The sequence below is a fragment of the Mesorhizobium sp. B2-3-15 genome, assembly GCF_006442875.1.
In the GTDB taxonomy this organism is placed as follows: domain Bacteria; phylum Pseudomonadota; class Alphaproteobacteria; order Rhizobiales; family Rhizobiaceae; genus Mesorhizobium; species Mesorhizobium australicum.
This window is the reverse complement of record NZ_VFVO01000005.1, coordinates 55,829-110,319: the sequence shown is the minus strand read 5'-3', so window position 1 is coordinate 110,319 and position 54,491 is coordinate 55,829. Positions and strand designations below refer to the sequence as shown.

At 63.6% G+C, this 54,491-nt stretch carries 62 protein-coding genes and 1 pseudogene (2 of these 63 running past the window's edge); 36 read left to right on the top strand and 27 right to left on the bottom strand.

Going from position 1 to position 54,491, the window contains the following annotated elements:
• Both FJ954_RS12215 and FJ954_RS12210 read right to left on the bottom strand, forming a co-directional pair.
• Positions 1-423: the start of a substrate-binding domain-containing protein gene (locus FJ954_RS12215; protein WP_015318875.1), read on the bottom strand. The gene continues 513 nt to the left of window position 1, outside the view; the window shows 423 of its 936 coding nt (coding positions 1-423); the start codon lies at positions 421-423; its stop codon lies off the left edge, out of view.
• A gap of 295 nt (positions 424-718) precedes the next feature.
• The gene (locus FJ954_RS12210; RefSeq protein ID WP_140661451.1) at positions 719-1,876 is read right to left on the bottom strand and encodes a fumarylacetoacetate hydrolase family protein; all 1,158 of its coding nucleotides are present in this window, start codon (positions 1,874-1,876) and stop codon (positions 719-721) included.
• A gap of 258 nt (positions 1,877-2,134) precedes the next feature.
• Here FJ954_RS12210 and FJ954_RS12205 point away from each other — a divergent pair, with 258 nt between their 5' ends.
• Complete coding sequence (locus FJ954_RS12205) at positions 2,135-2,737, top strand: 2'-5' RNA ligase (RefSeq protein WP_140661450.1); 603 nt, start codon at positions 2,135-2,137, stop codon at positions 2,735-2,737.
• 125 nt (positions 2,738-2,862) lie between these two features.
• A complete protein-coding gene (locus tag FJ954_RS12200; protein ID WP_140617345.1) occupies positions 2,863-3,216 on the top strand; it encodes a nuclear transport factor 2 family protein in 354 nt (117 codons plus the stop codon).
• Positions 3,217-3,309: 93 nt separating this feature from the next.
• Here the strand turns inward: FJ954_RS12200 and FJ954_RS12195 are convergent, their stop codons facing one another.
• The gene (locus FJ954_RS12195; protein ID WP_140661449.1) at positions 3,310-3,789 is read right to left on the bottom strand and encodes an SRPBCC family protein; all 480 of its coding nucleotides are present in this window, start codon (positions 3,787-3,789) and stop codon (positions 3,310-3,312) included.
• The gene (locus FJ954_RS12190; protein WP_140661448.1) at positions 3,786-4,142 is read right to left on the bottom strand and encodes a metalloregulator ArsR/SmtB family transcription factor; all 357 of its coding nucleotides are present in this window, start codon (positions 4,140-4,142) and stop codon (positions 3,786-3,788) included. The genes FJ954_RS12195 and FJ954_RS12190 overlap by 4 nt, the downstream gene beginning before the upstream one ends.
• 163 nt (positions 4,143-4,305) lie before the next feature.
• Here FJ954_RS12190 and FJ954_RS12185 point away from each other — a divergent pair, with 163 nt between their 5' ends.
• A complete protein-coding gene (locus tag FJ954_RS12185; RefSeq protein ID WP_140661447.1) occupies positions 4,306-4,656 on the top strand; it encodes an ArsC family reductase in 351 nt (116 codons plus the stop codon).
• Between the two features lie 99 nt (positions 4,657-4,755).
• Here the strand turns inward: FJ954_RS12185 and FJ954_RS12180 are convergent, their stop codons facing one another.
• Genes FJ954_RS12180 through FJ954_RS12170 form a run of 3 tightly spaced genes read right to left on the bottom strand, consistent with a single transcriptional unit; the run spans position 4,756 to position 7,378 of the window.
• Positions 4,756-5,109 (bottom strand): DUF488 domain-containing protein, encoded by a 354-nt coding sequence (locus tag FJ954_RS12180; RefSeq protein ID WP_015318868.1) that lies wholly within the window; start codon positions 5,107-5,109, stop codon positions 4,756-4,758.
• A gap of 23 nt (positions 5,110-5,132) precedes the next feature.
• Positions 5,133-6,389, bottom strand: coding sequence for an aminopeptidase (locus FJ954_RS12175; protein ID WP_015318867.1), 1,257 nt, complete (start codon positions 6,387-6,389; stop codon positions 5,133-5,135).
• Complete coding sequence (locus tag FJ954_RS12170) at positions 6,386-7,378, bottom strand: LysR substrate-binding domain-containing protein (protein ID WP_140617340.1); 993 nt, start codon at positions 7,376-7,378, stop codon at positions 6,386-6,388. The genes FJ954_RS12175 and FJ954_RS12170 overlap by 4 nt, the downstream gene beginning before the upstream one ends.
• 83 nt (positions 7,379-7,461) lie before the next feature.
• On the opposite strand from FJ954_RS12170, the gene FJ954_RS12165 reads away from it, so the two are divergent.
• From FJ954_RS12165 to sbmA, 3 genes are all read left to right on the top strand, one after another.
• Positions 7,462-7,692: a hypothetical protein gene (locus FJ954_RS12165; RefSeq protein WP_246681062.1), complete on the top strand. Its 231-nt coding sequence runs from the start codon at positions 7,462-7,464 to the stop codon at positions 7,690-7,692.
• Between the two features lie 78 nt (positions 7,693-7,770).
• Complete coding sequence (locus FJ954_RS12160; RefSeq protein WP_140661446.1) at positions 7,771-8,931, top strand: YbfB/YjiJ family MFS transporter; 1,161 nt, start codon at positions 7,771-7,773, stop codon at positions 8,929-8,931.
• A gap of 113 nt (positions 8,932-9,044) precedes the next feature.
• Entirely contained in the window at positions 9,045-10,304 is a 1,260-nt protein-coding gene (sbmA, locus tag FJ954_RS12155) for a peptide antibiotic transporter SbmA (RefSeq protein ID WP_015318863.1), read from the top strand.
• Between the two features lie 30 nt (positions 10,305-10,334).
• On the opposite strand, the gene FJ954_RS12150 is transcribed toward sbmA, so the two are convergent.
• On the bottom strand, positions 10,335-11,342 hold the full coding sequence (locus FJ954_RS12150) for a polysaccharide deacetylase (RefSeq protein WP_140661445.1): 1,008 nt from the start codon (positions 11,340-11,342) through the stop codon (positions 10,335-10,337).
• Positions 11,343-11,534: 192 nt separating this feature from the next.
• On the opposite strand from FJ954_RS12150, the gene FJ954_RS12145 reads away from it, so the two are divergent.
• On the top strand, positions 11,535-12,200 hold the full coding sequence (locus tag FJ954_RS12145; RefSeq protein WP_140661444.1) for a tetratricopeptide repeat protein: 666 nt from the start codon (positions 11,535-11,537) through the stop codon (positions 12,198-12,200).
• A gap of 61 nt (positions 12,201-12,261) precedes the next feature.
• Positions 12,262-13,692 (top strand): ribosome biogenesis GTPase Der, encoded by a 1,431-nt coding sequence (gene der / locus FJ954_RS12140; protein ID WP_140661443.1) that lies wholly within the window; start codon positions 12,262-12,264, stop codon positions 13,690-13,692.
• Positions 13,693-13,729: 37 nt separating this feature from the next.
• On the opposite strand, the gene FJ954_RS12135 is transcribed toward der, so the two are convergent.
• Positions 13,730-14,650, bottom strand: coding sequence for a LysR substrate-binding domain-containing protein (locus FJ954_RS12135; protein WP_140617334.1), 921 nt, complete (start codon positions 14,648-14,650; stop codon positions 13,730-13,732).
• A gap of 116 nt (positions 14,651-14,766) precedes the next feature.
• Between FJ954_RS12135 and FJ954_RS12130 the strand changes: the two genes are divergently transcribed.
• The 7 genes from FJ954_RS12130 to FJ954_RS12100 all read left to right on the top strand — a co-directional run bounded on the left by FJ954_RS12130 (position 14,767) and on the right by FJ954_RS12100 (position 20,301).
• A complete protein-coding gene (locus tag FJ954_RS12130; RefSeq protein ID WP_246681061.1) occupies positions 14,767-16,047 on the top strand; it encodes an MFS transporter in 1,281 nt (426 codons plus the stop codon).
• Between the two features lie 144 nt (positions 16,048-16,191).
• Positions 16,192-17,373 carry a cell wall hydrolase gene (locus FJ954_RS12125; RefSeq protein WP_140661442.1) on the top strand — a complete coding sequence of 394 codons (1,182 nt, stop codon included), beginning with the start codon at positions 16,192-16,194 and terminating at the stop codon, positions 17,371-17,373.
• A 256-nt stretch (positions 17,374-17,629) separates the two neighbouring features.
• Positions 17,630-18,031, top strand: coding sequence for an AtpZ/AtpI family protein (locus FJ954_RS12120; protein WP_140661441.1), 402 nt, complete (start codon positions 17,630-17,632; stop codon positions 18,029-18,031).
• Between the two features lie 56 nt (positions 18,032-18,087).
• Positions 18,088-18,846, top strand: coding sequence for a F0F1 ATP synthase subunit A (locus FJ954_RS12115; RefSeq protein ID WP_015318856.1), 759 nt, complete (start codon positions 18,088-18,090; stop codon positions 18,844-18,846).
• Between the two features lie 66 nt (positions 18,847-18,912).
• Positions 18,913-19,137: a F0F1 ATP synthase subunit C gene (locus FJ954_RS12110; RefSeq protein ID WP_013896722.1), complete on the top strand. Its 225-nt coding sequence runs from the start codon at positions 18,913-18,915 to the stop codon at positions 19,135-19,137.
• Positions 19,138-19,199: 62 nt separating this feature from the next.
• A complete protein-coding gene (locus FJ954_RS12105) occupies positions 19,200-19,799 on the top strand; it encodes a F0F1 ATP synthase subunit B (RefSeq protein WP_140617329.1) in 600 nt (199 codons plus the stop codon).
• Between the two features lie 10 nt (positions 19,800-19,809).
• On the top strand, positions 19,810-20,301 hold the full coding sequence (locus FJ954_RS12100) for a F0F1 ATP synthase subunit B (RefSeq protein ID WP_015318854.1): 492 nt from the start codon (positions 19,810-19,812) through the stop codon (positions 20,299-20,301).
• Positions 20,302-20,430: 129 nt separating this feature from the next.
• Here FJ954_RS12100 and FJ954_RS12095 read toward each other — a convergent pair whose 3' ends face one another.
• On the bottom strand, positions 20,431-21,126 hold the full coding sequence (locus tag FJ954_RS12095; RefSeq protein ID WP_015318853.1) for a ribonuclease HII: 696 nt from the start codon (positions 21,124-21,126) through the stop codon (positions 20,431-20,433).
• Between the two features lie 152 nt (positions 21,127-21,278).
• A complete protein-coding gene (locus FJ954_RS12090) occupies positions 21,279-22,433 on the bottom strand; it encodes a PA0069 family radical SAM protein (protein ID WP_041163509.1) in 1,155 nt (384 codons plus the stop codon).
• A gap of 150 nt (positions 22,434-22,583) precedes the next feature.
• Here FJ954_RS12090 and FJ954_RS12085 point away from each other — a divergent pair, with 150 nt between their 5' ends.
• Positions 22,584-23,111, top strand: a complete 528-nt coding sequence (locus FJ954_RS12085; RefSeq protein WP_015318851.1) for a glycosyltransferase — start codon at positions 22,584-22,586, stop codon at positions 23,109-23,111.
• A 28-nt stretch (positions 23,112-23,139) separates the two neighbouring features.
• On the opposite strand, the gene moaB is transcribed toward FJ954_RS12085, so the two are convergent.
• From moaB to FJ954_RS12055, 6 genes are all read right to left on the bottom strand, one after another.
• Entirely contained in the window at positions 23,140-23,694 is a 555-nt protein-coding gene (gene moaB / locus FJ954_RS12080; RefSeq protein WP_015318850.1) for a molybdenum cofactor biosynthesis protein B, read from the bottom strand.
• Entirely contained in the window at positions 23,681-24,604 is a 924-nt protein-coding gene (locus FJ954_RS12075; RefSeq protein ID WP_181177813.1) for a 4-(cytidine 5'-diphospho)-2-C-methyl-D-erythritol kinase, read from the bottom strand. Before FJ954_RS12075 ends, moaB begins: the two co-directional genes overlap by 14 nt.
• Before the next feature lie 5 nt (positions 24,605-24,609).
• The gene (locus FJ954_RS12070; RefSeq protein WP_015318848.1) at positions 24,610-24,795 is read right to left on the bottom strand and encodes a membrane protein; all 186 of its coding nucleotides are present in this window, start codon (positions 24,793-24,795) and stop codon (positions 24,610-24,612) included.
• Positions 24,796-24,877: 82 nt separating this feature from the next.
• Positions 24,878-25,741 carry a S49 family peptidase gene (locus FJ954_RS12065; protein ID WP_140661634.1) on the bottom strand — a complete coding sequence of 288 codons (864 nt, stop codon included), beginning with the start codon at positions 25,739-25,741 and terminating at the stop codon, positions 24,878-24,880.
• A gap of 76 nt (positions 25,742-25,817) precedes the next feature.
• Positions 25,818-26,618: a methyltransferase gene (locus FJ954_RS12060; protein WP_015318846.1), complete on the bottom strand. Its 801-nt coding sequence runs from the start codon at positions 26,616-26,618 to the stop codon at positions 25,818-25,820.
• Entirely contained in the window at positions 26,618-26,842 is a 225-nt protein-coding gene (locus tag FJ954_RS12055; RefSeq protein ID WP_140661633.1) for a DUF2007 domain-containing protein, read from the bottom strand. Before FJ954_RS12055 ends, FJ954_RS12060 begins: the two co-directional genes overlap by 1 nt.
• Positions 26,843-27,030: 188 nt before the next feature.
• On the opposite strand from FJ954_RS12055, the gene FJ954_RS12050 reads away from it, so the two are divergent.
• The 5 genes from FJ954_RS12050 to FJ954_RS12030 all read left to right on the top strand — a co-directional run bounded on the left by FJ954_RS12050 (position 27,031) and on the right by FJ954_RS12030 (position 31,880).
• Entirely contained in the window at positions 27,031-28,047 is a 1,017-nt protein-coding gene (locus FJ954_RS12050) for a polyprenyl synthetase family protein (protein WP_015318844.1), read from the top strand.
• Between the two features lie 99 nt (positions 28,048-28,146).
• A complete protein-coding gene (locus FJ954_RS12045) occupies positions 28,147-28,815 on the top strand; it encodes a GntR family transcriptional regulator (RefSeq protein WP_140661439.1) in 669 nt (222 codons plus the stop codon).
• A gap of 107 nt (positions 28,816-28,922) precedes the next feature.
• Positions 28,923-29,516 (top strand): biotin transporter BioY, encoded by a 594-nt coding sequence (locus FJ954_RS12040; protein ID WP_140661438.1) that lies wholly within the window; start codon positions 28,923-28,925, stop codon positions 29,514-29,516.
• Positions 29,513-29,962: a DUF1284 domain-containing protein gene (locus tag FJ954_RS12035; RefSeq protein WP_140661437.1), complete on the top strand. Its 450-nt coding sequence runs from the start codon at positions 29,513-29,515 to the stop codon at positions 29,960-29,962. Before FJ954_RS12040 ends, FJ954_RS12035 begins: the two co-directional genes overlap by 4 nt.
• A 142-nt stretch (positions 29,963-30,104) precedes the next feature.
• Complete coding sequence (locus FJ954_RS12030; protein ID WP_140661632.1) at positions 30,105-31,880, top strand: tetratricopeptide repeat protein; 1,776 nt, start codon at positions 30,105-30,107, stop codon at positions 31,878-31,880.
• 83 nt (positions 31,881-31,963) lie between these two features.
• Here the strand turns inward: FJ954_RS12030 and FJ954_RS12025 are convergent.
• Positions 31,964-32,423, bottom strand: a pseudogene (locus FJ954_RS12025) (GNAT family N-acetyltransferase).
• A gap of 193 nt (positions 32,424-32,616) precedes the next feature.
• Between FJ954_RS12025 and FJ954_RS12020 the strand changes: the two are divergent.
• Positions 32,617-33,561, top strand: coding sequence for a glycine--tRNA ligase subunit alpha (locus FJ954_RS12020; protein WP_140661436.1), 945 nt, complete (start codon positions 32,617-32,619; stop codon positions 33,559-33,561).
• Between the two features lie 3 nt (positions 33,562-33,564).
• Here the strand turns inward: FJ954_RS12020 and FJ954_RS31555 are convergent, their stop codons facing one another.
• Positions 33,565-33,741, bottom strand: a complete 177-nt coding sequence (locus FJ954_RS31555) for a hypothetical protein (RefSeq protein WP_181174086.1) — start codon at positions 33,739-33,741, stop codon at positions 33,565-33,567.
• Between the two features lie 195 nt (positions 33,742-33,936).
• On the opposite strand from FJ954_RS31555, the gene glyS reads away from it, so the two are divergent.
• A complete protein-coding gene (glyS, locus tag FJ954_RS12015) occupies positions 33,937-36,168 on the top strand; it encodes a glycine--tRNA ligase subunit beta (protein ID WP_140661435.1) in 2,232 nt (743 codons plus the stop codon).
• A 199-nt stretch (positions 36,169-36,367) separates the two neighbouring features.
• Entirely contained in the window at positions 36,368-36,655 is a 288-nt protein-coding gene (locus tag FJ954_RS12010; protein ID WP_140661434.1) for an ATPase, read from the top strand.
• A gap of 71 nt (positions 36,656-36,726) precedes the next feature.
• Here FJ954_RS12010 and FJ954_RS12005 read toward each other — a convergent pair whose 3' ends face one another.
• Complete coding sequence (locus FJ954_RS12005) at positions 36,727-37,113, bottom strand: hypothetical protein (protein WP_015318834.1); 387 nt, start codon at positions 37,111-37,113, stop codon at positions 36,727-36,729.
• 175 nt (positions 37,114-37,288) lie between these two features.
• Positions 37,289-37,765, bottom strand: a complete 477-nt coding sequence (locus tag FJ954_RS12000) for a hypothetical protein (protein ID WP_224622699.1) — start codon at positions 37,763-37,765, stop codon at positions 37,289-37,291.
• Between the two features lie 153 nt (positions 37,766-37,918).
• On the opposite strand from FJ954_RS12000, the gene FJ954_RS11995 reads away from it, so the two are divergent.
• From FJ954_RS11995 to FJ954_RS11985, 3 genes are all read left to right on the top strand, one after another.
• Positions 37,919-38,893, top strand: a complete 975-nt coding sequence (locus FJ954_RS11995) for an L-threonylcarbamoyladenylate synthase (RefSeq protein ID WP_041163507.1) — start codon at positions 37,919-37,921, stop codon at positions 38,891-38,893.
• 9 nt (positions 38,894-38,902) lie between these two features.
• The gene (locus FJ954_RS11990; protein WP_015318831.1) at positions 38,903-40,333 is read left to right on the top strand and encodes an FAD-binding oxidoreductase; all 1,431 of its coding nucleotides are present in this window, start codon (positions 38,903-38,905) and stop codon (positions 40,331-40,333) included.
• 190 nt (positions 40,334-40,523) lie between these two features.
• The gene (locus FJ954_RS11985) at positions 40,524-41,090 is read left to right on the top strand and encodes a DUF6101 family protein (RefSeq protein WP_041163896.1); all 567 of its coding nucleotides are present in this window, start codon (positions 40,524-40,526) and stop codon (positions 41,088-41,090) included.
• 41 nt (positions 41,091-41,131) lie between these two features.
• On the opposite strand, the gene ubiA is transcribed toward FJ954_RS11985, so the two are convergent.
• The gene (gene ubiA, locus FJ954_RS11980; protein ID WP_181171521.1) at positions 41,132-42,115 is read right to left on the bottom strand and encodes a 4-hydroxybenzoate octaprenyltransferase; all 984 of its coding nucleotides are present in this window, start codon (positions 42,113-42,115) and stop codon (positions 41,132-41,134) included.
• 75 nt (positions 42,116-42,190) lie between these two features.
• The gene (locus tag FJ954_RS11975) at positions 42,191-43,102 is read right to left on the bottom strand and encodes a LysR family transcriptional regulator (protein WP_140661431.1); all 912 of its coding nucleotides are present in this window, start codon (positions 43,100-43,102) and stop codon (positions 42,191-42,193) included.
• Between the two features lie 90 nt (positions 43,103-43,192).
• On the opposite strand from FJ954_RS11975, the gene FJ954_RS11970 reads away from it, so the two are divergent.
• Both FJ954_RS11970 and purD read left to right on the top strand, forming a co-directional pair.
• Positions 43,193-44,014 carry a phytanoyl-CoA dioxygenase family protein gene (locus FJ954_RS11970; RefSeq protein ID WP_140661430.1) on the top strand — a complete coding sequence of 274 codons (822 nt, stop codon included), beginning with the start codon at positions 43,193-43,195 and terminating at the stop codon, positions 44,012-44,014.
• A 152-nt stretch (positions 44,015-44,166) separates the two neighbouring features.
• Positions 44,167-45,444, top strand: coding sequence for a phosphoribosylamine--glycine ligase (gene purD, locus FJ954_RS11965; RefSeq protein WP_140661429.1), 1,278 nt, complete (start codon positions 44,167-44,169; stop codon positions 45,442-45,444).
• 19 nt (positions 45,445-45,463) lie between these two features.
• Here the strand turns inward: purD and FJ954_RS11960 are convergent, their stop codons facing one another.
• Both FJ954_RS11960 and FJ954_RS11955 read right to left on the bottom strand, forming a co-directional pair.
• The gene (locus tag FJ954_RS11960) at positions 45,464-46,573 is read right to left on the bottom strand and encodes a glycoside hydrolase family 25 protein (RefSeq protein WP_140661631.1); all 1,110 of its coding nucleotides are present in this window, start codon (positions 46,571-46,573) and stop codon (positions 45,464-45,466) included.
• A 140-nt stretch (positions 46,574-46,713) separates the two neighbouring features.
• Complete coding sequence (locus tag FJ954_RS11955) at positions 46,714-46,950, bottom strand: hypothetical protein (RefSeq protein ID WP_140661428.1); 237 nt, start codon at positions 46,948-46,950, stop codon at positions 46,714-46,716.
• Positions 46,951-47,162: 212 nt separating this feature from the next.
• On the opposite strand from FJ954_RS11955, the gene FJ954_RS11950 reads away from it, so the two are divergent.
• Both FJ954_RS11950 and FJ954_RS11945 read left to right on the top strand, forming a co-directional pair.
• A complete protein-coding gene (locus FJ954_RS11950; protein WP_140661427.1) occupies positions 47,163-48,932 on the top strand; it encodes an acyl-CoA dehydrogenase family protein in 1,770 nt (589 codons plus the stop codon).
• Between the two features lie 19 nt (positions 48,933-48,951).
• Positions 48,952-49,704, top strand: coding sequence for a crotonase/enoyl-CoA hydratase family protein (locus FJ954_RS11945; protein ID WP_140661426.1), 753 nt, complete (start codon positions 48,952-48,954; stop codon positions 49,702-49,704).
• Between the two features lie 8 nt (positions 49,705-49,712).
• Here FJ954_RS11945 and pdxH read toward each other — a convergent pair whose 3' ends face one another.
• Entirely contained in the window at positions 49,713-50,330 is a 618-nt protein-coding gene (pdxH, locus tag FJ954_RS11940; RefSeq protein WP_140617306.1) for a pyridoxamine 5'-phosphate oxidase, read from the bottom strand.
• A gap of 40 nt (positions 50,331-50,370) precedes the next feature.
• Between pdxH and FJ954_RS11935 the strand changes: the two genes are divergently transcribed.
• The 4 genes from FJ954_RS11935 (at position 50,371) to FJ954_RS11920 (ending at position 53,433) form a co-directional block, all read left to right on the top strand.
• Entirely contained in the window at positions 50,371-50,832 is a 462-nt protein-coding gene (locus tag FJ954_RS11935) for an RT0821/Lpp0805 family surface protein (RefSeq protein ID WP_015318820.1), read from the top strand.
• A gap of 100 nt (positions 50,833-50,932) precedes the next feature.
• On the top strand, positions 50,933-51,865 hold the full coding sequence (locus tag FJ954_RS11930) for a J domain-containing protein (protein WP_015318819.1): 933 nt from the start codon (positions 50,933-50,935) through the stop codon (positions 51,863-51,865).
• Positions 51,866-51,968: 103 nt separating this feature from the next.
• Positions 51,969-52,787, top strand: a complete 819-nt coding sequence (gene fabI, locus FJ954_RS11925) for an enoyl-ACP reductase FabI (protein ID WP_140661425.1) — start codon at positions 51,969-51,971, stop codon at positions 52,785-52,787.
• Between the two features lie 52 nt (positions 52,788-52,839).
• Positions 52,840-53,433, top strand: coding sequence for a histidine phosphatase family protein (locus FJ954_RS11920; RefSeq protein ID WP_140661424.1), 594 nt, complete (start codon positions 52,840-52,842; stop codon positions 53,431-53,433).
• Positions 53,434-53,442: 9 nt separating this feature from the next.
• Here the strand turns inward: FJ954_RS11920 and FJ954_RS11915 are convergent, their stop codons facing one another.
• Entirely contained in the window at positions 53,443-53,706 is a 264-nt protein-coding gene (locus tag FJ954_RS11915; RefSeq protein ID WP_015318816.1) for a DUF1344 domain-containing protein, read from the bottom strand.
• A gap of 183 nt (positions 53,707-53,889) precedes the next feature.
• Here FJ954_RS11915 and aroC point away from each other — a divergent pair, with 183 nt between their 5' ends.
• On the top strand, positions 53,890-54,491 hold the 5' portion of the coding sequence (aroC, locus tag FJ954_RS11910) for a chorismate synthase (protein WP_140661423.1). The gene runs 505 nt beyond the window's last position; 602 of the gene's 1,107 nt are visible here — the first part of the coding sequence; it begins with the start codon at positions 53,890-53,892; its stop codon lies beyond the right edge, outside the window.

Genomic DNA, 54,491 nt, shown 5'->3' with positions numbered 1-54,491 from the left:
CAGATACTGCGCCCAGTGCTTGCCGAAGGTGACGTTGTCGCCGCCGACATAGGCGTTGAAATTGGCCTTGGGATCGGGCGTGTTGAAGTTGATGATCGGGACGTTGGCCGCGCGCGCTTCCTTGACGATCTCGACCAGGCTGCCCGGATCGGGGCTGGTGGTGACGATGCCGTCGGCCTTGGCCGAAAGGGCGGCACGGACCGCCTCCTGCTGCGAGGCGACGTCGCCATTGTGGAACGACGTGTTGACCGTGTTGCCGGTGTCCTTGGCCCATTGCTTGGCGCCGGCGAGGAAGTAGGTCCAGACCGGGTCGGCCGGGCCGCCATGTGAAATCCAGTAGAACGTCTTGGCCTGCGCGGCTGCCGGAATGACCGTCAGCGCGATCAGCAGGCCGTAGAGCACAAGTCTTAGTCTCGTCAGCATTTGATTTCCTCCCGGTTGAAGATGATCCGTCCCTTGTTCCGGCTTCAGCCGGATTGCGTCTTTTTGCCAGCGCCGCTCGGATGCATAAGAGCATTCCCTTTTTCGACGAATGGCAAGCCTCCATCTGCAGATGTAGTTGGCGCCTGACGCGGCGCCATCAGCGACCCCATCAGATCGCATCAGTCGGGATGATTTTTCCCGGGCAGTCGGATGATTGTCGCCGAGAGCTCAGCCGGGCGGACTATCCCGATCACGTCTGGGCGGTCTCTGAGGGCGAAAGCCCCCAAAGAGCCGCTTAGAGCAGGCCGGCCTTGGCCAGGTCGCGCATCAAATGGCTGGCGCCGTAGGTCCAGTGCGGGCAATCGGGCGACAGCCGCACGCGGTTGACCAGCGCGCCGAATTTCTCCGACGAGATGGTGACGATGTCGCCGACCTTGTGCGTGAAACCCTTGCCCTTTTCGCCACGATCCTTCGACGGCACGAACATGGTGCCGAGATAGAGCGCCAGCCCGTCCGGATACTGGTGATGCGGGCCCATGGCCGCGGCAACCAGCTCCTCCGGCGAGCGGCTGATCTCGGCCATCGAGCTTGCCCCCTCCAGCGAAAACCCGTCCTCGCCCTCGACCTTCAGGCGGACGACGGCCTGCTTCACGTCGGCGATGGAGAACGTGTCGTCGAACAGCCGGATGAAGGGGCCAAGCGAGGCCGAGGCGTTGTTGTCCTTGGCCTTGCCGAGCAGCAGCGCCGAACGCCCCTCGACGTCGCGCAGATTGACGTCGTTGCCGACGGTCGCGCCGACGATCCTGCCGCTCGAGGCGGCGATCATGGCGATCTCCGGCTCCGGATTGTTCCAGGTCGACACCGGGTGGAGGCCGACATCGGCGCCGAAGCCGACCGAGGCCATCGGCTGGCACTTGGTGAAGATCTCGGCATCGGGGCCGATGCCCACTTCCAGATATTGCGACCAGGCGCCGCGCGAAATCAGCTTGGCCTTGATCTCCATCGCCTCTGGCGAACCGGGCTTGAGCTTCGAAAGATCATGGCCGATCAGGCCCGCAATGTCGGCGCGGATGGCGTCGGCCTTATCAGCCGAGCCACGCGCCTGTTCCTCGATCACCCGTTCGAGCAGGCTGACGACGAAGGTGACGCCGGAAGCCTTGATCGCCTGCAGGTCGACCGGCGACAGCAGAAAGGGTTTTGCCCGGTCGCGCGTGGCTTCGAAACTGTTGGACGCGATATCGTCGAGTGAACCGATCGGCTTGCCCGTGGCCGAGCGCACATGGCCGGCCGGGTCGGCCAATTCGCAGACGTCACGCACGGTGGGCGCCGCGCTGGATGTGATGTCGAAGACGGTGCCGTCGCGCACCGTGACGACCAGGGGGTGCGAGGCATCGCCGCTCCTGGCGCGGCCGACAAACAAGCCTTCAGCGGGCAAATGTGTCGGGTTGGTCATGAGTTGGGTTCCTCGTTGAATCGAAAATGCTGGCCCGGTCGGCGCGGCACTTTCGCCGGATTCCATTCAAAGGTCTATCCCATCCAAGCAATCGGGCAGTGGCCGCGAAATGCCGACTGGGTCATCCACTGTCTCCGGAGATCAAGGACATCACCGGACTTTAGGGTCCGGTTACTCGAACTTGACTCAGAGAATTGTTCGTGTTTTGTTCTGGGCGCCAGAACAGAACGGAGGCGTTCCTTGGCGAGCGTATAGGTAATGTACCAAGGCGAACTAGATTTCGGAATTCCAGAACCGCCAAGGCGGCCCAAAAAGCCCGATCGTGTCTTCTTCGGCGTGTTTCTGCAGGCAGGGGATTATTTTCGGTTTGCTGATTGTCAAAGCCGGCTATGCGACAAATGTGGCATAGCCGGCTCACCGCTGATACCGGAGCGTTTTCATGTCAGCCAGCAGCATGTCGGGGACTACAAGCGGCTGCGGTCGAAGATCATCTTTGCGGCCACCCGATCGGGGCAGCGCGTCAAGATGCCTGCTTTTGAGATCACCTTTCGCCACGCCAGGAGCTTTCCTGGCCGCCCGGCGACAACAGGCCGACCGGCCAAGCATCCCTTCGTGCTTGTGGCCGATGACGGACCGGTTTGTGAACTGAGCGGGAATCTCGGCGTCGAAATGCTGCGTGAAGGCCTGAAGGCGTCAGACGGGTTCGTCCCTCATATGACCCTTGCCTATGACCAGAAACTTATCCCACAACTGCCGATCGAGCCGATCAGCTTCGTGGCGCGGGAGTTCATTCTCGTGCACAGCCTGCGCGGGCTGACGCAATATGACTTTCTGGAACGTTGGCCGCTGATTGCGATGTAACGAAGGACGCGCTGGTTCGCGCGACACCCCATCCTGACAGGGTCATGTCAGCTATCGACCTGTCCGCGATGGCAGGTCCGCAAGCGGTTCCCTACTTGCAATGCGTCTGAACAGGAGGAACAAAAATGACCGTCACGGAAATCGCCAAGGAGTTCACCGAACTTCTCAAGCAGGGCAACAACGAAGGTGCTGCCGAAAAATACAATGCGGACGATATCATCAGCTACGAAGCGATGGAGGGGCCGATGGCCGTCAGTCACGGCAAGGAGGCCCTCAGGCAGAAAAGCCAGTGGTGGCAAGAGAACCACGAAGTGCATGGCGGCTCGGTCGAGGGCCCTTATGTCAACGGCGATCAATTCGCGGTGCGCTTCACCTTTGACATAACGCCCAAGGCCACCGGCGAGCGTGTCACCATGGATGAGGTTGGCCTGTACACGGTCAAGAACGGCAAGATCACCGAAGAGCGCTTTTACTACTGAGGCCGGAAATCGGTCTTCCCAGCTTTGCTCTCTTTGCGGCAAGGTTGAAAATTTGCACGGCGGCCAGAGCGATCCTCTGGCCGCTGGGAGCGTTCAAATCGTCTTCACATACTGCGCAAGTTGATCGGCCACCGTGCCCCAGCCGTCGAAGAAACCCATCTCTTCATGGTTGTCGCGGGTGGCTTGGTCACGGTGAATGGCTGTGGCGGTATAGCGCGTACCCTGGCCATCCTGATGGAGCGAAATGACCGCGGTGATGAAAGGCTCGCCCGAGGGTCGATAGCCGGGCAGCAGCGCATCCGTCCACACCAGCCGCTCGTTGGGCACGATTTCCAGATAGCAGCAGTGGCGGTCACTGACCTCCTTGCCGTCGGGCGACTGCATGCGTGTCCGAAACAGGCCGCCCGGCCTGAGGTCGATCTCGCAGTCGGTGATCAGCCACGGCTTCGGCGTGAACCACTGCCTGACATGCTCAGGTGTCGTCCAGGCTCGCCAAAGCAATTCGCGCGGCGCATCGATTACGCGCTCCAGCGTCAGGTCCAGTCTAGGATCCGGCTTGAACGGATAGCTCATTTTTCTGTCTCCTTGAGGGTCATGACATAGGCATCGAACTGGTCGAGGCGGCGTTCCCAAACTGTACGCTGTTCGGCCAGCCAGCTTTCGGCGAGCTTCAACGGTTCAGGCGCAAGCTCGTAAGTCCTGACCCGTCCGGTCTTTTGCGAACGAACCAGCCCGCAGCCTTCGAGAATCTTGAGATGGTCGATGAAGGATGGCAGGGCCATCTCGAAAGGCTGGGCCAGTTCGCTGACCGAAGCAGGGCTCCTGTTCAGCCGCTCGACCACGCGCCGTCGCGTCGGGTCGGCAAGCGCGCGAAAAATGCCGTCGATCGGCGGGAGGCTTGGATTTCTACTCTGGAGGCTGGTCATCGATCGGTCCCCGGGTTGTCAAAGCGGTCGAAAACACTTAGGTAATTTCCTTAGTGTTGGCAAGCGCAAATTTACGGCAATGTTGGCCAAGCTGCTGGCCAAGCGGGAAGGGCGGTTTTAGGCTGCGAAACGGATTCGACTGTCAGCCCAAGGGAAGAGCACTTTGACCATCACCGTGTACGGCATCACCAATTGCGACACGATCAAGAAGGCGCGCGTCTGGCTGGAGAGCCATGACCTTCCCTATCGTTTCCACGACTATCGGGCAGAAGGGATCGAGGCGGGCAAGCTGAATGGCTGGGTCGGCAAGGTCGGTTGGGAAAAGCTGCTTAACAAGGGCAGCACGACGTTTCGCGAACTGCCGGAGGCGGACAAGCAAGGCCTCGACGAGAAGAAGGCGAAAGCGCTCATGCTGGCCAAGCCGACAATGATCAAGCGGCCGGTCTTGGAGATCGGCGATCGGGTGGTGGTTGGCTTCAAGCCGGAGGTTTATGAGCAGACGGTGGGGAAGTAGGCGGAAGCGTCGCGACGTCCGATCTCCACCCTCGTGGGGGAGATGTCCGGCAGGACAGAGGGGGGCGCTGTCCCGCCTGTTTGCGAAGGTCCGAGCGCCTCAACCCGCGCTCAAATACTCCGCCAGCGCCACCGCATTATTGTGCGCCTCATCATGCGCGCCGTAGAGCAGCGTTACCTTGCCCTCGCCAAGCAAGCCGCGCAGCTGCGCAACCGCCTCACCATTCCCGTCGAGCTCAGCCCCGTACCGCTTCCGAAATTCCGCCCAACGTGCCGGCTCGTGCCCGAACCACTTCCGCAGGTCGTCGCTCGGCGCGATCTCCTTCAGCCACAGTGCCAGCGCGGCATGCTCCCTGCTGACGCCGCGCGGCCAGATGCGGTCAACCAACACCCGCTGCCCGTCATCGGCAGCGGGCGGTTCGTAAATCCGCTTGACCATCAGGTCGAAAGCCATTCGACCTCCCTACGCCGAACCCCTCAGGCCCACTCGCCCTTGCGCATCACCGGCACGCGGCTGCCATCCTTGGCGACGCCGTCAATGTCGATCTTGTCCGACCCGATCATCCAGTCGATATGGATGAAGCTCTTGTTGCCGCCGCGCGCCGCGATTTCGTCAGGGCTGAGCGAGGCGCCGTCGACGAAGCATTTCGAATAGCATTGGCCGAGCGCGATGTGGCAGGCGGCGTTTTCGTCGAACAGTGTGTTGAAGAACAACAGGCCGCTGGCCGAGATCGGCGAGGAATGCGGCACCAGCGCCACTTCGCCCAGACGACGCGCGCCCTCGTCGGTGTCGAGCACCTTCTTCAGCACGTCCTCACCTTTCGACGCCTTGGCCTCGACGATCCTGCCGCCCTCGAAGCGCACCGAGATGTCGTCGATCAGCGTGCCTTGGTAGGACAGCGGCTTGGTCGAGGAGACATGGCCCTCGACGCGCCGCGCATGCGGAGTTGTGAAAACTTCCTCGGTCGGGATGTTGGGATTGCAGGTGATGCCGTTCTTGGCGGTCGAGGCGCCGCCCATCCACTCATGGCCATCCGCCAGCCCGACCGTCAGGTCGGTGCCCGGTCCAGCGAAATGCAGGGCATGGAAATCATGGCCGTTGAGCCATTCGGTGCGGCCGCGCAGCGCCGCATTGTGCGCCGTCCAGTTGCCGATCGGGTCTTCCACATCCACCCGCGAGGCGGCGAAGATGGCGTCGGCGAGCTTCGCGACCGCCACATCGTCGGCATCGCCGGGGAAAACCTGCCTGGCCCAGGCCAGATCCGGATAGGCGACGATGTTCCAGTTGATGTCGAAGCCGGTGATCTTCTCCAGCGCCGGCTGGTAGGCCATCGAATTGGCCTTGTTGGCGCGCGCCACCTTCGCCGGATCCTGCGCCGACAGGAGCGACGGATCCTCGCCGCGCACGGCAAGCCGGGCTGCGTTGTTGGAGAAGGCCTTAGCCATGCCTTCGTAGAGCCAGCCGGCGGCATGGTCGAAGCCAGCATCGGCGCCGAAGCGGTAGCGCGCCAGCGTCATCTCGTCATCGTTGAAGATCGGCGTCACCAGCCCGGCACCGGCCTTGTAGGCGTGTTCGACGATGCGCCTGGTCAGCGGCAGGGCCGCGATCGACGATGTCAGCACCAGGTCCTGTCCGGGCTGCAATTGCAGCCCCACCTTGATGGCGACTTCCGCCAGCCTGTCGAGCTTCACCGGGTCGATCGTTGCGGAAACGCCGCGCGAATGTGTGGTCATGATCCTGCCTGTCGTCTTGGGATGTTTGATTGAACATAGACCGGTGCCGCGGTGCTTTCCACCGTGATCGTGCCGCTGGGCTCCGCGACCGACGATCCGAACCGCGCCATCGTCGCCGCGATCTCTTCCTTGATCCAGATCATGAAGTCCCGGACCTTGCGGCTCTCGGCCTTGGTGGCGGAGGTCACCAGCCAGTAGCCGAGGCCGCTCTGGGCGCGAATTCCGAACGGCGCCACCAGGCGCCCGTCGGCCAGCGCATCGGCCGTCAGCAATTGCCAGCCGAGCATCACGCCATGGCCGGCGATCGCCGATTCCAGGCACAGCATCGGGTCGGTGAAGCTCGCGCCTTTCTGGAAGGTAACGGGTTGAACGCCGGCGGCCGCGAACCAGCTTTCCCAGTTGATCATCGCCCGCTCGTCGGTGATGGCGCAGGTCTGGGCGAGGTCGCAGATCGACGTTAGTTTTCTGGCAATCCCGGGCGCGCAGACCGGGAAGACTTCCTGCGCCAAAAGCAGCTCCGCCTTTCCACCCGGCCATTTGCCGTCGCCAAGCCGGATGGCAATGTCGACGTCCGAGTGATCGAGATTGGCCAGCCGCACTGAAGCGTCGATACGCAGCAGCACGTTGGGATGCCGGTCGAAGTGCCGCGACAGCCGTGGCAGCAGCCATTTGGAGGCAAAGGCCGGTGCCGCCGAAACGACCAATGTGCACTGGCTGGCTTCGTCGGCCAGTGCCACGGCCTGGGCAAGCTCGCGAAATCCAGTGCCAAGGCGGGCCGCGAAGACGGCGCCGAATTCGGTCAGGACGAGGCCGCTGGTCGTGCGCTCGAACAGTGCCTGGCCGAGCTGTTTTTCGGTGCGGCTGATCTGCTGGCTGACGGCGCTGACGGAAACATTGAGTTCGCCGGCGGCGGCGGCGAGCGAGCCGAGACGGGCGACGGTTTCCACGGCGCGAAGGCCGTTGAGATGAACGCGGTTGAGCATGGCCATTTGAGATTTTCTAAACCGATCCGGCCGAAATCTCAATTGAAAGGGATATCGAAACGGCAGACCTTATGGGTGGAAACAGGCCCATGGAGCCGGAAATGCTGAGCATGTTGCTGAAGGCCCTGGTCGCGGCCACTTCGCCGGATGACACGGGCTGCGACTTCGATACGCTGAGTTGGCTGACCGATCCGCTTGCCCATCCCGCGCTGGATGTAATGTCGGAGCGCGAACTCGGTGATGTGCCGTTCCGGTTGACGGCGCGCCGGACCGCGTATGAGACCATTTCACCGAGCGCCGGTTTCGGCGATCGCTGCTGAGCGCGCGATCGCGATCCGGGCACTGGCCCAACACGAGGCGGATTGTTTCACCCGCTCGCACATCTATTGTGCACTGCAATGACTTCGCCCCAATCGACAGCGCTGCGTTACGCCTTCGCCGGCATGATCGCCATGGCAGTTGCCATGGGCATCGGCCGCTTCGTCTACACGCCGATCCTGCCTGGCATGATGGAGGAACTGCATCTGTCGCCGGCCAATGCCGGCTGGATCGCCTCGGCAAATTATCTAGGCTATCTCGTTGGCGCGTTGGTGGCGGCGGGCAGCTGGGCACATGGACGCGAGCGTTTGCTGATGCTGGGCGCCCTCGGTGCCAGCGCCGTGCTGGCCGCCTCGATGGGGCTGACCGACGCTATGGCCGCCTTCGTCGCCATTCGTTTTCTGGCCGGTCTGGCGAGCGCTTTCGTCATGGTGTTCATGGCCAGCATCGTTTTCAGCCATATCGCGGCCGCCGGGCGCGGCGATCTGCAGGCCTGGCATTTCGGCGGCGTCGGCCTCGGCATAGCGATATCGGCGGCGATGATGGCGGTGCTGGTCACCGAACATGCCGGCTGGGCGCAGGGCTGGCTGTGGTCGGGGGCGATTTCGGCTTGCGGCTTCGTCGCCGTGGCGCTGCTGGTGAACCAGGGTCCGCTCACCAATGGCGAGGTCCGCCGTGAAACGGCGCTGCCGAAGGATCGGTCGCTGATGAAGATGATCGTCGCCTATGGCCTGTTCGGTTTCGGCTATGTTGTGACGGCGACCTTCCTCGTGGCCATCGTGCGCCAAGGCGGCGGCAGCCGCGTCTTCGAGGCCATGGTGTGGATGGTTGCCGGTCTTGCCGGTTTTCCTTCGGTCTGGCTTTGGCAGAAGATAGCGGCGCGGATCGGGCTTTATGCCGCCTATGCCTTGGGATGTTTCGTCGAAGTTGTCGGCGTTACCGCGAGCGTCGCCACCGGCGGGCGCATGGGGCCGCTGCTTGGCGGCGTGCTGCTCGGCGGCACGTTCATTGCCATCACGGCACTTGGCCTGCAGGCCGCCCGGCAGCAGGCCCCAGCGTCGCCCCGGCGCATCTTTGCCCTGATGACCGCCTCCTTCGGGCTTGGCCAGATCATCGGCCCGATCGCGGCCGGGCTTTTGGCGCAGGCATCGGGCGATTTCTTCCTCGCCTCGATCGTCGCCGCGGCCGTCCTGGTCGTCTCCGGCGCCGTCACATGGTCGGCTGCGCCAAAATCGCCATGATTTGTGGTCTTGCTCTGCACCGGCATCGGGCAGGCATTTTCTTTCCCCCTAATGTGTGACCTTATGCCGGCTCAAACCTGCTGATTTGCGCATCGATCGAGGAATTCGCCACAGTGTTCGTATCCTTCTTCCCGCAGCCGAAGCTGTTCTTCTCTTCGGCCGCCATCTGGAGCCTTGCGGCGATCCTGTTCTGGTTTTTCGGCGGGGAGCAATTGGGGGCGGTTTTCGGCATGCCGCCTGCTGCTCCCGGAGCGCCACCCATCATCGGCATCGCCATTCTCGTATCGAAGCCATTTCTCTGGTTTTATATCTACTTCACGCTTTGCGTGGCCATCTTCTACGCGTTCTGGAGTTGGTATTCGCCGCACCCATGGCAGCGCTGGTCGATCCTGATGACGGCGGTCATCCTGTTCTTCATCTATTTCAACGTGCAGGTCAGCGTCGCCGTCAACGCGTGGTACGGCCCGTTCTTCGACTATGTACAGGGGCTGATGTCGGGGACCGGAAAGTCGACGAACGCCGAGTTCTACACCGGATTGGCCGACTTCTCATGGCTGGCCCTGGTCGGCATGAACGTGCAGGTGGTCAACGCCTTTATCGTCAGCCATTGGATCTTCCGCTGGCGCACAGCCATGAACAACTACTTTATCGAGAACTGGAGCAGGCTGCGCCATATCGAGGGCGCTTCGCAGCGCATCCAGGAAGATACGATGCGGTTCTCGCAGATCATGGAGGATCTCGGTTCCAGCTTTGTCCAGTCGATCATGACCCTGATCGCCTTCCTGCCGGTGATGATCCAGTTGCAGGCCCACATCAGCGAACTGCCGATCATCGGCGCGATCCCGCAGCCATTGGTGGTCGCGGCACTTGCCTGGTGTCTGTTCGGCACGATCTCGGTGATGATTGCCGGCATGAAGCTTCCCGGCCTGCAGTTCCGAAACCAGCGCGTCGAAGCCGCTTACCGCAAGGAGCTGGTCTATGGCGAGGATCATGCGGACAGGGCGCAACCCGCCACCACCGCCGAGCTGTTCGCCAATGTCCGGCACAATTATTTCCGGCTCTATTTCCACTACATCTATTTCAACGTCGTCCGGTACACCTACCTTCAGGCCGACAACATTTTCTCGCTGCTGATCCTGGGCCCGTCGCTGGTCGCGCACAAGATAACGTTCGGCGCGCTGAATCAGATATCGAACGCGTTCGGCAAGGTGACGGGTTCGCTGCAGTTCCTGCTTACCTCATGGTCGACCATCGTCGAGCTGCAATCGGTGCACAAACGCCTGCGCGCCTTCGAGGCGACGCTGCAAGGCGAGCCGTTGCCCGATATCGACCAGCGCTATCTGGCAAGGCAGGGGGCCGGGGATCCGGCCTAGGGATGCTCTGACGAAACGCCGGTTGGCGGCTCAGCCGCCAGCCGGCGCCTGCTTCTGGCCGCCATCCTGCCGCGAGATGTAATCTCGAAAGCTGATGCACTCGACATCTGATTTGACGCAGACTTCGCCGGCAAAACGCTCCAGCGCATTCCAGTAGGCGCCGTCATTCATCAGCGTGAAGTGGAAGCCGAGTTCCAGCGGAAGGCGCTTGCCCCGATATTGCGCGTCGAAGGCGGCGCGAAACGCCTGATAGGTCCGGTCCGCGAACTCGCCGGCGTTGCTAGGCCGCTCGAAGCCGCCGGAATGGCGGACGTACAGATTGTAGTCCATGGCGATCACCGGCCGTGATTTCGGCCCTTCGGGAATCTGCGGCAGGGAAAAGCGGGTGACGCCGCCAACGGTCGGCGGCAGGGCAGGACCCATTGAAACGCCGCTTGCGTCGAACCGATAACCGGCTGCCGGGAGTGCCTCGTAAAGCGCTTTGCCAGTCGACAGATACGGCGCCCGGAAACCCGCCACCGCATGCCGCGCGAATTCCCGCCAGCCCTCGGGCTCGGGCGCAATGCCGTTGATCGCATAGGCGTTCTCGAAAATGTGCTCGAAAGAGGCGAACTCTTTCAGCCAGTCGGCCTTGCTCCAGTCCTTGCCGTCGAAATGGCCGCAGGCGTGGCTGGCAATGTCGTGACCCTCATGGGCGGCGAGGCCGATCTGTTCCAGCCGCTCTGCCACGTCCTGCCTGGAGGCGGCGAAGCCGATGTTGGATTTGCCCGCCGTCTTGCCCGGCGCGGTGTATTGGCCGCGTGTGTCGGGCGACAGCAGGAAGACGCAGGACAGGAAATAGGTGAAATGCGCGCCGGTGCGCTGGGCCAGCGCCCGGCTGCGCTTCCACTGCGAGATGTCGCGCGCGCTGTCGAAGGAGATGATCACGATCTGCTTCGGCCTCGCCGGTGCTGGTGGCGCGGGCGGATCGGCCAGGGCCACGCCGGCGGTGGCGAGTGAGGCAAGCGAGAACAAAACAACGCGGGACAAACAAGGCATCGGCAAATTCACGGGCTCCGGGTGGTCGGCAAGCCGGCTATCGCGCAAATGTGGCGCCGGTGGGATTGGGTTTTCGTGGGTTTGCCCCGGGAATAGCCGATTTTCCGGCCGAACCCCTTCCATGCCGACAAAATTTCGCTAAAACGCGGGCTCATGAACCGCCCCGGCCCGGGGCAGGAATGGTTATGATTGATGTCCGACGACAGTTTTATTCGCGAAGTCAATGATGAGATGCGTCGCGAGCAGGCGCAGAAGCTGTGGGACCGTTTTGGCCCGGCCTTGCTTGTCATTGCGGTGCTTGTGGTGCTCGGCACCGCGGCCTTCGTCGGCTATCGCTATTGGGACGAGACGCGCGCCAATCGCTCCGGCGATGCCTTCTCGCAGGCGCTGAAGCTCGCCAATGACGGTAAGAACGATGACGCGCTGGCCGCGCTCGATCAGCTGGCAAAGGATGGCTACGGCGCCTATCCGCTGCTCGCCCGCATGCGTGCCGCGACGGTCAAGGCCAACAAGGGCGACGTCGATGCCGCCGTCAAGGACTTCGACGATGTCGCCGCCGACACCGCCATTCCCCAGGGCCTGCGCGACATGGCGCGGCTGAGGGCGGCGTTCCTGCTCGTCGATCATGGCTCCTTCGCCGACGTGTCGAGCCGCGTCGAGGCGCTGACGTCGGACACCAACACGCTGCGCCACAGCGCGCGCGAGGCGCTTGGCCTTGCCGCCTGGAAGGAAGGCAAGACCCAGGATGCGCTGAAGCTGTTCGATCAGATCGCCGCCGATGATGGCGCCCCGCGCAACACGCGCGAGCGGGCGACCTTGATGTCCGAGCTGATCCGCGGGTCGGGCAGTGCATCGTGACCCGTTGCCCAAGGCGCGCAGCGGTTTGGCACCACGACATGCGTGGAAGATGTAGGGTCGGATGACATTCAAAGTCGCCATCATCGGCAGACCTAACGTCGGCAAGTCGACGCTTTTCAATCGGCTGGTGGGAAGAAAGCTGGCGCTTGTCGACGACACGCCGGGCGTCACCCGCGACCGCCGCGTCCACGCCGCCAAGCTTTACGATCTGCATTTCGATGTCATCGATACCGCGGGCTTCGAGGACGCCGGCGCTTCGACCTTGCCGGGCCGCATGCGCGCGCAGACCGAAATCGCCATCCGCGAGGCGGATCTGATCTTTTTCACCATCGACGCCAAGTCCGGCCTGCTGCCGGATGACAGGACCTTTGCCGAGATCGTGCGAAAATCCGGCAAGCCGGTCGTGCTGGTCGCCAACAAGGCCGAGGCGAAGGGCGCCCAGGGCGGCATGCTGGAGGCCTGGGAACTTGGCCTTGGCGAACCGATCCCGGTTTCTGCCGAGCACGGCCAGGGCATGCCCGACCTGCGCGACGCCGTGATCGAAGCGCTCGGCGAGGCGCGCGCCTTCGGTGAAGACGAGGATACAGACGACGAAGAGGCCGCCGCCAGCGAGGTGCTGATCGGCGAGGACATCGCCGATCCGGACGCCGAGCCATCCTATGACGACACCAAGCCGATGCGCATCGCCGTCGTCGGCCGGCCGAACGCCGGCAAATCGACCTTGATCAACGCGCTGATCGGCGAGGAGCGGCTGCTGACGGGACCGGAAGCCGGCATCACCCGCGATTCCATTTCGGTCGACTGGGACTGGCGCGGCCGCCGCATCAAACTGTTCGACACCGCCGGCATGCGCCGCAAGGCCAGGATCCACGAAAAGCTGGAAGTGATGTCGGTGCAGGATGGCCTGCGCGCCATCCGTTTCGCCGAGATCGTCATCATCGTACTCGACGCCACCATTCCCTTCGAAAAGCAGGACCTGCAGATCGCCGATCTGATCATCCGCGAGGGCCGGGCACCGGTGATCGCCTTCAACAAATGGGACCTGATCAACAACCCGCAGGAACTGTTGGCCGAACTGCGCGAGAAGACCGAGCGGCTGTTGCCGCAGGCGCGCGGCATCCAGGCCGTGCCGGTCTCGGCCGAGACCGGACGCGGCCTCGACAAGCTGATGGATGCGGTGTTGAAGACGCACAAGGTCTGGAACAGCCGTGTTTCGACCGGCAAGCTCAACCGCTGGCTTGAAGCCATCCTGACGCATCACCCGCCGCCCGCCGTCGCCGGACGCCGGCTGAAGGTCAAATACGTCACCCAGGCCAAGACCCGGCCGCCGGGCTTCGTGGTCCAGTGTTCGCGGCCGGACGCGATGCCGCAAAGCTATGTCCGCTATCTCTCCAACAGCCTGCGCGAAGCCTTTGACATGCCGGGCGTGCCGATCCGCATCGCGCTGCGCACTTCGGACAACCCCTTCGCCGGCCGCGCGAAGAAGCGCTGAGGTCCGAGGTGGCAACCCCCTCCGCCGAGAGCTGCGGCTAAGCGACTTTCAGCAGGTTCTCTTTCATCTCGGCGCCCTCGGGCAACGCTTCGAACGCCGATTGCAGCAGGATGCCGGCCAGCCGCGCCGCGACCGGATCGAGCTCGGCGTCCTTCTGATGCAGATGCAGCGCCATCTTCGGCAGCGGCGGCAGTCCTAGCATTCCGGGCGCGAGCGCCCGGACATTCGCGGGCAGGCCGATATCGGTGCGGATCGTCAGCCCGAGGCCCGCCGCCACCGCAGCCCATATGCCGCCAAGGCTGGGGCTGGAGAACGCCATCCGCCAGGGCCGCCCGGCACGATCCAGCGTCTCGGTCGCCACGGTGCGCAGCAGGCAAGGCGCCTCGAACACGACCAGCTGCAGCGCCTCGCCATCGTGGGGGCCCGCCTCCATCGGTTTCGACGGGCCGATCCAGCGCGCCTGCACGTCGGCGACATGCCGGCTATACGGCAGCGTCGTACCATCATGCCAGGCGAGCGCAATGTCGAGGTTGCCGGAGAGGACACGCTCGGCCAATTCGTGGCTACGTCCAATCCGTGCTTCGATCCGAACCTTAGGGTGGGCGCGAGCGAAGCGACCGAGCACTTCCGGCAACACGGCCTCGCCGAAATCCTCCTGCAGGCCGAGCCGCACCCAGCCCTCCAGTTCGATGTCGCGGATTGCCAGGGCGGCCTCGTCATTGAGCTCGATCAGGCGCCGCGCATAGCCGAGCATCGTCTCGCCGGCTTCGGTCAGTGACAGGCCGCGCCCCGCTTTGCGGAAGATCGGCGTATCGGCCTGCTCTTCCAGTTTCTTCAGCTGCGCGCTGACGGCGGAGGTCGAGCGGCCAAGCCGCTCAGCTGCCCTGGCAAAACTTCCCAGTTCCATGCCGGTGACGAAAGTCCTCAGCACGTCGAGATCGAAGGTGACGCGGCGCATAAGATCATCCCTATTTTCAGGATTATTGATCAAAATATTCCTGATTTTATGGATGAAGCTATGGCGCTATATGCCTCCCGTCAAGGCCGCTCGGCCGGCGTCACGGGAATGGAATCATGTCTGCCACCGTCATTCGCAACGATTGCCAGCTATCCGGGCGAGGCATCGCCGCGGCCGGCCGGACCTTCGGCCCCAACCACCGCTGGAAGGTTCTTGGCATCGGGGTTGCCGCGAATGCCGGTTTCTCGGCCACTTTCTCCGGCATACCGGCAACGGCGGTCGTGCTTCGCCAGGGCTATCATTTGAGCAATGCCGAGCTTGGCCTGGCCCTCGGTCTTCTTGGACTGGGGGTTGCGCTCAGTGAGCTGCCATGGGGCCTGCTCACCGACCGCTGGGGGGATCGCCGCGTGCTTCTGATCGGCCTCGGTGCAACGGCGGCCTGGCTGCTTGCGATGGCGATGCTCGTCGTGCCGACAAGCTCAACTATTCCCGATGTCACGTTGCTGGCGGCAAGCCTGCTCGTCACGGGATTGCTCGGCGGCAGTGTCAATGGCTCGAGCGGCCGCGCAATCATGGGCTGGTTCCGGGAGAAGGAGCGTGGTTTTGCCATGAGCATCCGGCAGACGGCGGTGCCGCTTGGTGGCGGCCTTGGCGCGCTCGTCCTGCCTTCGCTTGCCCTGGCTTTCGGTTTCGCCGCGGTGTTCGGGCTTCTGGCGGCGGCATCCGCTCTCTCCGCCCTGTTCGCCTGGCGTTGGCTGCACGAACCGCCGATGGCGGGCGACGCCGTCTCATCTGATGTGGCCGGACCGGCACCGTTGCGCAACATCGAGGTCTGGCGCATCTCGACCGCCATCGGCCTGCTCTGCTTTCCGCAGGTGGCGGTCCTCACTTTCGCATCGGTGTTCCTGCACGACTTTGCCGGGCTTGGCACGACGGCGATCAGCGCCAGCCTCGCCGCTGTACAGGTCGGCGCCATGGTCATGCGCGTCTGGAGCGGCCGCTTTACCGACCGCCACGGCAACCGCCGTCAATTTCTTCGCTTGTGCAGTGCGCTGAGCGCGCTGGCCTTCGTGGTGCTCTGGTTGCTGGTTCTGGCGGCTCACGCAACGCCTTCCAGCCAATCCTTCCTGATCGCTGTCCTGCCCCTGGTGCTTGTCATTGCCGGCATCTCGGTCTCCGCCTGGCACGGCGTTGCCTATACCGAGCTTGCCACGCTTGCCGGTGCAGGCCATGTCGGAACCGCACTCAGCCTTGCCAACAGCTTTGTCTTCGTCGGCTTCTTCCTGGTTCCGGTGGCCATTCCAGGGCTGCTGCACCTCTGGTCATGGCCCGGCGTGTGGCTGTCGGCAGCCGCCTGCGCCCTGGTCGCCTGGCCGATCTTCCTGCGGCGGACCTGAGCCTGCCGCCGCAAAATCGCCCGACTTCGAAACCACGACCTCTAGCCGATCGAGAAAACCTGACCGACCTCGTTAACGTCCCATCAAGGTTAATGCATCATTTTGCTCTCCAGTGGGGTCAGTTGCGTTCCTGGAGAGAGTTCCGTGCATCGACGTGTGTTGAAGCGGCTGATGGCCGCCGCCGGTGAGAAACGCAGCCTTGTGTCTCCGTTCATCATCGGTCTCGGTATCTGGATCGGCTTTCCGACCGTCGCTGCCTACCAGGACATGACCAGCCTCGTTTCCGGCCTTGAATCGCCGACCACGCGCTGGAATTCCTATGTCGAGAAATCCGTCGCCGGTTCGGTCCACGCCGCCGAGATGCCGTTCGTCGATTCCGACGTCACCAGCTCGATCTCGGGTTCCGGTGTTCGCCTTCCCGGTGTCGGCGCCGTCTCGTTTCGCGGCAAGGGCGGCAAGGTCAGCGGGTCGCCCGACGAGGATCGCGTCGTGCGCGCCGACAAGAAGGGCCGCATCGTCCAGGTCTCTCCCGTGGCGCCACCGAAGAACTTCAATGCCGGCTCGATCTTCCAGCGGACCTCCTCGCTGACGCGGCCGAGCATGGACGGCGATCTGAAAATGGCCTTCGCCAAGCCGCGGATCAAAGGCAAGGAAATCCAGATCGCCGCGGCATTCCATGCGCGTGAGGACAAGAAGCCGGATCCCGGCGTGCCGGCCATGCTTGCGGCCCTGGTCAACAACGACCATCCCGATGTGCTGGCGACCGCCTATGCGCAATCCGCGCCGGACTATGCCAAGGCCTCGCCCTTTGAAGCCCTGCTTCAGGATGAAGAGCCCAACAGCGGCCGCTTCATTCCGCCGATGGCCAAGGGCGACCATTCGTGGATCCAGAATCCGCTTCCGGCGAGCGTCTTCTCCAAGCCGGAGCAGAAGTGCCTGGCCAACGGCATTTATTTCGAGGCCCGCGGCGAAGCCGTGCGCGGTCAGGCCGCCGTCGCCCAGGTGATCCTCAACCGGGTCCGCAACCCCGCCTATCCCAATTCGATCTGCGGCGTCGTCTACCAGAACGACAGCTGGTTCAACCGCTGCCAGTTCTCCTTCGCCTGCGACGGCAGGAAGAAGCGCATCGACAATCCGGTCGCCTACAAGACCGCTCAGGATGTCGGCATGGCCGTCACCGCTGGCAAGATCTTCATTCCGGAAGTGGGATCGTCGACCCACTACTATGCCAATTACGTCCATCCCGGCTGGGCCCGCACGATGCAGAAGATGACCAAGATCGGCCTGCATATCTTCTACCGGACCTATGGTGGTGGCTGGAGCTGAACGGTCCGCCGCCCGCCGTCTTTTCGCGCGGTCGCACGATCGATCGGAGAGCCATTGTCGGGGGGATTCGCGCGGCGCATCCCGCCGATCGCAAAGGGCACGATGTCGCACCTTTGTAACCATCTGATTTTACTACCTAAAATACACAGCGCGGAACTTCCCTCCGTGGCTTGACGGGCGCAAACCCTCTAACTATGTTGCCGGCGACTTTAGAAGCGGACGGACGGTGACGGTCTGCCCGGGCAGGGGGGTTGCGATGGCCGAGAAAAACAGGCCAGACGGAACCGGAGAAACCGGCCGCGGCAAGCAGCATGACCCCGAAATCCGCGACGACGATCTTGAGCGACGTCGGCGTGAACTTGGAGCATCGCTTGCGACAAGGCTGCCGAACCGGCTCGAGGGGAAAGACGACGCGAAACCAGTGACCGGATACGGTCAGGCGATCAAGCTATCCAGCGAGTTTATCGCCGGGGTGGTGGTAGGCGCCGGCATCGGCTGGATCATCGACCGTATGGCGGGGACATCGCCGTGGGGTCTGATCGTTTTCCTGCTGCTTGGTTTTGGCGCCGGCGTGCTCAATGTCATGCGTTCAGCTGGCGTTGTGGCGGAATTCGGACAGGGCGATAAATCGCGTCCTGACCGAGACGACAGCAAATAGCCGCCCTGGCGCGGCAATGGTAATTTAGCCGTGCGCGGCATTGACGGGGTTTGAACGTGGCAGCTGACAAGGTCGATCCGATCCACCAGTTCCATATCATCAAGCTGGTTCCGATCGAGATCGGCGGCTATGATCTGTCCTTCACCAATTCCGCGCTGTTCATGGTCGCGACCGTGGTCATTGCCGCGGCCTTCCTGTTTCTGACGACGTCGAGCCGCAGCCTGGTCCCCGGCCGGCTGCAGTCGGTCTCCGAAATGGCCTATGAGTTCGTCGGCAACATGCTGCGCGATGCCGCCGGCACGCAGGGCATGAAATTCTTCCCCTTCGTGTTCTCGCTGTTCATGTTCGTGCTGGTCGCCAATCTGCTCGGCCTGTTCCCGTATTTCTTCACCATCACCAGCCACATCATCGTCACCTTCGGTTTGGCCATCATGGTGATTGGCACCGTGATCGTCTATGGATTCATGAAGCATGGCCTTGGCTTCCTGAAGCTGTTCGTGCCGAAGGGCGTGCCCCTCCTGATGATGGTGCTTGTCGTTCCGATCGAGGTGATTTCCTTCGTGTCGCGCCCGGTCAGCCTCTCGGTTCGTCTGTTCGCAAACATGCTCGCCGGCCACATCACGCTGAAGGTTTTTTCGGGATTTGTGGTCAGCCTCAGTGCGCTGGGTGCGCTCGGCATTGCGGGATCGATCCTGCCGCTAGCCATGGCGGTGGCGTTGACGGCGCTCGAATTGCTGGTGGCGCTGTTGCAGGCCTATGTCTTTGCGGTGCTGACCTGCATGTATCTCAACGACGCCCTCCATCCTTCGCACTAATCAGGTTTCCGGCACGACGCCGGATGGAATAGCAACGGAATTTTCAGATCCAAAGGAGTTGAACAAATGGACGCAGAAGCAGCAAAGTACATCGGCGCCGGCATCGCTTGCCTGGGCATGGGTGGCGCGGGCATTGGCCTGGGCAACATCTTCGGCAGCTACCTCTCGGGCGCGCTGCGCAATCCGTCGGCCGCCGACGGCCAGTTCGGCCGCCTGATTTTCGGCTTCGCCGTGACCGAAGCTCTGGGCATCTTCTCGCTTCTCATTGCGCTGCTGGCCCTGTTCGGCTGAGTACTGAGAAGATTGGACAGGTCGGCCGCGCAAGCGGCGGGCCTGATATCTGGGGATAGTCCATGTTCGTGACATCTGCCTTCGCGCAAGAGTCCGCGCCATCAGCCGACACCAGCCACGCTGCGACCGGAGGAGACACGCATTCCGGCACCAGCGTGCCTGCCGAAGCGCACGGCACGTTTCCGCCATTCAATCCGGAGACGTTTCCGTCGCAGCTTCTGTGGCTGGCGATCACGTTCGGGCTGTTCTACCTGTTCCTGAAGCGGGTCGTGATGCCGCGCGTCGGCGGCATCATCGATGTCCGCAACGACCGCATCAGCCAGGATCTCGACCAGGCGGCCAAGTTGAAGGGCGAGGCCGACGCCGCCGTTGCCGCTTACGAACAGGAACTGGCGGAAGCCAAGAAGAACGCGAACTCGATCGGCCAGCAGGCCAGCGATGCGGCGAAGGCGGAAGCCGACACCGCGCGCAAGAAGATCGAGGCCGCGCTCGATGAGAAGCTTGGCGAGGCCGAGGCACGCATTTCTTCCATCAAGGCCAATGCCATGAAGGAAGTCGGCAGCATCGCCGAGGATACCGCTTCGGCGATCGTCGAGGCACTCGTTGGCGGCAAGGCCAGCAAGGCCGAGATCGCGGCCGCGGTCAAATCCGTGGCCCGGTGAGGAGCGCATCATGGACGCTACATCTCTCGCAACGCTCTGGGCCACGATTGCCCTGATCATCTTCCTGGCCATCGCCATCTACATCAAGGTGCCCGGCATGATCGCCAAGGCGCTCGACGCCCGCGCCGCCAGGATCAGCAGTGAGCTCGACGAGGCCCGCAAGCTGCGCGACGAAGCCCAGCAACTGCTCGGCCAATACAAGAAGAAGCGCAAGGAAGCCGAGCAGGAGGCCGCCGACATTGTAGCGGCCGCCAAGCGTGAGGCCGAACTGCTGGCTGCCGACGCCCACAAGAAGACCGAGGACTACGTTGCCAGGCGCACCGCGCTTGCCGAGCAGAAGATCGGCCAAGCCGAGCGTGACGCGGTTGCCGAAGTGCGGGCCAGCGCCGTCGATATAGCCGTCGAGGCGGCACGCGCATTGCTCGCCGCCAAGGTTGACGCCAAGGCCGGAGCCGACCTGTTCAGGTCCGCGCTGCAGGATGTGAAGGCCAAGCTGAACTGAGCGTTCTTCAGTCGCTGACACGAAGCCGCCCGGGCAACCTGGCGGCTTTTTTGTTTGGGAGAAAGCGGCGCGTCAAAGCGGCCAATCTCCGCCCTCGTGGGGAAGATCGGAATTGCCACTGCCGTCGCCTTACTCCAGCCCGGCCAAGCTCTCTTCCTCAACCACTTCAGTCCCGCCCAGCCGGAACGGCGCAAACGAGGTGCGATGCAGCCGAGCCACTGGCCCATGCGCCTCGATCGCCGTGCGGTGCCGGACCGTGGCGTAGCCCATATGGACTTCGAAGCCGTAGCGGCCGTGATGGTTGCCGCAGCCGCGCATCATGCGGTCGCGCATGACCTTGGCGACGATCGAGGCCGCGGCGATCGATTGGGAGCGCTGGTCGCCCTTGATCAGCGCGCGCCCCTCGCAGGGCAATCCCGGCGGCACGTCGCGCCCATCCGCGAGCGCGAGCTTAGCCTGCACCGGCAGCCCGACCAGTGCGCGGCGCATCGCTTCGAGGCTCGCCTTGAGGATGTTGGTGCCATCAATGCCCTCGGCGCTGATCGACGCCATCGAGACGCCGAGAGCGGAGCCGATGATGTGCAGGAACAGCGCTTCGCGCTGCAGGTGGCTAAGCCGCTTGGAATCGTCGAGACCCTCGGGAATATTGGCGGGGTCGAGCACCACTGCCGCCGCGACCACGGGACCCGCGAGCGGGCCGCGGCCGGCTTCGTCCATCCCGGCGACCGGCCACAAACCATCGGCCATCGCCTTCGTCTCGAAGGAGAAATCGGGTTTCTCGACGATTTCGAAGAGAGGCGGAGAATCAGAACGCGCGCGAGCCATGTTGCGGCGAGGTTCGCATCGGCTCCGATTCTCCGCAAGTCCCTCCGGGTCGGGTGGGGCGCCGGACCGGGAGGGCACCGTCTGCAGGCCGGGGCAGGCCGGACGGGATTTCTTTGCCACGGCGGCAATGAACAGCCGAGGCGATTTTCGGTTCAGAGCAGCATCAACTGCTCCTGGTCCTTGCCGGCAGCGACGAACTGGTCGGTCCGCAGCGTACGCCGCTCGGCATTAAGGCCGAGCCGCTTTGCGGTGATTTCGAAGCGCCGGCCGATCTGCCAGGCATAGGGTCCGGCGCCCTTCATGCGCTTGCCCCATTCCGAATCGTAGTCCTTGCCGTCGCGCATCGAACGGACCAGCGACATGACGTGGCGATAGCGGTCGGGATAGTGGCGCAGCAGCCAGTCCTTGAAGATCGGGCTGACCTCCAGCGGCAGGCGCAGCACCACATAGCCGGCTTCGCGCGCCCCGGCATGGTGCGCCGAGTCGAGGATGCGTTCCATCTCCTGGTCGGTCAGGCCCGGAATGATCGGCGCCACCATCACCGAAGCGGGGATACCGGCATCCGAAAGCTGCCTGATCGCCTCCAGCCGCTTGGTCGGCGTCGATGCCCGAGGTTCCATCGTCCTGGCCAGCATGCGGTCAAGCGTCGTCACCGACAGCGCCACCTTGGCCAAGCCCCGCTCCGCCATGCGCGACAGAATGTCGATGTCGCGCACGACCAGGGCTGACTTGGTGACGATGCCGACCGGGTGGCCGCGCGCCTCCAGCACTTCGAGGATTTCGCGCATGATCCGGTACTGCTTCTCGATCGGCTGGTAGGGATCGGTGTTGGTGCCGATGGCGATGGTGCGCGGCTGGTAGCCATCCTTTGACAATTCCTTGTCGAGCAGGCGTGCCGCGTCGGGCTTAGCGAACAGCTTGGATTCGAAGTCCAGGCCCGGCGACAGGCCCATGAACGAGTGTGTCGGCCGCGCGAAGCAATAGACGCAACCGTGTTCGCAGCCGCGATAGGGATTGATCGACCGGTCGAAGGAGATGTCGGGCGATTCGTTGCGGGTGATGATGGTGCGCGGCTTTTCCACCTGCACCTCGGTCTTGAAGGGAGGAAGTTCCTCCAGCGAACTCCAGCCGTCGTCGAAGACATGCCGGCTGACAGGTTCGAACCGGCCGGACGGATTGATGCCTGCCGACCGGCCGCGGTTGCGGTCCGGACGGACCCGCATGCCGCTCTGCTCGATCATTGCATTGGCCATTTCGGCTCGTCCTGCTCCGAAGGCTGCAATGTCGGCTCGCATGATCGGTTCCATCTTCGCCCGCTCCCATGGACTGTCCATGTTGTGTCGAATCGCTCTGTTCATGAAATTATTCCTATTTTATCGATGAGAACAAATCAAGAACTTTCTATGGTGCGCTGCAAAAACTGGCGCCGACCAACGCTTTCCGCTATTCGGCTAATCATGCTCAGTGTTCTGATTGAAACGCACAATGACGAGGAGGGGCTCGCCCGTACGCTGGCGACGCTGATTGGCGGCGCGGTCGAGGGCGTGGTGCGTGAGGTTGTCGTCTGCGACACGGGCTCCAGTGACCAGACCCATCGCGTCGCCGAGCATGCCGGCTGCCACTATGTGGGGAGCGGGGGCATCGCCGCCGGCATCCGCCAGGCCAAGGGTGACTGGCTGCTGTTTCTCGAACCGGGTGCGAGGCTGGTGGAGGGCTGGATCGACGCCGTCGTCGCCCATACGGCCAGGCAGACAATAGCGGCCCGGTTCTCGCGGGCGCGGGGCAGCCGTCCACCGTTCCTGGCCCGGGTCTTTTCGGCAAACCGCGCGCTCGCCGACGGACTGGTGATCAGCAAGCGACAGGCGGCATCGCTGTCCAAGAATGCCGGCAGCGCCGAGGCCTTAGCGCGCGGGCTGGCGACCAGACGGCTCGACGCCGAAATCTGGCCAGCGCAGCCGAAGCAGCAGCACCGCTCTGGGGGGTGATTTTTGCAACGGCTCTGCGTGGCGTTGCTTACGACGCCGATTTGCCGCGCCGCAGATGTTCGTCCAGGCGCGGCATGATCTCGACGAAGTTACAGGGCATGTGCCGGTAATCGAGCTGTGGCTCGAGGATGCCGTCCCAGGCGTCCTTGCAGGCGCCGGGCGATCCCGGCAGCACGAAGACGAAGGTGGCGTTGACGACACCGCCGGTCGCCCGGCTCTGGATAGTCGAGGTGCCGATCTTGTCATAGGAAATGCGGTGGAACACTTCCGAAAATCCGTCCATGCGCTTTTCGAAGATCGGCTCCAGCGCCTCGGGCGTCACATCGCGTCCGGTAAAACCGGTACCGCCAGTGGTGATCACGACGTCGATGGCCTTGTCCCGCGACCACGCCAGAACGGCGTCGCGGATTTTTTCGCGGTCGTCGGTGACGATATCGCGGGCGGCCAGGATGTGGCCGGCCTTGGTAATGCGATCGGCCAGTGTCTGGCCAGATTTGTCGTCGGCCAGGCTGCGTGTGTCGGAAACAGTCAGCACCGCGATGCGCACCGGAATGAAGGCACGGCTCTCGTCAATTCTGGCCATCTCGCCCAGCCTCCGACGCCATGCTGCGCGTTGCCGCGACGAACCAGTCGGGCTGGCGGTCGCGGATCTCGGCCGCCGCGCGCTTGGCGACATTGCCGGTCTCGAACAGGCCGAAGCACGTCGCGCCCGATCCGGACATTCGTGAAAAGCCCGATCCGGCCTTATCAAGCCATGAAAGCGCCCTGCCTATGGCGGGCTGCATCGCAAGGGCTGGCCGCTCAAGATCGTTGCGGGTGATTTCCAGCCAGTTGCGCAGGCTGTGAAAATCGATGCTGCGCGGCAGCCGCGGCAGCGGCTCATTATCGCGACGGGAGAGTGCGGCGAAGATTTCCGTCGTCGAGACCGGCACGCCCGGGTTGACCAGCACGAGACCCAGTGCTGAAAAATCCGGCACCATCGACAGTTCCTCACCGATGCCGCGCGCGACCAGCGGCTTTGCCGCCAGGCACATCGGCACATCGGCGCCAAGCGAAAGACCGATCCGCGCCAGTTCGGCGCTATCGAGCTCCAGCCCCCAGCTCTCGGTCAGCCCGCGCAGCACGGCCGCCGCGTCGCTCGACCCTCCGCCCACGCCGGATGCGACCGGAAGGTTCTTTTCGAGCCTGATGCTTACCGGCGGCGTGCTCCGAACGCCGGCGGCCTGCCGCAGGGCGTCGCGGCCCTTCAGCACAAGATTGCCGCCATCGAGCGGTACGTCCGCCGCATAGCGGCCGGACACGCTGAACTCATCGGCGTCGGCCGGCGCGATCTCGATCCTGTCGCCAAAGCGCGTGAACACAGCCAGGCTTTCGATGAGATGATAGCCGTCGGCGCGCCTGCCGGTGACGTGCAAAGCTAGGTTTATCTTGGCGGGTGCGGCCCATGTCCGGACACGCTGACCCGATTCCGCAGTCTCGATTGCGAGTGAAATGAGGGTCAGTCCTTGGCCAGCCGGTATTCGCCGGTCTGCGGATCCTTGACCAGCGTTCCCATCGCGCCGTTGGCCGCCTGTTTTTCGGTGCGCCGCACCTTGGCCGTCACGCGTTCAGCCTCGCGCACGAAGGTGCGGTAACCGAAATAGGCGGCGACGCCGACGACGGCGAAAAAAATGAGCTGCGGCATGTCAAACTCCTACCACGCTGGGCCGGTAAGACCGGCCGGTCGGGTCTTTCGGGCAACCATGCTAGACGCTTTCATGGCTTTTTCAAAGCCCGAAGCGCGCCCACGATGCGCGCTCTTCCGCCGCATCGATGACGCCGCTGGCGGCAGCCGCCGCGATATCGGGCGCCGAAAAGCCCTTGCTCGAGCCGAACAGGCCAAAGCGGCCGAACAAACCGCGCGGCGCCGCCACCAGCCTGAGCTGGGTCTTCGGCCCGAAGCGGGTCTTCAGTACCGTGCGCATGTCGCCCAGCGCATCGACGAGGCCGAGCTCCAGGCCTCGCTTGCCGGTCCAGAAAAGCCCGGTGAACAGGTCCGGATCGTCCGCCAGCTTCGTACCGCGGCGCTCCTTGACCAGATCGATGAAGGTCTCGTGCACTTCGAGCTGCAGCACCTTGAGCCGCTCGACGTCTTCCTTCTTCTCGGGCTTGAACGGATCGAGCACCGCCTTGTTCTGGCCGGCGGTGTGGACACGGCGCTCGACGCCGATCTTCTTCATCAGTTCCGGGAAACCGAACGAGGCCGACACCACGCCGATCGAGCCGACGATGGAGGAGGGATCGGCGAAGATCTCGTCGCCGGCGACCGCGATCATGTAGCCGCCGGACGCCGCGACATCCTCGACGAAGACCAGGACCTTTTTATTCTTCTCGACCGCAAGGTCGCGGATGCGCTTGAAGATCAGCCGTGACTGCACCGGCGAGCCGCCCGGCGAATTGATCGAGATCGCGACCGCCGGCGCCTCGAAGGAAAACGCCTTTTCGATCAGTCCGGCGGTGGAAGCAAGCGACAGGCTCGGCCGGAACTGGCCTCCGCCGGCCATGATGGTGCCGTGCAGTCGGATGACCGGAACGGTGACGACGGAGGAGCGCCAGGACTTCGGCAGCAGGCGGTTGAAAAGACGTTTCACGATGGCGTGGTCTCCGGCGATGATTGCAGGCATGTAGGGATTTCCCGGCCAACGGCAATGCGGGCCAGGGAACAGCTCAGTCTCCGAACAGCGAGGCGAGCCCGTTGGTGATCATTTCGCTGCGCTCGTCGGGGCCGTTGCCCGATCGCGCGTGAAGCATCAGGGGCGGACGGATGGCGAGCTTTCCTCGTGCCCCAAGTGCCGCCCGCACGATAATGCGGATTGCGGCCGCGTCCGGGCGAGGGTGCACGGCGAGCATCTCGGCTTCGCCGAAGCGGCCTGAAATCGCGTCGAGAATGGCGCCGAGCTGCTCGGGCCGGGCGATGACGGCAAGCCCGCCGCGCGGCCTGACAACCGCCGCCGCACTGCGGATCCAGCTTTCGAACAGTCCGTCCTCCATGACATGCGCTTCCTTTCTTAGCGGCTCGGGAGTGGCGCGGTCCCGGGCGGCGTTGAAAGGCGGGTTCATGATGACGAAGTCGAAATCATTGTCGGCAAGGCCGGTGGCGGCCCGGGCGCGGCCCGACACGGTGACATCGGCGACGAGCACGGCAGCGCGATCGCTGAGGTGCGCGTTGCCCGGATGGGCAAGCGTGGCTGCCGCGAAGGCCGCCATCTCAGGCGCGCGTTCGACCAGCACAGCCTGGGCACCCGGACAGCGCGACAGCACCGCAAGACCGGCAGCACCGGCGCCGGCCCCGAAATCGGCGAGCCGTCCGCCAAACGAGGACGGTACGGATGCCGCCAGCATCATTGCATCCATCCCGGCGCGATGGCCGCCATGCTTGGGCTGCACGAGCCAGAACCGGCCGCGGTGGAACGCATCGACCGTATGAGCCGGCGTATCCGGGACAAGGGCGGCTGGCGCAGCCGACATTATTTCCCCCGGATCTCGTTGGCGATGCCGGCATCGGTCAGGATGCGGCGCGCGGCGTCGGCCTGGTCGGCATCGACCATGACGCGTCGCGGCAGGATACCAAGCGAGCCGTCGAGCACGCTCATGTTCTGGTCGGCGACGAAGCAGCCGATCCCGGCATCGCGCATCAGCGATTCGACAAAGGAGATGATGACGGTGTCGTTTGTGCGGATGAGCTCTATCATCGCAAGAAACTCGCAGGTTGCGGCGTGCATGTAAACGTGCGGCCACATTCCCGCATTTCCCGGCGTTGACACGCTGTCGCCGTCGCCGCGCCAATTCGCCACTTGCCGTGGCCGTGCCAGCGGCCCTAGAGTCTTGTTGGGACTAAGGGTGCCGTCGCACGCGTTATACCAAGACGGGAGTGATTGTCGTGGGTGTCGTTCTCAACATCGAAAACGGGAAGCGGGAGCCCGCCTCCATCAAGGATCTCATCGATCTGACTGCTGCCGATATGGGACGTGTCAACGAGCTGATCCTGTCCAAGGCCGGCTCCGACGTCGAGATGATTCCCGAGGTCGCCAACCACCTGATCTCGTCCGGCGGCAAGCGGCTCAGGCCAATGCTGACACTGGCCGCGGCGCAGATGTTCGGCTATGCCGGCGAGGGCCACGTCAAGCTCGCCACTTCAGTCGAATTCATGCATACGGCCACGCTTCTGCATGACGACGTGGTCGATGAAAGCGGCATGCGGCGCGGCAAGAAGACCGCCCGCATGATCTGGGGCAACCAGGCCAGCGTGCTGGTCGGCGACTTCCTGCTCGGCCAGGCCTTCCGCATGATGGTCGATGTCGGCTCGCTCGAAGCGCTCGACATCCTGTCCAGCGCAGCCTCGATCATCGCCGAGGGCGAGGTCATGCAGCTGGCCGCCGCCAAGAACCTCGAAACCACCGAAGACGAGCATTTCGCCGTCATCAAGGCCAAGACCGCCGCGCTGTTTTCGGCCGCCGCCGAGGTTGGCCCGGTCATCGCCCAGGCGACCCGCAACGACCGTGCGGCGCTGCGCTCCTATGGCATGAATCTCGGCCTTGCGTTCCAGCTGATCGATGATGCGCTGGACTATGGCGGCACCAGCAAGGATCTCGGCAAGAATGTCGGCGACGATTTCCGCGAGGGCAAGGTGACCTTGCCGGTCATCCTCGCCTACCGGCGCGGCAGCAAGGCCGAACGCACCTTCTGGAAGCGCGCCATCGAGGACAATGTCACCGACGACGCCGGGCTGGAAAAGGCGATCGGCCTCATGACCCGCCACGGCGCCATTGCCGACACGATCGGGCGCGCCCGCCATTTCGGCGAGATCGCCCGCGACGCGCTGGCGCCGCTGGAAGAGACGCCGCAGAAATCGGCGCTGATCGACGTCATCGATTTCTGCATCAGCCGCGTGAACTGAGCGCCTGACGGCTTCCTGCCGGGGGCCGTCAGTGAAAGACGCCTGTGAATTCGCCCTGCCGTCTCGACAAGCAGACCAGTCGCGAATTATCTATAAAACATGGCCAAGGGCACTGACGACACCATCGCTGTCCGCATCGGCAAGGTTCTGGCGGATCGCATCATCTCCGGCGCGATCGAGCCGGGGGCGAGGTTGCGGCAGGATCATGTCGCCGAGGAATTCAACACCAGCCACGTTCCCGTGCGCGAGGCCTTTCGGCGACTCGAGGCGCAGGGCCTCGCCGTCAGTGAGCCGCGTCGTGGCGTGCGTGTCGCGGCCTTCGATCTGGGCGAGGTCAAGGAGGTCGCCGAAATGCGGGCCGCACTCGAAGTGCTGGCACTGCGCCAAGCCGCGCCGCATCTGACCTCGGCCATTCTCGACCAGGCCGAGGAGGCGACAAAAGCCGGCGACAAATCCCGTGACGTCAGGTCGTGGGAGGAGGCCAATCGCGCCTTTCACCGGCTGATCCTGACGCCCTGCGGCATGCCCCGCCTGCTTGCCACCATAGACGACCTGCACGCGGCAAGCGCGCGCTTCCTGTTCGCGGCTTGGCGCTCGGAGTGGGAGACGCGCACCGATCAGGACCACCGGGCGATCCTCACCGCCTTGCGGCAGGGAAACACCGAATCGGCCGCGGCAACATTGGGACGGCATGTCCAATGGATTGGCCGCAAGCCGGTCAAGACAGCCTCCGGCGCCACGCGCGAAGCTTTCGCGATCGTGGGTTGAACGATCTTTTCCCAAGCCCAGGCTTGCTATCGCTCCAGAAATGTGGATTCGATAATAGATCGAAAACAGAAATTATCTATAATTTCGGATCGACCGAAGGGAAGCCTATGACCAACCTCGCATTCTCGTCCGCCAGACCGTCCTTCAGCCCGCTGCGTCTCCAGCAGCGATCGCTCGGTTGGCAGGCCGGCGCCGTCGTGCTCGGCACGCTCTTCCTGGCGCTGTCCTCTTACATCGAGGTTCCGATGGTGCCGGTTCCGGTGACCATGCAGACCTTCGCCGTGACGCTGATCGGTGCGCTCTATGGCTGGCGGCTTGGCGCGGTGACGATCGCCGCATGGCTGGTCGAAGGTGCTGTCGGCTTTCCAGTCCTGGCCGGCGGCGCTGCCGGCATTCAGCATTTCGTGGGCCCGACGGGTGGCTATCTCTTTGCCTTTCCTGTCACCGGCGCACTGGTCGGTTGGTTGGCCGAGCGCGGCTGGAACGGCAACAGGGTTTTGCCTGCCTTCGCCGCCATGCTGCTCGGCAATCTTGCCTGCCTGGCTCTCGGCACAGCCTGGCTTGCCGTCATGATCGGCGCCGAGAAGGCCATCACCTTCGGCTTCGTGCCGTTCATCGTCGGCGGGTTGCTGAAATCGGCGCTTGGCGCCGCGACGCTGATGGCGCTCCCGCGCGGCAAGATGAACTTGCCGAAGCCGTGACGGTCAGGCTGCGCGCCCACCATCTCCTTTGCCTGCTCACCTATGTGGGCAAGGGATACAGCCCCGCTTTCACCGCCAATTATGACGGAATCGCGGAGCGCTTGAGCCGGGGCGAGGACATCCTCCTCGTTTCCGGACCAGACGACATCTGCGCTCCGTTGCTTGGCGAGCCGGAACCGCACTGCCTGCGTGACGGCGCGGCCGGGCGGGACCGGCAGGCCGCGGAAGACGTGGAAGCGCTGCTGGCTCGGCCGATCCGGCACGGCATCCGCCTCGATCTCGATGCCGCCATCCTGACAAGGCTGCGGCAGGCGTTTTCGACCGGCCACGTGCGCAAGGCGTGCGGCGGCTGCGAATGGAGCGGGCTGTGCGGCGCGGTGGCAAGCGGCGGCTATCGCGATACGCGGCTGCGGCGGCCTGTTGACGCGCAAAACCGTCCCATTTAGCCATGGTTTGTTAATCGGGTGACCCGATTGTGAATTTCAGGCGGATTGAAGCGCGACCCCAAAAAGGCCATGCTTTGCCTGGAAAGATCGAGTCTGGGTCGATCCGCTGACGCGGAGATGGCGCCTGGCTGAAAGGGATATGATGCAGCAAGGACGTGCGCGCTGGCTGACAAGGCTGGCAATTGTGACGGGCATGGCGATTTCGGCATTGCCGGCCTATGCCAAGCAATCCACCGAACCGGTCAAGATCTCGTCGTTCTCGGGCGCCTATCTGGCTGCCAGGATCGCCGAGGGCGACAACGACCTCGACAGCGCCATCGCCTATTACAAGCAAGCCCTGGCCTTCAATCCTGGAGACACAGCCCTGCAGCAGAGCCTGATGCTGTCGCTGATCGCTCAAGGCCGCTTCGACGAATCGCTGGTCTATGCCGACAAGCTCAAGGAAGTGCCAGATGTCGAGCGCTTCTCGCGCCTGGCGCTGGCGGTCGACACCTTCCACAAGAAGGATTTCACCAAGGCACAGTACTGGCTCAAGCTGTCGCTGGAATCCGATCTCGATCGGCTGATCTCCGGCGTCATGTCCGGCTGGGCCGAGCAAGGTGCCGGCCAGGCCAGCGAAGCGATGGCTTCGATCGACAAGCTGCAGGGGCCTGACTGGTTCGGCCTGTTCAAATCCTTCCACCGCGCCCTGATCGCCGATGCGTCTGGTATGCCTGAAAAGGCCGAGGCTATCTATGCCGCGACGATGCAGGACACCACCGCCGGCGGTGCGGCGCCTGAAACCTGGATGCGCAATGCGCAGGCCTATGCCTCGTTCCTGGCCCGTAAGGGCGACAAGGCCAAGGCGATGTCGGTTCTCGACCAGGCCGAGGCGTTCTCGCCGGGCAAGCTGGAAATCGTCGCCTTGCGCGACAGGATCAGCAAGGGCAACAAGATCGCGCCCTTTGTGTCCGGTCCGTCCGACGGTGCTTCCGAAATCCTGCTCGATCTTGCCACCGCGCTCAACCGTGGCGGCGGCGAGCCATTCGTGCGCCTCTATTTGCAATATGCCTTGGCCCTGAAGCCCGACAGCGACGCTGCCCTCGTGCAACTCGCCGCCGTTGCCGAACAGCTGAAGAACGGCGAGGGCGCCATCGCACTCTATCGGCGCATCCCCGACTCTTCGCCACTGAAGGAGATTTCGGACCTGCAGCTTGGCCTCAACCTTGCCGATCTCGACCGCCATGACGAGGCGATCACGCATCTGAAGGCCTTCGTCGAAGCTCATCCCAACGACATGCGCGCCTATCTGGCGCTCGGCGGTGTCTACTCCTCGAAGGATGATTTCCGCTCCGCCGCCAATCTCTACGACAAGGCCGTCGAGGTGCTGAAGACACCGACCGCCGCCAACTGGAACATCTTCTATCAGCGCGGCATCGCCTATGAGCGGCTGAAGGAATGGCCGAAGGCCGAGCCGAATTTCCGCAAGGCGCTGGAATTGCAGCCAGACCAGCCGCAGGTGCTGAACTATCTCGGCTATTCCTGGGTCGACATGAACACCAATCTGAAGGAAGGCCTGGAGATGATCCAGAAGGCCGTCGATCTCAGGCCGAGCGACGGCTACATCGTCGATTCCCTGGGTTGGGCTTATTTCCGCCTCGGCCGGTTCGATGACGCGGTGCGCGAAATGGAACGCGCGGTCTCGCTGAAGCCGGAAGATCCGGTTCTGAACGACCATCTCGGCGATGCCTACTGGCGCGTCGGCCGCAAGCTGGAAGCCACCTTCCAATGGAACCAGGCCCGCGACCTGAAGCCGGATCCCGACGTGCTTGCCTCCTTGCAACAGAAGCTGATGAAGGGCCTGCCGCCGATCGAGTCCAACACGGCGCAGGAGACCCCGAAGGTCAAGCCGGAGCCGGTTCCCGCCCCGAAGGGGTGAGACGCCTTTTTGGAATGCGAACGGGGCTCTCGAAGCCCTGTTTTCGTTTGATGTCCGTCCGCTCAAAACGCCTGCCGACGCGCTCAGAACATCTTTCGATAGACGACGAAGCCCGAGCGTTCGCCGACCTTGTCATAAAGCTTCATCGCCGCGTGATTGGTTTCATGCGTCAGCCAGTATACTCGGCCGGAACCGGCCACCTGGGCGCGCTCGTAGACGCCTTCGATCAGCGCCCGGCCGACGCCTTTGCCGCGCGAGGCTTCGTCGGTGAAAAGATCCTGCAGATAGCAGTTCGGCGCGATTGCCGTCGTGCTGCGGTGGAACAGGTAGTGGACGAGGCCAAGCAACTCGCCTTCGTTTTCCGCGACCAGCGCATGCACCGGCTCAGGCGTCGAAGAAGCGGGACCACGTCATTGCGGTGATCTCGCTTGCCAGCGCCGTCTCGCCCGAACGGCCATAGAACGCGTTGTAGCCGTCCCACAGCGGCAGCCATCGGTCGAAATCCTGGCGTGTGCCGGGGCGGATGGTGACGGGGTTGGACATGGCTTGACCTGTCGTCGTTGACATGGGTGATACAGGGCTTCGAAGAGAGCGCAGATCGCTACGTCCGGCAATGGGCCAGTCGTTCGCAAAGCTTTCGACCGGTCCTGCAAAGGTCGCGGGCGCGCCTTGCTTGACGCTTCGCAGCCGTGCCTCTAGGACGTGCCGCAAGCTAGCCTGTGTCGCCGAGGCCACCGTGACGATTGAAATCCCAGCCCATATGCATCCCAGCCGCTCATTCCAGGGGCTGATCCTCACTTTGCACAATTACTGGGCGGCTTATGGCTGCGTCATTCTCCAGCCCTATGACATGGAGGTCGGCGCCGGCACCTTTCACCCGGCAACGACGTTGCGCGCGCTAGGGCCCAAGGGCTGGAACGCCGCCTATGTCCAGCCTTCGCGCCGTCCCAAGGACGGCCGCTATGGCGAGAATCCCAACCGGCTGCAGCACTATTACCAGTACCAGGTGATCCTGAAGCCCAATCCACCGAACCTGCAGGAGCTTTACCTCGGCTCGCTTGCGGCGATCGGCGTCGATCCTCTGCTGCACGACATACGCTTCGTCGAGGACGATTGGGAAAGCCCGACGTTGGGCGCCTGGGGGCTTGGCTGGGAATGCTGGTGCGACGGCATGGAGGTGTCGCAGTTCACCTATTTCCAGCAGGTCTGCGGCATCGAATGCGCGCCGGTGGCGGGGGAACTCACCTACGGCCTGGAGCGCCTGGCCATGTATGTGCAGGGCGTCGACAATGTCTACGACCTCAACTTCAACGGCCGCGAGGGCGCCGACAAGGTGACCTATGGCGATGTGTTCCTGCAGGCCGAGCAGGAATATTCGCGCCACAATTTCGAATACGCCGACACGGCGATGCTGCTCAGGCATTTCGAGGACGCCGAGGCCGAGTGCAAGGCGCTGCTCGAGGCCGGCGCGCCGGCCTCGAACGACAATCTGCCGATGCACAAGATGGTCTTCCCGGCCTATGACCAGTGCATCAAGGCCAGCCATGTCTTCAATTTGCTGGACGCGCGTGGCGTGATCTCTGTCACCGAGCGCCAGAGCTACATTCTGCGTGTGCGCAATCTGGCGAAAGCCTGCGGCGAGGCGTTCTTGAAGACGCAGGCCGGTGGATTGGCGGCCTGAGCCTCAAGCGCCCTCGGTCATTTGGAGGGAAGCATTGATCGGCGGCAGGATCTGGCCGCTCGGACCAGCCATTGTCCTTAGCGCCTGCCGCACGCCCGGCATCGAGAAGGCGCCGTGGGCCTGCGCGGTGAAGCAGGCGCTGAGCGCAAGGATCTGAAGAAGTCTGGATGCCGTTTTCATCGTCGTTCAGCCAATAGTTCCCTGCCTGAGCGTGGGTCGCTTCAGCGCAGCTTTCGGTTCATGGAAATCTTTGATCCAAGGACGGGCGGGTTCGGCTCGTCCCGACAGGCCTATTGAAATTTATGGAAAGGGTGACAGCGGCCAGCCGAGTTGCTATGCCCCGCCCGGACCACTCTCCCGCATGAGCTGACCCCGATGCCTGACCTGCTTCTTGAACTTCGTTCCGAGGAAATTCCTGCCCGCATGCAGCGCAAGGCGGCGGGCGATTTGAAGAAGATGCTGACCGACGGTCTGGTCGAGGCGGGTCTCACCTATGAGGCGGCGCGTGAGTATTGGACGCCCCGGCGCCTGACGCTCGATATACGCGGGCTCACCGCACGCTCAAAAGACATTCACGAGGAAATCAAGGGTCCGTCGACATCGGCGCCAGAACAGGCGGTCCAGGGCTTCCTGCGCAAGGCCGGCCTGTCTTCGATCGCCGAGGCGCATGTCCATTCTGACCCGAAGAAGGGCGACTTCTACGTCGCCCATATTTCGAAGCCGGGCAGGGCGGCCGAAGAGATCATCGCCGGACTGGTGCCTGACATTATCCGCGATTTTCCGTGGCCGAAGTCGATGCGCTGGGGACCGGCCTCGGCCAAGCCGGGCTCGCTGCGCTGGGTGCGCCCGCTGCAGTCGATCCTGTGCACCTTCGGCCCCGAGACCGAGGAGCCGGTGGTGGTCGATTTCGAGATCGACGGCATCCGTTCGGGCAACATCACCTACGGCCACCGTTTCCTCGCGCCCGGCGAAATCACCGTGCGCCGCTTCGACGATTATGTGGGCAAGCTGGAGGCGGGGAAGGTCGTGCTCGACGCCGATCGTCGCAAGGAGATCATCCTCGCCGACGCCCGCAACCTCGCCTTCGCCAACGGGCTCGACCTGGTCGAGGACGAGGGCTTGCTTGAGGAAGTGTCGGGGCTGGTCGAATGGCCCGTCGTGCTGATGGGCGAGTTCGAAGAGGCTTTCCTTGCCATTCCGGCGGAAGTGATCCGGTTGACCATCCGCGCCAACCAGAAGTGTTTTGTCACGCGGCCGCAGGGGGAAAGCGAGGCGCTTTCCAACCGCTTCATCCTCACCGCCAACATCGAGGCGAAGGACGGCGGCAAGGAGATCGCCCACGGCAACGGCAAGGTGGTGCGCGCCCGCCTGTCCGATGCGCTCTATTTCTGGACTACCGACCAGGGCGATTTGCCGGACCTTGACCAACTCCAGGCATCAGCCGAGAAGTTCGGGCTCGATCTGAAAAAGCCGCTCGACCAGCGCATGGCGCGGCTCGACCATCTCAATGTGACCTTCCATGCCAAGCTCGGCACGCAGGGCGAGCGGGTGGAGCGCATCAAGCGATTGGCGGAAGAATTGGCGCCGGTCGTTGGCGCCGATCCCACGCCCGCGGGCCGTGCGGCGGTTCTCGCCAAGGCCGATCTCACCACTGAAGTGGTCGGCGAGTTTCCCGAATTGCAAGGCACCATGGGCCGCAAATACGCGCTGCTGCAGGGCGAGCATCCATCCGTGGCCGCGGCCATCGAGGAGCACTACAAGCCGCAAGGGCCGTCCGATTATGTGCCGAGCGATCCAGTGTCGGTCGCCGTGGCGCTCGCCGACAAGCTTGATACGCTGGTTGGTTTCTGGATCATCGATGAAAAGCCGACTGGGTCGAAGGACCCCTACGCATTGCGCAGAGCCGCGCTTGGGATGGTGAGGCTGACTCTGGAGAATGGAACACCGCTATCGCTTCTTTCCACCATGGCCAAACATCGAAAGACCACTGTTGACCAGATCGATGAAAGGCACGCCAGGGAGCAGGCCGAGTCAGGCGGCGACCATGCGCACGGGCGCGGGCAAGTCGGCGACGGGAAGTCTGTGGATCGAGACCTCCTCGCCTTCTTCCACGACCGCCTGAAAGTCTACCTCCGTGACCAAGGCGCCCGTCACGATCTCATCGACGCCGTGATCACACCTCAGTCCGACGACCTCCTCCAGATCGTGCGCCGCGTCGAGGCGCTTGGCTCTTTCCTTGACACCGAGGACGGCAAGAATTTGCTCGCCGGCACCAAGCGTGCCGCCAACATTCTGGCCGCCGAGGAGAAGAAGAAAACGGCCGTCGCCGAAACCGTTGAGCCGGCGTTGTTCCGGCAAGATGCGGAGAAGTCGCTGTTCGCCGCGGTGAATCAGGCCGAGAAGCAAGCCGGCGAAGCGATTCAAAACCAAGACTTTTCGGCTGCCATGATGGCGCTTAGCGTGTTGCGTGAACCCGTTGATTCATTCTTTGAGCATGTTCTCGTGAATGATGAGGACCTGTCCGTGCGTGCCAACCGACTGGCGCTGCTCGCGCGCATTCGCACGGCTACCGGTCAGGTCGCGGATTTCTCGAAAATCGCTGGTTGAGAAGCACTTTTCCGAAAAGTCGGCACCGATTTTCTCAGGACAAACGGTTTCCGTTTGTCCTGAGATCACGCCGGGATAGAGGGGCCTCAGGCCCCTGGAAAAATATGTTCCGGCCGGCCCTTCGAGCCGGCTTACAGTCATATGACGATGATCTCTCCGTGGCAAAAGGGGCGTGTTCCCCACCCCAACGGAGGCTTCCATGAATTCCGATCACGAAATCGAAGTGACAGAAGAAACCTCGGCTCCTGCCGAGCCGCTTGAATCCGCTTCCGAAACCGCCCTCGATCACGCCGCTGCGATCACGGTCGAAGCCGCTGATCCGTCTGACGAAGACGGAGATGGCGATGACGAGGAAGGCGACGATGAAGACGGCGAAGAGTCTGACGAAGACGACGCCGATGACACCGTGAAGGCCGAAGGCGATGACGCCGAAGAATCCGAAGACGGCGAGTCCCAAGACGACGACGACAAGGAAGAAGCAGCCTGATTTTCAGTTAACAGGTTCTCGAGGGCGGCGCTTTCGCGCCGCCCTTCCGCCGTCTTCCCAAATTGATTTGATCAGTTCTCCAGGATGCTGACGCGCACGCTGTTTTCATAGACGTCGACCTGGATCAGCGGCTCGCCATTGACGATGGCGCGCTTGGTCGAGGAACTCATCGCGCCAGGGCGCTCCAGCATGCGCTGCAGGTCGGCGCGCTGGTCGTTGGTCCTGAACCAGGCGTCGCCCTCGTCGTCGCCGTCGCGGCGATGGAATTTGTGCCAGTTGGCGCGGTCTTGCCGCACCATCTGCGCGGCGCCATCCAGCGCATAGCCGTCGCTCGCCTGGTGGTCGCGATCAGAAATGCGCGCGACATAGGATCCCAGCATGTCGTCCGCTTGGGCCACGCCACCAAGCAATGACGCCAACAGAAGCCCTGCCACGGTAACGGTCTTCGAATTTTTCATGAGCAACCCCCTCTGCCTTGAACGATGCAATTGCGTCCGCTGGAGCCACTTGGCGAAAATCAGCCGCAGGGCCGCCAGCAAGATACTCTAGACGAAATTCGCCGGACAGTGGTGCGCAGGACGCCAGACCGCCGTCAAGCCGCTGCGCATTTTGCCCGTCCGGTTTGCGTGGTCGCTACTTGACCTTGCCGGCTCCTGAAGCAGGCTGGTGGGCTGGCGGTGGCGGCGCGGCTGCCGCCGGTGCCGCTGCTTTCCCGTGCGCTGCCGGCGCTGGGGCTGCCGAGGCTGTCGCCGTGGCGGGGGCGGTTGGGGTGGCTGGGGCCGTTGCCGCGGCCGGCGCCTTGGCCTGCATGGGTGTCGAGAAAGCGCCGCCGACGACGCCGCCCCTAATGATCATCGGGCTCTGCGCGAAGGAGTGCCTCGCCTCGGCCTTGCCGGGGATTGCCGCGACCTTTTCGTAGGTGACGTCAGGCTCGCCAAGCACAACGACGGACACAACATCGCTCGCCTTGCCGTCGGCCGCCTTCAGCGCAAGGATGGAGGGTGTCGAGGCCGGCGCACCGGGAAAGACCAGCGACGAGGCCTGAGCCCCGCCACCCATTGAGGCCAAAGTGATGGCAAGCGCTCCCCAGATACGAACAGACACCGACATAGCTCCCATTGCCCAGAAGCCGCACGATAGTACTCGGCGATTGATGCCGGCTTTCGTGGAAAGATAGCATTTTAGGAATTGATGAATTGCCAATGCCCGCTTGCCCCGGCGGCCCCGTCGTATTACGCAGCCGGCATCCGCGAGGTGACGAGAGTGGCTGAAATACTTGCCGTCGGCGAAGCGATGGAACCGGCGTTGGCGCTGCTCCTGGGCGGCGATGTCGTCGCCATCCCGACGGAAACCGTCTACGGGCTTGCCGGCGATGCCACCAACGGCATTGGCGTGGCGCGCATTTTCGAAGCCAAGGGGCGGCCGCGTTTCAATCCGCTGATCGCCCATGTCGCCGACATGGCGATGGCCGAACGCATCGCCTCGTTCGATCCGCTGTCCAGGAAGCTCGCGCTTGCCTTCTGGCCGGGTCCGCTGACGCTGGTGCTGCCACAACGCCCCGGCAACGGCATTCATCCGCTGGTCACGGCCGGGCTCGACACGATTGCCGTGCGCATGCCGAGGGGTTTTGGCGGCGACCTGATCGCCAGGCTTGGCCGACCGCTTGCCGCGCCCAGCGCCAACTCATCCGGCAAGATCAGCGCGACGACGGCGCAGGCGGTGGCTGCGGATTTAGGCGGGCGCATCAAACTGGTGGTCGATGGTGGCGCTACGCCGGTCGGGCTGGAATCGACCATCGTCAAGGCCGAAGGCGAAAGGTTGCGCCTGCTTCGGCCCGGCGGCATTGCCGCCGACGAGATCGAGGCGGCCATCCGCATGGAGCTGCTGCGCGGCGGCATTGCCGGCGTCGAGGCGCCGGGCATGCTTGCCTCGCACTACGCACCGGGCGCGGCTGTTCGGCTCAATGCCGGCACGGTTGGTGAAGGAGAAGCGTTGCTTGCCTTCGGCGACCAGCGCGCGGAAGGCTGGCGCGGCGCGACCGCTTTCCTCAACCTCTCGCTGTCAGGTGACCTGCGTGAAGCGGCAAGCAATCTCTTTGCCTACATGCAGGATTTGGACCGTAGCGGCGCGCGGATTATCGCCGTCGAGCCAATTCCCTTTGACGGGCTCGGCGAGGCCATCAACGACCGGCTCTCCCGTGCCGCCGCTCCTCGTGACAACGCACAGCCCACAACGTAGTTTTCCCAGATGACCGCAACCGCAAAGACACTCGATCCCGCCCTCATCGATCGTTTCGCGGCGATCGTCGGCGACAAATATGCGCTGCGCGACCAGCAGGACATCGCGCCTTATCTGATCGAGCGACGCGGCCTCTGGCACGGCGCGACGTCCCTGGTGCTGCGGCCGGGCAGCGTCGACGAGGTCAGCCGGATCATGCGGCTGGCGACAGAGACCGGAACGCCGATCGTGCCGCAAAGCGGCAACACCGGGCTGGTCGGCGCGCAGGTGCCGGACAGATCCGGTCGCGAGATCGTCCTGTCGCTATCGCGGCTGAACCGCGTCCGCGAGATCGATGTGCTGTCCAATACGGTCACGGTCGAGGCCGGTGTCATCCTGCAGACCTTGCAGGAAGCGGCCGATGCCGCCGACCGGCTGTTTCCGCTGTCGCTCGCCGCGCAAGGCTCCTGCCAGATCGGCGGCAACCTGTCGTCCAATGCCGGCGGCACCGGCGTGCTGGCCTATGGCAATGCGCGCGAACTGTGCCTCGGCGTCGAGGTGGTGCTGCCGACCGGCGAGGTGTTCGACGATTTGCGCAAACTGAAGAAGGACAACACCGGCTACGACCTGAAGAACCTGTTCGTCGGCGCCGAAGGCACGCTCGGTGTCATCACCGCCGCCGTGCTCAAACTGTTCCCGAAGCCGAAGGGGACGGACGTCGCCTTCGTCGGCCTGTCGTCGCCCGAAGCCGCCCTTTCCCTGTTCAGCCTGGCCATGGACCGCGCCGGGGCCGCACTCACGGCCTTCGAACTGATCGGCAAGCGCCCGTATGACTTTACCCTTGCGCACGCCCAGGGCGTCGTGCGGCCGCTGGCCGAAGACTGGCCCTGGTACGTGCTGATGCAGATATCGTCCGGCCGCTCAGCGGAGGATTCTCGGGCGCTGATCGAGGATGTGCTTTCGGCGGGTCTAGAGCAGGAATTCGTCGGCGATGCCGTCATCGCCGCCAGCCTCGGGCAGGGCGATGCCTTCTGGGATTTTCGCGAGCTGTTGCCCGAGGCACAAAAGCCGGAAGGCGCTTCGATCAAGCACGACATTTCGGTGCCGATCGCATCGATACCGCGCTTCATAAGGGAGGCCGCCGGCGCCGTGGCGTCAGTGAGCGCCGGCGCCCGCGTGGTCTGTTTCGGCCATATGGGAGACGGCAACCTCCATTATAACATTTCACGGCCCGTCGATGGCGACGACGAGGCGTTCCTGGCGCTCTATCATGCGATGAACAAGGCCGTGCATGACGTGGTGCGCAGCCTGCACGGTTCGATCTCGGCCGAGCACGGCATCGGTCAGTTGAAGCGCGACGAACTGATCGCCACCGCGCCGCCGATGGCCATCGATCTGATGCGCCGGGTAAAGGCTGCCTTCGATCCGGCGGGCATCATGAATCCTGGTAAGGTTATCTGATCCTTTCACCATCCTGTGGCTGGTGGCATTCCGATAACCATCCCTGAGATCAGCAAAATTTAACCGACTTTCTTAAGCGCGGCGGTAAGGAGCCGGCGCTACTGTTTCCCCATAACGAGGCCGGGAAAACTGGCCCGGAGAGAACCGGACACCGGCTCTCAGGAGACAGACAGGAAGGCGCTCTATGAACGTGAACACTGGACTGAAGCCAGTCTGGGCGGGACGCAACATGCGTCTCGACCCATTCCGCCTGCCGCAGGTGGTGAGCTATGCCACGCGCGACGATTATGGCGACGTAACCTTCACCATCGACCAGCGCGGCGCAGTGATCCGCCGCCTGCTCGAGATGAGCGGCCTGCCGGCGATCATCGTGCTGCCCGCCAATGCATTTCGCGGCGTCGCCGCCCGTGCGATGGAGGATCCGGAAGGCAATGTCACGGTGACCCTGGAACTCCTGCACAACGATCCGATGCTGTCGGTGCCGCTGCTGGTGGCCGACGATCTCGAAGACGTCGCCGCCGACTGGCGCGCCTGGGCCGACGCCTACCGTCTGCCGATGCTGCTGATCGAATCCGATGGCGTCGCCCGCACCCTGGAAGAATCGCTCGGGGCCGCCATCAAGACATTGCCGCCGCGGGAGCGCCGCAAGGGCCGCGTTTCCAATATGCGCCGCCCCCGCTTCCTTGCCCGCCGCAGAGCCGGTGACCTCGGCCTCAGGCTGGTGATCGGCGGTGAGGAGATCATTTCAAGAGACTAGCGTTCTTCTCCCCGTCTAGAGACGGGGAGAAGGAAAAGCCACTACACCAGCGGCTTCAGCGCCACCCACAGTGCGCCGCCGATCAGGCCGAGGAAGATCAGCCAGCCGACCTGGTTATTCGACCGAAACAGCCGCAGGCACTGGTCTGGATCGTCGATATCCAGAACCGCGATCTGCCGGGCCATGTGGGCGCCGGCGGCGATCAATCCCGCCAGTGCCACCACCGGGGCCTGCGCCGAGGCGAAGGCGATGGCGAAGCAGATCAGCGTACCGCCATAAAGCCCCGCGAGCCATGCCTTGGTGTTGTCGCCGAACAGCCGCGCGGTCGAACGTACGCCGACAATGGCGTCGTCTTCCTTGTCCTGGTGGGCATAGATCGTGTCATAGCCGATCACCCACAGGATCGAACCGATATAGAGCATGACGGCGGGGCCATCGAGATCACCGAACTCGACCGCCCACCCCATCAGCGCGCCCCAGGAAAAGGCGAGGCCGAGAAACATTTGCGGCCAGTTGGTTATCCGCTTCATGAATGGGTAGACGGCGACGATCACCAGCGAGCAGACGCCGAGCAGAATGGCAAAGCTGTTGAACTGCAGGAGAACCGCCAGGCCGACCAGGGCCTGCAGGAAAAGAAACAGCCAGGCCCGCCGGCGCGTGGTCTGGCCGGACGGTAGCGGGCGTGAGCGGGTGCGTTCGACCTGGTTATCGATGTCATGGTCGACAATGTCGTTATAGGTGCACCCGGCGCCACGCATGGCGATGGCGCCAATCAGGAAGAGCACAAGGTACAAGGGCGCCGGCAGCAGCGAGAGCAGCGGGTCGCCTGGGCGCGGATAGGCGCTCGCCGCAAGTGCGGCCGACCACCAGCATGGCCACAAAAGCAACTGCCAGCCGATCGGCCTGTCCCACCGCGCCAGTTGCGCATAGGGCCAGATGGCGCGCGGCAGCACGCGATAGACCCAATGGCGGCTCGGCGCATCGGCGACGCGACCCTGGGCCGCTTTTGACTGGACAGGTTCCATTGGCATGGAGTGGCAGCAGCGGCGGAAACCGTCAAGCGGCAAGCGGCAAGCGGAGGAGCGGCGGCCGCCAACCCCTCACGACGCGAAGATGTCGCGTGTGGAAAACCAGACTTGCGCCACCGCGATGAAAGCCAGCGCCGCATTCGACACGCGCTGATGCGTATCGTGGGTGAGAATGATGCGCTGCATGGGCAGCGGATCCGACAGCGGTTTGCAGATGAGGCGCAAGCCGTCATAGCTGCGGTCGCCATGCGGGCGGGTATAGCTGACCGCGACGCCGAAGCCGTTGGCCACCATGCTGCGCTGGAGTTCGAACGAACTTGTTCGCATGTCGGCCACCGGCGACAGGCCACGGCCGCGGAACAGGTCGAGCATATGCTGCCAGCTATGCGGCTGGTCGGTCGTGATCAGCGGGTAGGCGGCCAGATCCGCCAGGCTGACCTCGGGGCGGCCCGCCAGTGCATGGCCCGCCGGCAGCAGCGCATGCGGCCGAAGCTCGTGCAACAGGATGCGGGCGAAATGCGACGGCAGGCCGAGATCGTAGCTGAGGCCGAGGTCGACGGTGGCGTCCGCGAGGCGTCGCCCGAGCGTCTCGAACGTCTCGTCACGGACGACAACCGCGACCCCTGGATGGCGTTCGGAGAAGGCACGGATAAGGCCCGGCGCGAAATAGGGCGCCAGATCCTCGAAGCAGCCGAGCACCAGCTCGCCACCGATGGCTGAATTGCCCGACCCCAGGCTCATGAGTTCGTCGGTCTCGGCAAGAACCTGCTTTGCCTTGGCTACCACGACACGGCCGAAGGAGGTCAGCGAAACGCCGCTTCCCCGCTGGCGTACGAATAGTTTTTGGCCGAAATCCCTTTCGATGGCGTCGATGGCCACTGAAATCGACGGCTGCGAAATGTTGATTGCCCGCGCCGCGCCGGTGACGCTGCCATGGCGGGCGACGGCGATGAGATAGCGGAGTTGCGTGAGAGTGAGACTCATAGCCAGAACCTATGTGTCAGATGAGAAGTTATTATTTTACGGAATGAGAGGACATTGCGATAGTGGCGTCGATCCTGAGAGGAGGACACCATGGCTTCCCAAACCGCAGCGCAGCCAATCGACACCGAAATCATCGATGCGCAGACAATCGCCGACTACCAGCGTGACGGCGCGGTCTGCATCCGCGGCGCCTTCAAGGGCTGGGTCGACACGATTGCCGCCGGCATTGAGCGCAACATGCGGAGCCGCAGCGCCACCGCGTCCGACATCGCTGGCGGCAAGGGCAGCTTCTTCGACGATTACTGCAACTGGGAGCGTATCCCTGAATTCGTCGATGTCGTGCGCAATTCGCCGGCGGCGCAGCTGGCGGCCGCGGTGATGCAGTCGCGCACCGCGCAGTTCTTCCACGACCATGTGCTGGTCAAGGAGCCCGGTACGCAGAAACCGACGCCGTGGCACCAGGACATCCCCTATTATTTTGTCGACGGCCAGCAGACGGTGAGCTTCTGGATCCCCATCGATCCGGTGAAGGAAGCGACGCTGCGCCTGATCGCCGGCTCGCACAAATGGGACAAGATGATCCTGCCGGTGCGCTGGCTGGACGATGGCAATTTTTACGCGACCGAGGGCGATTACCGTCCGGTGCCCGATCCCGACACCGATCCGCCGATGAAAGTTATCGAATGGGAGATGGAGCCGGGCGACGCCATTCTGTTCGACTTCAGGACGGCACACGGCGCGCGCGGCAATATGACCGCGGCCCGGCGCCGGGCGTTGTCGCTGCGCTGGGTCGGCGACGATGCCCATTATGTCGAGCGACCGGGCCGCACCTCGCCGCCCTATCACGGCCATGGCATGCAGCCGGGACAGAAGCTGCGCGAGGATTGGTTTCCGGTGGTCTTTCAGGGCTGAACGAGTGCCGGAATAGGGGGCGGCGGTGGCTGGCGCCCTATTCGACAGGGATAACGTTCCCGTGCGCAATCCACCCTGATGCCTTGACCCGTCGCCCAGAGAGCAATAGCGGGTTGTTCTCTCTATGGGATAGGCGGCATCAAGAGGTGGCCATGAACGTTCTTCTTCTCGGCTCCGGCGGCCGCGAACATGCGCTGGCCTGGAAGATCGCCGCTTCGCCGCTGCTGACCAAGCTCTACGCGGCCCCCGGCAATCCGGGCATTGGCAGCGAGGCCGAACTGGTGAAGCTTGATATCACCGATCACGCCGCGGTCGCCGCCTTCTGCCGGGAGAAAAAAATCGATCTCGTCGTGGTCGGCCCGGAAGGGCCGCTCGTCGCCGGCATCGCCGATGATCTGCGCGCCGAAAACATCCGCGTCTTCGGGCCTTCGAAGGCCGCCGCGCGGCTGGAAGGCTCGAAGGGTTTCACCAAGGACCTCTGCGCCCGGTACAACATTCCGACCGCCGCTTATGGCCGGTTCGGCGACCTGGCCTCGGCCAAGGCCTATGTCGAGAAGACAGGCGCGCCGATCGTCATCAAGGCCGACGGGCTCGCAGCTGGCAAGGGTGTCACCGTAGCCATGACGATGGACGAGGCACGGGCGGCACTCGCTTCCTGCTTTGACGGGTCCTTTGGTGCTGCCGGCGCGGAGGTGGTGGTCGAGGAATTCATGACCGGCGAGGAGGCGAGTTTCTTCTGCCTCTGCGACGGCACCACGGCGCTTCCCTTCGGCACCGCGCAGGACCACAAGCGCGTCGGTGACGGCGACGTCGGTCCCAACACCGGCGGCATGGGCGCCTATTCGCCGGCCCCGGTAATGACGCCTGACATGATCGAGCGCACCGTGCGCGAGATCATGGAGCCGACGATGCGCGGCATGGCCGAGCTTGGCGCGCCTTTCGCCGGGATTCTGTTCGCCGGATTGATGATCACGGAAAGCGGGCCGAAGCTGATCGAATACAACACCCGCTTCGGCGATCCCGAGTGCCAGGTGCTGATGATGCGGCTCAGGGATGACCTGCTGGTGCTGCTCAATGCCGCGACCGATGGCCAGCTCGCGCATATGTCGGTGCGCTGGCGTGACGAGGCGGCGCTGACCGTCGTGATGGCGGCCAGGGGCTATCCCGGCACACCGGAGAAAGGCTCCGTCATCCGCGGCGTCGAGGACGCCGCCGGTGAAGGCGTCCAGATTTTCCATGCCGGCACCGCAATCAATGGCGGTGCGCTGGTCGCCAATGGCGGCCGTGTGCTCAATGTCACGGCGAGCGGCGCCACGGTCGGAGAGGCGCAGGCGCGGGCCTATGCCGCCCTCGACCGCATCGACTGGCCGGACGGGTTCTGCCGCCGCGACATAGGCTGGCAGGCCGTGGCACGCGAGCAGGCCGGCTGAAGCTCCGACCGGGTGGCGGCTATTGCTGACCTCGGTCGAGGGTTGTCGAAGCGGTGCTGACCGGGTCGGCCGCGGCAAAGGCGGCGTCAAGCTGTTCGGGGGAACGCTGCCCGCCCCGCTTCCAGGCCACATATTGGACAATGCCGAACCCCGGCCGTCGCGGCACCGTCTTCACGACTGGCATGCGGAACCCGTCGCGAAATTTTGACCACCGCGAACCAAGCACGGCGACCATTTCCTCGAAGGTCGGCGGCGTCGCCACATCGGCATAAATGATGGTGGCCTTGCCGGCGAGCGCGGCTTCCCGCGAGAGCGGCACTGGTACGCTGGCAAGATAATCGGCAGGCACGTCGATCAGGCCACCGAAAGGCCATTGCTGGCGCAGAGTGACGGCATCCGTGGGCGCCACGTTGACGTCGATGTTGTCGGGTGTGCCGGCAACCCTGTAGGGGCAACGGAAGCGGCCGCAATTGGCCTGCGTCGAGAACTGCCAGAGCGCGTAGCCCTGCCAGTTGCCCATCGGAAAATGCACGTCGATGTCAGGCTTATAGCGCGCGTACCAAAGCGGCAGCCGCGACAAGAGCCGGTATTTGTAGCGGTTGTCGGCGATATATTGGGCGGTCTTGCCGTTGGTGTAGAGCACCGGGAAGCGGCCGATGCGCCGATGCACCTGGCGGGCGAACTCCTCGGCATCGTCGAGCGACATCCATTGCGAGGGATCGATGCCCTCGATGTCGAGGGCCATGAGGTCGTCCGGTGCGGGGTCGGCGAAATCGAGGAAATTATTGGCCTGTTCGACCGGATTGCCGGGACGCGCGAGATGATAGGCGCCCCATTTCATGCCGAGCGCCTTGGCCACGACCCTGCGTGTCTGGAACAATTCGCGCGTCACCGCGTGGCGTTTCCACAATGCCTTGCACAGTTTCACGTCAGTGTCGCCGCCGAAACAGAAATAGGGCGGCGGCATGCCGTCGGAAGCCTTGTTGATGAAGGCGACGATGCGCTTGTCGGTGGCAAGCTGGGCCCAGTCGATGGAATTGTATTCGTAGGCGTCGATGACGAGCGCGCGGTCAGCGCTCTTCCACGGCTCGGAGAAGTCCGAAGCCTTTGCCGCCGTGCCCAGCACAATCGCTGCCGCGAAAGCGAGAAGCGCCGTGCGGCGAAGGAGGCGCGCCGTCCTTTTCAAAACAGGGAATCCCCGTTGATCAAGGGTAAATCCTGGACCGCTATGGTTAAGAAAATATTTCTCGGACCCTGGTGCGGGATAAGCTAGCGCCGGCTGAACGGTTGAAATTCGAACGGGTCGGGCGCAGGCTCCTGTTGCAGCGTACCTTCGGCGGCGCGTTTGCGGTGGTGGGCAAGCGAGCATCGCGGCGAGCACAATATGCCGCGCTCCGACCAGTAGGCGGCACCATTTCCCAGGTCGCCGTGATAATAGGAAAACCCGGTTGCCCGATAGGGCAAACCGCATTCGATGCAGCGATAGGCGTCAGGTCTGGCAAGCATGAGAATGTTCCGGTCGCGGGTTTTCCGTCGCCGGTCGATTTGGTCCGGCTATCTGTCGAATTTAATACAGCCCCGCCTGATTGCAAAATCAGCGTGACAAAATTTGACGTTTACGTAAAAAGGCGATGGGAGACCGCCCAAAGGCGGATGGTTTTGCGGCGGCACTGGCCCTAGGGTCGGCGAGGCCGATGCATAAGGGAGGATCGAGCGGCATGTATCGGGCACCGGTCGAGGATATCGCGTTCACCCTGAAGCATGTGGCCGGCATGAAATCCGCCATCGATACGGGAGCGTTCGGAGACCTCAGCGAGGATCTGGTCGACGCCGTCCTCGGCGAGGCGGGCCGTTTCGCCTCCGAGGAGGTGGCCCCCCTTTATAAAATCGGCGACGAGCATGGCGCCGTGCTCGGCGATGGCGCGGTCACCACCCCGCCGGGGTGGAAGGAACTCTATCGCCGCTGGATCGAAGGCGGCTGGAATGCGCTCTCCGGGCCGGAAGAGTATGGCGGCCAGGCGCTGCCGACCATGCTCGGCGTCGCCGCACTCGAAATGTGGAACTCCGCCGCCATGGCCTTCGGCATCGGCCCGACGCTGACCATGGGCGCGGTCGAGGCGCTGGACAAGCACGCTTCCGAGGAACTCAAGGCGACATATCTGGCAAAGCTCGTCTCCGGCGAATGGATGGGCACGATGAACCTGACCGAGCCGCAGGCCGGATCGGACCTCGCCGCCTTGCGCGCCCGCGCCGAGCCCGCCGGCGACGGCACCTACCGTCTCTTTGGCCAGAAGATATTCATCACCTACGGCGAGCACGATTTCACCGACAACATCATCCATCTGGTGCTGGCGCGGCTTCCCGATGCGCCGGCCGGAACGCGTGGCATCTCGCTGTTCCTGGTGCCGAAATTCCTGGTCGGCGACGATGGCTCGCTCGGCGCGCGCAACGACGTCTTCTGTTCCGGCCTCGAGCACAAGCTCGGCATCCATGCCTCGCCGACCTGCACCATGATCTATGGCGACGGTTTTCAAGGCGCCAGGCCTGGCGCCATCGGCTGGCTGATCGGCGAGGAGAACAAGGGCCTCGCCTGCATGTTCACCATGATGAACAATGCGCGTCTTGCTGTTGGGATGCAGGGTGTCGCGGTCGCGGAAGCAGCGACCCAGAAGGCGATTGCCTATGCCAATGAACGCCGCCAGGGCAAGGCGGCGGATTACGCCGGCGCCGGCATGGCGCCGATCGTCCATCACCCCGACGTGCAGCGCAATCTCCTGACCATGAAGGCGCTAACCCAGATCGCGCGGTCGATCAGTTATTCCTGTGCCCATGCCATCGACATGGCGCGCGTGTCGTCTGGCGGCGAGGCGACGCATTGGCGCGACCGTGCTAATTTGCTGACTCCGCTCGCCAAGGCGTTTTCGACCGATGTCGGCGTGGAAGTTGCCTCGCTTGGCGTCCAGGTGCATGGCGGCATGGGCTTCATCGAGGAAACGGGTGCGGCCGCGTACTATCGCGACGCGCGCATCGCGCCGATCTATGAAGGCACGAACGGCATCCAGGCGATCGACCTGGTGACCCGAAAACTGCCGCTTGGCGGCGGCGAGCATGTGCATGGCTATATCGACGAACTGGCCGGCATCGCCAATGCGGTGCGAACGTCGAACCTCGAAGGTTTTGGCCGCACCGCCGACACTCTCGATCAGGCGCTCTCCGATTTGACGCAAGCGACGCGTTTCCTGCAGAAATTGTCGGCCGAGGGCCGGACGGAGGAGGCGCTGGCTGGCGCGACACCGTATCTCCGGCTGATCTCGCTTGCCGCCGGCGGCGCTTATCTGGCGCGGGCCGCTCTTGCCGACCAAGGCCGCATCGCGCTTTGCCGCTTCTTCGCCGAGAACCTGCTTGGCGAAGCCAGCGCTTTGAAGGAGCGCGTCATCGATGGCGCCGTCAGCCTGGCTGCTGCCGCCGAGGCACTGATTTCCGCCTGACCTTCACAAGGAAAACACCGTGACAGACCACATCCTCGTCGACCGCCAGGGCGCCATCCAGATCATCCGCATGAACCGGCCGGACAAGAAGAACGCGCTGACGCGTGCCATGTATGCGAAAATGTCGGCGGCCCTTGCCGAAGGCGACGCCGATCCGGCGGTCCGCGTCCATGTCTTTCTCGGCGTGCCCGGCGCCTTTTCCTCCGGCAACGACCTTGCCGATTTCATGGTCGTGGCCACCGGCGGCGGTGGCGGCACCGAAGTCTGGGATTTCCTGATCGCCCTGGCCGGGGTCGAAAAGCCCATCGTGTCCGGCGTCGACGGTATCGCGGTCGGCATCGGCACCACGATCAACCTGCACTGCGACCTGACTTTCGCCACGCCGCGCACCGTGTTTCGAACCCCCTTCGTCGATCTCGGCCTCGTGCCCGAGGCAGGATCGAGCCTTTTGGCGCCCCGCATCCTGGGCCAGCAGGGTGCTTTCGCCCTGCTCGGTCTCGGTGAGGGCTTTTCGGCCGAGCGCGCGAAGGCCGCCGGGCTGATCTACGAGGTGGTCGAGGAAGGTGGGCTGGAGGCTTCGGTGCTTGCAGCGGCCGGCCAGATCGCGGCCAAGCCACCGCAAGCGCTCAAGATCGCGCGCGACCTGATGCGTGGCTCACGCGACGATCTGGTTGCCCGCATCGGGATAGAGAGCGAGCATTTCCGCGAGCGGCTGAAATCCGACGAGGCGCGCGCCGCTCTCACGGCATTCATGACCAGGAAAAAGGGCTGAAGGTTTTTTCAGGGATAGAGCCTGGCCTTGTCCCAGCCGCCTGCCGCGTTGCGTGAAAAGACCACGCGGTCATGCAGCCGGAACGGCCGGTCGTGCCAGAATTCGATCGTCTTCGGCACGATCCGGAAGCCCGACCAATGTTTCGGTCGCGGGATTTCGCCGATGGCATAACGCGCCGTGTATTCTGCGACCGCCTTTTCCAGCGCGAAGCGGCTTTCCAGCGGGCGCGATTGCTTCGACGCCCAGGCGCCGATGCGGCTGCCGCGTGGCCGCGTGGCGTAATAGCTGTCGGCTTCCGCATCGCTGACGAGCTCCACCGGACCGCGAATGCGCACCTGGCGGCGCAGCGATTTCCAATGGAAACACATCGCCGCCTTCATGCTGCCAAGAATCTCCTGGCCCTTGGCGCTCTCGAAATTCGTGTAGAACACAAAGCCGCTTTCATCGAACCCCTTGAGCAGCACCATCCTTACGTCCGGCATGCCCTCGGCATCGACGGTCGCCAATGCCACGCCATTGGCATCGTTGATTTCGCTCTTGGTAGCGTCGTCCAGCCATGCGGCAAAGAGGCGAAACGGCTCGGCCGCCTCGGTAAAGTCACTGCTTGTTAACTCTGTGTCACTCATAGTTTTTCTCAAATTGTCACGAGACCAGGGAGGTTGCCGATTGTCGCGTATCGCGCAAGCTTTTGACAGCAGGCAATGGGGCGTTATCGCTTCAGCCAGCACGAAAGCGGCGATCGTGGCAGTCGCCCTGCCGCTCGCGGCCTGCGGTGCAGGTGGCTTCAGCCTGGAGAAGGCCGAAGTCGACCGCTCGATCCTGACCAGCAGCACATCGGCTTCGCCCAAGCCGGCCGATTCGGATCGCGACTCCGACCAGACGACGATCGGCAATGCGGTATCGTCCGCCGATATCGAGCAACTCGGCGGCCAGGCGGTGCCGTGGGCGAACACCGGCACCGGGTCGCGCGGCTCCATCACCGAACTGGCGGAATTGAAGGACAGCGGCCAGACCTGCCGCCGCTTCAAGGTTTCGCGCGAAAGCTTTGACGGCGTTGCCATGTTCCAGGGCGAACTCTGTCTTGCCGGTGCCGGCGGCTGGCGCATGCAGGGCTTCAAGGCACTCTGATTTTCCGCCGTTGATATGAAGGTCCGCTACTGGAATTTCTTCCTATGCGAGCGCATATAGGGGGCAAGTATGGACTCAACTCATTTCCAGGGCAGGAAGCATGCGCGACCCCTATGAGGTGCTGGGCGTTGCAAAGAACGCATCGGCCAAGGACATAAAATCGGCGTACCGGAAACTCGCCAAGAAGCATCATCCGGACCAGAATCCGAATGATCCCAAGGCGAAGGACCGTTTTGCCGCGGCCAATCAGGCCTATGAGGTCATCGGCGACGAGAAGAACCGTGCGGCTTTCGATCGTGGCGAGATCGACGCCGACGGCAAGCCGCGTTTCCAGGGTTTTGAAGGCGCGGCGGGCGGTGGCGACCCCTTTGCCGGGTTCCGCCGCCAGCAACAGGGCGCCGGAGGCTCGCGATTCGAGTTCCGCTCGGGCCGTCCGGGCGGCGATCCGTTCGACGGCAATAGCGATATCTTCAGCCAGATCTTCGGCGATGCCTTTTCAGGCGCGCGCGGGCCAGGCGCGGGCGACCGCCGCCAGACGGCGACAGCAGCCGACCTGAACGTCACGCTCGACGTCACCATCGAGGAAGCGGCCAATGCCGAGAAGGTGACGGCGATGTTCCCGGATGGCCGCAAGGTTGCGGTCAAGCTGCCGGCCTATGTCGAGGATGGCCAGACCATCCGGCTGAAGGGCCAGGGCGAGCAGGGACCGGGCCAACCCGGCGACGCACTGGTCAAGATCCATATCCGCCGGCATCCACGTTACCGCATCGAAGGCCGTGACCTGCACGCCGACCTGCCGGTTTCGCTGGCCGATGCGGTGCTGGGCGCCAAGGTGCCGGTCGAGACGCCGACAGGCAGGCTTGCGGTCAACGTTCCCGCCTGGTCGAGCTCGGACAAGGTCCTGCGGCTCAAGGGCAGGGGCTTGCCGGAGAAGGCCGGGGGCCATGGCGATCTCTATGCCCATGTGCGCATCATGCTGCCGGAAGGCGGCGACAGCGCGCTGGAATCGCTGTTGCGCGGCCAAAAAGGCTGATCGTGAGCTTTTGTCCCCCGAACTGTCCGGTTTGAACGCTTGAAGGGGCTCTGTGCCTGTGCGATAGGCACTCCACAAAGCAGATATCTTGCGGAGAACACGCATGGCGGGTGGACAGGGCCTGATGGCCGGCAAGCGCGGCCTGATTCTTGGCGTCGCCAACAACAGGTCGATCGCTTATGGCATTGCCAAAGCCTGCGTCGATCACGGCGCCGAGATCGCACTGACCTATCAGGGCGAAGCCTTCAAGAAGCGCGTCGAGCCGCTGGCCACGGAACTGGGCGCCTTTGTCGCCGGCCATTGCGACGTAACCGATCCGGCGAGCCTGGACGAGGTCTTCGCCAATGTTGCCAAGCATTGGGGCAAGCTCGACTTCCTCGTGCACGCCATTGCCTTTTCCGATAAGGACGAGCTGACCGGCCGCTATGTCGAGACGACGCGCGACAATTTCCTGCGCACCATGGACATTTCGGTCTATTCCTTCACCACCATCGCCAAGCGCGCCGAAGCGCTGATGACCGAGGGTGGTTCGCTGCTGACGCTGACCTACTACGGCGCCGAGAAGGTCATGCCGCACTATAACGTCATGGGCGTCGCCAAGGCGGCACTGGAGGCCAGCGTGCGTTATCTCGCTGTCGACCTTGGCGCCAAGAAAATTCGTGTCAATGCCATCTCGGCCGGCCCGATCAAGACGCTTGCCGCCTCCGGCATCGGCGACTTCCGCTACATCCTGAAGTGGAACGAATACAATTCGCCGCTGAAGCAGACGGTCACGCAGGAAGAGGTCGGCGATTCCGGCGTCTATTTCCTGTCCGACCTGTCGCGTGGCGTCACCGGCGAAGTGCACCATGTCGATTCCGGCTACCACGTCGTCGGCATGAAAGCGGTCGACGCTCCAGATATTTCGACGGTCAAGGATTAGGTCTCCCCGCCTTTCCTCCTTCCAGGCCCTGGCCCGATCTCCGGAAGAGCTGATGTACCCGCTGGTTTATATCGTGCGCCACGGCCAGACCGCGTGGAATGCCGAGTTCCGGCTTCAGGGCCAGGCCGATACCGATCTCAATGCTCTCGGCCGCGAACAGGCGAGCGCAAACGGGCATCGGCTGGCCGAACTCGTCGGCGCTCCCCAGGAATTCGACTTCGTCGCCAGTCCGATGAGACGCACGCGCGAAACGATGGAACGCATCCGCGCCGCCATGAGGCTCGATCCGCTCGCCTATCGAACCGATATCAGACTGATTGAAGTCAATTTCGGCGATTGGCAGAGTTTTACCTTCGCCGAGCTTGAGAGGCAGTCGCCCGGCGCGAGCCGATCCCGCGCACTGGACAAGTGGAATTTTCAGCCGCCAGGTGAAGGCGCGGAGAGTTACCAGATGCTGCTCGAACGGGTGAAGCCATGGTTCGATGAGCTTCGGGGGCAGACGATTTGCGTGACGCACGGGGGCGTCATGCGCACCCTGTTTCGCTTCGTGCTCGATATGGCCGAGGACGAGGCCGCGAACCTGGAGATACCGCAGGATCGCGTGCTCAAACTTGAAGGCAGGAGCCTGGAGTGGCTCGCCCGGTGACGCCAACTCCTAGTTCGTGTCGCTGTCCCCCGGCAGCTGCATGTCGGTGACGACGTTTTCGCCATCGGTCACATCGTAAGCAATGACGATGTCCATCCCCGGCTTCAGCGCATCAAGATCGGTTTCGGCGTTCAGCTTGTAAGATTTGCCGTCGTCCAGCGTCAGCGTCAGCGCGTCCTTGTCGATCTTCTTGATCAGGCCTTCGGTCTGGCCGGCAAAGGCGGCGGTGGAGAGCAGCAGCGTGGCGGCAACAGCGCCAATCAGGGTACGCATCATCGTCCTCTTTGGTCATTGCGCCGGCCTGGGTGGCGGCGGATCCTCAACGGCGAATGGAGGAGAGCAGAAACCAACCGAATGTGTCAAAACTAAATCCGTCGGATCACAGTTTGACCACTGTGGAAAACGCCAATAGAAGGCTGGCTTCAGCCGGTTTCGATGCCGGGCAGGGCACTTTCCATGTCTCACAACACGTTCGGCCATCTTTTCCGCGTCACCACCTGGGGCGAGAGCCATGGCGCGGCGCTCGGCTGCGTGGTCGATGGTTGTCCGCCGGGTATCCGTTTCACGCGCGATGAAATCCAGGCCGAACTCGACAAGCGCCGCCCGGGTCAGTCGCGCTTCGTTACGCAGCGCCGCGAGCCGGACGAAGTGAAGATCCTCTCAGGCTTCGTCCTCGACGAGGACGGCGCGACGATGATCACCACCGGCACGCCGGTGTCGATGTTGATCGAGAATGTCGATCAACGCTCGAAGGACTATGGCGAGATCGCCCGCCAGTTCCGGCCGGGCCATGCCGACTACACCTACGACGTCAAATACGGCATACGCGACTATCGCGGCGGCGGCCGCTCCTCGGCACGCGAGACCGCTGCCAGGGTCGCTGCCGGCGCGCTCGCCCGCAAGGTGGTGCCGGGCATGGTGGTGCGCGGCGCGCTCGTGTCGATGGGCGAAAAGTCGATCGACCGCGCCAACTGGAACTGGAATCTCATCGGCGATGCCGAGAACCCGTTCTTCACGCCGGATCCGGCTTCGATTCCTGTTTTCACGCGGTACCTCGA

Bases quoted from the DNA above. Each gene is read 5' to 3' on its own strand.
- FJ954_RS12210 (WP_140661451.1), bottom strand. From the start codon at position 1,876: ATGACCAACCCGACACATTTGCCCGCTGAAGGCTTGTTTGTCGGCCGC.
- FJ954_RS12205 (WP_140661450.1), top strand. From the start codon at position 2,135: ATGTACCAAGGCGAACTAGATTTCGGAATTCCAGAACCGCCAAGGCGG.
- FJ954_RS12200 (WP_140617345.1), top strand. From the start codon at position 2,863: ATGACCGTCACGGAAATCGCCAAGGAGTTCACCGAACTTCTCAAGCAG.
- FJ954_RS12195 (WP_140661449.1), bottom strand. From the start codon at position 3,789: ATGAGCTATCCGTTCAAGCCGGATCCTAGACTGGACCTGACGCTGGAG.
- FJ954_RS12190 (WP_140661448.1), bottom strand. From the start codon at position 4,142: ATGACCAGCCTCCAGAGTAGAAATCCAAGCCTCCCGCCGATCGACGGC.
- FJ954_RS12180 (WP_015318868.1), bottom strand. From the start codon at position 5,109: ATGGCTTTCGACCTGATGGTCAAGCGGATTTACGAACCGCCCGCTGCC.
- FJ954_RS12175 (WP_015318867.1), bottom strand. From the start codon at position 6,389: ATGACCACACATTCGCGCGGCGTTTCCGCAACGATCGACCCGGTGAAG.
- FJ954_RS12170 (WP_140617340.1), bottom strand. From the start codon at position 7,378: ATGGCCATGCTCAACCGCGTTCATCTCAACGGCCTTCGCGCCGTGGAA.
- FJ954_RS12165 (WP_246681062.1), top strand. From the start codon at position 7,462: ATGGAGCCGGAAATGCTGAGCATGTTGCTGAAGGCCCTGGTCGCGGCC.
- FJ954_RS12160 (WP_140661446.1), top strand. From the start codon at position 7,771: ATGACTTCGCCCCAATCGACAGCGCTGCGTTACGCCTTCGCCGGCATG.
- FJ954_RS12150 (WP_140661445.1), bottom strand. From the start codon at position 11,342: ATGCCTTGTTTGTCCCGCGTTGTTTTGTTCTCGCTTGCCTCACTCGCC.
- FJ954_RS12145 (WP_140661444.1), top strand. From the start codon at position 11,535: ATGTCCGACGACAGTTTTATTCGCGAAGTCAATGATGAGATGCGTCGC.
- der (WP_140661443.1), top strand. From the start codon at position 12,262: ATGACATTCAAAGTCGCCATCATCGGCAGACCTAACGTCGGCAAGTCG.
- FJ954_RS12135 (WP_140617334.1), bottom strand. From the start codon at position 14,650: ATGCGCCGCGTCACCTTCGATCTCGACGTGCTGAGGACTTTCGTCACC.
- FJ954_RS12130 (WP_246681061.1), top strand. From the start codon at position 14,767: ATGTCTGCCACCGTCATTCGCAACGATTGCCAGCTATCCGGGCGAGGC.
- FJ954_RS12120 (WP_140661441.1), top strand. From the start codon at position 17,630: ATGGCCGAGAAAAACAGGCCAGACGGAACCGGAGAAACCGGCCGCGGC.
- FJ954_RS12110 (WP_013896722.1), top strand. From the start codon at position 18,913: ATGGACGCAGAAGCAGCAAAGTACATCGGCGCCGGCATCGCTTGCCTG.
- FJ954_RS12105 (WP_140617329.1), top strand. From the start codon at position 19,200: ATGTTCGTGACATCTGCCTTCGCGCAAGAGTCCGCGCCATCAGCCGAC.
- FJ954_RS12100 (WP_015318854.1), top strand. From the start codon at position 19,810: ATGGACGCTACATCTCTCGCAACGCTCTGGGCCACGATTGCCCTGATC.
- FJ954_RS12095 (WP_015318853.1), bottom strand. From the start codon at position 21,126: ATGGCTCGCGCGCGTTCTGATTCTCCGCCTCTCTTCGAAATCGTCGAG.
- FJ954_RS12090 (WP_041163509.1), bottom strand. From the start codon at position 22,433: ATGGAACCGATCATGCGAGCCGACATTGCAGCCTTCGGAGCAGGACGA.
- FJ954_RS12085 (WP_015318851.1), top strand. From the start codon at position 22,584: ATGCTCAGTGTTCTGATTGAAACGCACAATGACGAGGAGGGGCTCGCC.
- moaB (WP_015318850.1), bottom strand. From the start codon at position 23,694: ATGGCCAGAATTGACGAGAGCCGTGCCTTCATTCCGGTGCGCATCGCG.
- FJ954_RS12070 (WP_015318848.1), bottom strand. From the start codon at position 24,795: ATGCCGCAGCTCATTTTTTTCGCCGTCGTCGGCGTCGCCGCCTATTTC.
- FJ954_RS12060 (WP_015318846.1), bottom strand. From the start codon at position 26,618: ATGTCGGCTGCGCCAGCCGCCCTTGTCCCGGATACGCCGGCTCATACG.
- FJ954_RS12055 (WP_140661633.1), bottom strand. From the start codon at position 26,842: ATGATAGAGCTCATCCGCACAAACGACACCGTCATCATCTCCTTTGTC.
- FJ954_RS12045 (WP_140661439.1), top strand. From the start codon at position 28,147: ATGGCCAAGGGCACTGACGACACCATCGCTGTCCGCATCGGCAAGGTT.
- FJ954_RS12040 (WP_140661438.1), top strand. From the start codon at position 28,923: ATGACCAACCTCGCATTCTCGTCCGCCAGACCGTCCTTCAGCCCGCTG.
- FJ954_RS12030 (WP_140661632.1), top strand. From the start codon at position 30,105: ATGCAGCAAGGACGTGCGCGCTGGCTGACAAGGCTGGCAATTGTGACG.
- FJ954_RS31555 (WP_181174086.1), bottom strand. From the start codon at position 33,741: ATGAAAACGGCATCCAGACTTCTTCAGATCCTTGCGCTCAGCGCCTGC.
- glyS (WP_140661435.1), top strand. From the start codon at position 33,937: ATGCCTGACCTGCTTCTTGAACTTCGTTCCGAGGAAATTCCTGCCCGC.
- FJ954_RS12010 (WP_140661434.1), top strand. From the start codon at position 36,368: ATGAATTCCGATCACGAAATCGAAGTGACAGAAGAAACCTCGGCTCCT.
- FJ954_RS12005 (WP_015318834.1), bottom strand. From the start codon at position 37,113: ATGAAAAATTCGAAGACCGTTACCGTGGCAGGGCTTCTGTTGGCGTCA.
- FJ954_RS12000 (WP_224622699.1), bottom strand. From the start codon at position 37,765: ATGTCGGTGTCTGTTCGTATCTGGGGAGCGCTTGCCATCACTTTGGCC.
- FJ954_RS11990 (WP_015318831.1), top strand. From the start codon at position 38,903: ATGACCGCAACCGCAAAGACACTCGATCCCGCCCTCATCGATCGTTTC.
- ubiA (WP_181171521.1), bottom strand. From the start codon at position 42,115: ATGGAACCTGTCCAGTCAAAAGCGGCCCAGGGTCGCGTCGCCGATGCG.
- FJ954_RS11975 (WP_140661431.1), bottom strand. From the start codon at position 43,102: ATGAGTCTCACTCTCACGCAACTCCGCTATCTCATCGCCGTCGCCCGC.
- FJ954_RS11970 (WP_140661430.1), top strand. From the start codon at position 43,193: ATGGCTTCCCAAACCGCAGCGCAGCCAATCGACACCGAAATCATCGAT.
- purD (WP_140661429.1), top strand. From the start codon at position 44,167: ATGAACGTTCTTCTTCTCGGCTCCGGCGGCCGCGAACATGCGCTGGCC.
- FJ954_RS11955 (WP_140661428.1), bottom strand. From the start codon at position 46,950: ATGCTTGCCAGACCTGACGCCTATCGCTGCATCGAATGCGGTTTGCCC.
- FJ954_RS11950 (WP_140661427.1), top strand. From the start codon at position 47,163: ATGTATCGGGCACCGGTCGAGGATATCGCGTTCACCCTGAAGCATGTG.
- pdxH (WP_140617306.1), bottom strand. From the start codon at position 50,330: ATGAGTGACACAGAGTTAACAAGCAGTGACTTTACCGAGGCGGCCGAG.
- FJ954_RS11930 (WP_015318819.1), top strand. From the start codon at position 50,933: ATGCGCGACCCCTATGAGGTGCTGGGCGTTGCAAAGAACGCATCGGCC.
- fabI (WP_140661425.1), top strand. From the start codon at position 51,969: ATGGCGGGTGGACAGGGCCTGATGGCCGGCAAGCGCGGCCTGATTCTT.
- FJ954_RS11920 (WP_140661424.1), top strand. From the start codon at position 52,840: ATGTACCCGCTGGTTTATATCGTGCGCCACGGCCAGACCGCGTGGAAT.
- FJ954_RS11915 (WP_015318816.1), bottom strand. From the start codon at position 53,706: ATGCGTACCCTGATTGGCGCTGTTGCCGCCACGCTGCTGCTCTCCACC.